The following is a 54,899-nucleotide window of genomic DNA, read 5'->3' as shown; positions in this document are numbered from 1 at the left end:
ACGCGCCGCGCCCGGCCGACCCGCGGCGCTGGGACTGGCGCGGTGACACGCCCTGAGCCGGGCCGGGAATCCCCGCCGCCCCGCGGGGCCGCCGGCCGCGCACCTCTCCCTCACGACTGGGCGATCACGATGATCCGGTCGTCGGCGCTCCAGCGCCGGACCCGCGTCTTGTCCGGATTGATCCTGATGCCGTAGTCCGGCCCGACGGCCGACCGGGTGTGCTCCCGGTAGCCGATGGCGCACTCCCCCCTGCGCAGGGCGGACTCCACGGCGGTGGCGAAGGCCGTCTCGCTGCCGGGGCGGACGTAGGCGCCCGCCGGCCGGAGGTGGACCTCCTGCCCCTCCGGGGAGAACAACTCCCGGAAGACGTCGGCCAGGTGCGGGTTCTGCGAGATCTGGGCCATGAGCAGGCCGATCAGCTTGCCGCTGACGATGCAGTCGGCGCCGGCCCTGACCGGGGCGAGCACCCGGTTGCGGTCGTCGGTCATCTCGGTGACGACCGACAGCTCGCGCCCCGAGGCGCGCTCGGCCTCCCGCAGGAGCAGCAGGGTGGTCAGGGTGCGGTCGTCGGGACCGCCGTACCCCTGGTCGGGGTCGGCGCCGGAGGCGAGGACGATGACGCTGTCGTACGACGGTGCGTCGAGTCCGCGCACCGTGGCGGGACAGGTCGTGTCACCCGGCCGGAAGGTGACGGACAGGCCGGGCCCCGCGGCGGTCGCGGCCCTCCGCACGGCGTCGGCCGTCGCCCCGCCGCCGTCGGCGACCACGTCCAGGACCGAACCGGGGGGCACGTACCGGCCCAGCAGGTCGGCCATGAGCGCGGCACGGCGGTTCCAGCCCAGCAGCAGGATCCGTTCGGGGCGGTCCGCGGACGGCGGACCGGGGAGGATCAGCGCCTCGTCGGCCGGCGGGGGCCGGTCGTCCGGGACGGCGGTGTCGTCGTCGTGCGCGATGACGAGCAGCCGGTCCCGCGCGGTGACGACGGTGTGCGCGGGCGGGTTCAGCACGAGCGCGCCGCCGTCGCGCAGCAGGCCCACGGCGCAGGAGGTGCGGTACGCCCGCACGGCGTCGCCGAACGTCCGGCCGGTCAGGGCCGGTTCGGCGACCGTGTAGAACTCGTCGCCCGCGAAGTCGAGCAGCTCCCGGTGGACCAGCCACAGGCCGGGCTGGCGGGCGGACTGCACCACGAGCCGGGCGGTGATGTCGTCGGTCTCCAGGACCCGGCCCCGGGGCCCGGCCGCCAGGGAGGCCGCCAGCCGGTGGCGCGCGTCCCGGACCGCGGCCACGACGCACGCCCCGGACGGCCCCCCGCCTCCGGCGGCTCCGGCCGCCTCCAGCGCCAGCAGGGTCTTGACCACCTCCGCGTCGCCGGACGGCTCCTCACGGGGCAGGACCAGGATCGCGGTGGCGGTGCCCGGGCTCATCCGGGCCAGCACGACCGGGTCGGTGGTGGGGCCGCTGCGGCAGACCAGGCGGGTGCGCCCGGTGGCGCCCACGTGGGTGCGCAGCGCCTCCTCCATCTGCGTCTTGTCCCGGTCGGCGAGGACGGCCACGGCCGCGCGCCGCTGGTTGGCGTTGGCCGCGACCAGCTCCGAGACCACCGTGTACACCTGCTCGGACCAGCCCAGCACCACCGCGTGCCCCGACTCCAGGACCGTCGAGCGGCCCAGCCGCAGCGCGGCGAGCCTCTGCTGCAGCGCGGCGGTGACCAGACCCACCAGCGTCGACACGTAGAACAGCGCGACGAGGGCGAGCAGCACCGACAGCAGGACGCGCAGCGGGGGCCCGACCGTCCCGCCCAGGCGGAGGGTCTCACCGGTGTGCCGCCACACCGCGCCCAGCTTGCCGAGGAGCGAGGCGGGCGCGCCGCCGTCCGTCCAGACCAGGGCGGCGCTCACGGGCACGACGACGGCGAGGCAGGCCGCGGCGAGCCACCCGATCAGGGCGGTCACGCCGCGTGCCAACGTGGTGTCGAACCAGTACCGGACCCGATGCGCCAGCGGCGCCCGCCGATGTTCCACCTGCTCCCCCTCACCGTCCGGGCCCGCGGCGCGTCCCCGCGTCGCGGCCCCGCCCCGCCGTTCCCGTCCCGCCGCCCCGCCCGCAGGACGGGCGGAGGCGGACGCGCCCGCCTCCGGCGCGGACACCGGCAGCCTGCCGCCCGCCGCCCGCGGCCGCAGCGGAACCGGGGACGGTTCACCCCTTCGGAGGAGGTGCGCCGTCTGCCCGCGCGGCCGGCGCGCTGCTCCGGACGGGCTCCGCCCCGGGCGCCGCCGCCCCCGCGGGGCGGGGCCCGGAGGAAGACCGGAACGCGGCGGCATGCCCCGAGGGCGGCCGGGGCACGAGTAGCGCATGCGTTTGGCGGTCGTGGACGTGGGGTCCAGAACGGTTCGGCTGGCCGTCGCCGACTGCGACGGCGACATACCGCTGCCGGTGCACACGGCGAAGCGGCGGTTGCGGCTGGCCGAGCAGGTCGAACCGGACGGGAGCCTGGGCGAGCGGGCGCTGGAGGACCTGGTGGCGGCGGTCGCCGAGGCGGCGGAGGAGGCCGGCCGCTGGGGGGTGGAGGAGCCCATCGCCTTCGCCACCGCCGTCGTCCGGGACGCCCCCAACTGCCGGCAGGTCCTGGAGACCGTCCGGGGCAGGACCGGGGTGCCCCTCCAGGTCATGTCCGGGGCGACGGAGGGGGAGCTGACGTTCCTGGCGGCCCGGCAGTGGATGGGCTGGCGGGCCGGCTCCATGGTGCTGCTGGACATCGGCGGCGGATCGATGGAGGTGGCCTTCGGGCGGAGCAGGACGCCCGACTTCGTGGCCTCCCTGCCCCTGGGCGCGGGCCGCATGACCCGCGAGCACCTGGGCGAGGCGGACCCTCCGCCGCCCTCCGCGGTGAAGGAGCTGCGGCGCCGCGTACGGCACGAACTGCGGGACGTGGCGGCCAGGATCCGCTGGGAGACGCCCCGTACGGCCGTGGCGGCCTCCCGCACCTTCCAGCAGCTGGCCCGGCTGTGCGGCGCCGCCCCCGGCCGGCACGGGCCCTTCGTCACGCGCACCGTCGCCCGCGGCGACCTCAAGGCGGCCGTGGAGACCCTCTCCACCCTGCCCGCCGCCGCCCGCGCCGCCCTGCCCGGCATCTCCGCCGCCCGCGCCCGGCAGTCCCTGGCCGGGGCCGTGATCGCCCACACCGCCATGCGCTGCCTGGAGATCGACACCGTCACCCTCTCCCCGTGGGCGCTGCGCGAGGGCATCCTGCTCAGGCGGATCCGCGAGGAGGCGCAGCCGCGGCACGACCGGACGGCGGAGCCCCTCCGGGCGGTGGCCGTGGGGCAGCAGTCGGCCGCCCCGCCCGGGGAGCTGGTCCGCGGCGGAGCGTGACGCCGGGGCGCCGCGGCGACGGCCCCCGCCCGGCCCCGGCCGGAGCCCGTTCCGCCCCGGCACGACTCCGCCCGCCCCGGAACGTGCGTTGATATGGCCGATGGTCCGAAGGGGTTAACCAAGGAGTCCTCCCGGGCCGGAACGGGCACCTCGCCATCGACAGGAAGCGGCCGACCGGCTCCACCGGGACGGCCGATGTCGGGGCGGGACTCCGAAGACGGGTCGGTGACGCCCGGTCCCCCGCTCCCCGGACGCAGTGGGGCACGCCGTCGGCAGCACGGCACCTCCGAGGAGGCGAATGACCGGCCGTCGCGCAGCCAACGAATCCCTGCGGGCCCTGCTGGCCACAGCGGGCTGGACGTACGAGGCCCTGGCACGGAACGTCAACGCGCTCGGCGCTGAGAACGGCATGCGCCTGCGCTACGACCGCACCTCGGTGGCCCACTGGCTGGCCGGATCGGTTCCCCGGCCCCGCACCAGGGAGCTGATCGCCGAGGCGTTCTCCCGCCGGCTGTGCCGTCCGGTGACCCTGGCCGAACTGGGGATGGGATGCCCCGCCGGACCCGGTGCGCCCGGTGCCGCCGGCCCGTGGGGCGAGGCGACCGCGGCGGAGCGGGGGGACGCGGTGGCGCACCTGGCCGAGCTGTGCGGAGCGGACGCCGATCCCGCGCGCCGGAACCTGGTGCAGGAGTCGGTCTGCAGCGCCGCCGGGTTCGAAGTGCCCCGGTGGGAGGAGAGGCGTGGCCGCGGCCCGGGGGAGCGGACGGGCGGTGGCGCTCCGGGCGGAGAGGAGGACACCGCAAACCTGCGGGCCGCCGTGGAGTTCTTCCGGCGGGCCGGTGACTTCGGCGGACGCCACGCCCGTACGGCCCTGGTGGTGTACCTCCGCGACGACGTCGTCCCCCGCCTGCACGGGGGCGGCCCCGGCGGCGCGCCTCCCCGGCTGCTGGCGGAGGCGGCCCGGCTGGTCCACGTACTGGGCCGCATGTACGTCGACGACGTCAGGAACGGCGCGGCGCAGTCCTACCACCGCGCCGCCCTCCGGTTGGCCGCCGAGGCCGGCGATCGCACCGTGTACGCCGCGGTGCTGCGGGCGATGAGCGAGCACGCCTTGGAGGTGGGGCACCGCCGGGCGGCCCTGCGGCTGGCGGAGGCGGCCGTCCGTACCGCCTCCGCCGACACCCCCGCCCACGACCGGGCGCTCCTGCTGGCCCAGCTCGCTCTCGCCCAGGCCGCGACCGGTGACGGCGAGGGGGCGGCCGCCACTCTGGCCGAAGCCGAACGGCACCGGGTGCCCGCCCCCGGAGCGGCGCTCCGGGGCACGGCCCTGCCGTCCTCGCGGGCCTCCTTCGCCCACTGCAGAGGCAGGGCGCTGGCGGCTCTGGGCGACCGCGCCGCGGCGGTCGCCGCCCTGCGCTCCTCCGTGGAGCACCACCCGGCCACCGCCCACCTCTGCCGTGCCCTCATCCACGCCGAGCTCGCCCGGCTGCTCCTGGCCGACGGCCGCCTGGAGGAGGCGTGCACCGCCTGGCACCGGTTCCTCGACGACTACCCTCACCTACGCTCCGGCCGCGCCGACCGGGCTCTGGCCGAACTGCGCGGAAACCTGCGGGCCCACGCCGCCCATCCCCCGGCGCGCGCCCTGCTGTGCCGCGCGGATGCCGCGGGACGTCACGAGGGGCCCTGGAGGAGCCGTGCACAACACGTTCAACACGGAGGCGTGTAGGGGGCCGCATGGGATTCCCCGACGAGGTCAACGTATGAGGTTGCGCCACATGCCGGACCTGATCCCAGGAGGCCGATTCCCATGGGCAAGCGCAAGAACCGCACCAGCGTCAGCAGGTATTTCAACAGGGTCTTCGATGCCACCGAGGACTTCCTCGAAGACGTCCTGGAGACCGCGGAGGATGTCGAGTGCGACATGCGTCGCAGTCTCGGCAGGGCTCTGGAGGGCAGGGACGAGGACGAGGACGGGTGGCGGGAGGACGGCAGGAGGAGGCCGGGGTGTGAGGACGGGTGGCGGGAGGACGGCAGGAGGAGGCCGGAGCATGGGGACGGGTGGCGGGAGGACGGCAGGAGGAGGCCGGAGCGTGGGGACGGGTGGCGGGAGGACGGCAGGAGGAGGCCGGAGCGTGGGGACGGGTGGCGGGAGGACGGCAGGGAGGGGCCGGAGCACGAGGACGGGTGGCGGGAGGACGGCAGGGAGGGGCCGGAGCACGAGGAGGTCAGGCGGCTGAGGGCCCAGCTCGCCGAACTCTCGGCCAGGGTCGAGAGGATGACCGCCGAGCGGAGGTAGGCGCCACGGGGCGCGCGGAGCCGGTTGCCGTCACGCGGGGGAAGTGGGAGAGCACATGGGCAGTGGCCGGGGCCGTCTGGTGGCGCGTACCTTCGGGGAACTGCTCGGGCGGGAGGCCGCACAGGCGCTCCGGGCGCGCCGCCCGGCGGAGGGCCGGCAGGATGCCGGGGACCGACGCGCCCGAGAGGTGCGGCGGGCGCTCGAGGGGCTGGGGCCGTTCTACATCAAGATCGGGCAGATGCTGGCCACTCGTCCCGACTTCGTCCCCCAGGCGATGATCGAGGAGTTCGAGAAGCTTCAGGACCATGTGTCACCGGCGCCTTTCGCTGCCTTCGAAACGGTGTTGGCGGAGGAGTTGGGGCCTCACTGGCGGCGCACCTTTCGGGACATCGACACCACGCGGCCGCTGGGGGCCGCTTCCCTGGCGCAGGTCTACCGCGGTGTCCTCCTCGACGGGCGCCCCGTGGCGATCAAGGTCCAGCGTCCCGGTGTCCGCGAGGTCATGGCCGAGGACATGAGGCTGCTGCGCAGGGTGTCCCGCATCGCCGCAAGGAGGGCGCCCCGGTTCAACGAGGTCGTCGACGTCGAGGCCATGCTCGGTGTCGTCTTCGACGCCATGCGTCCCGAGCTGGACTTCGTCCTGGAGGCCCGCAACATGGAGCGGGCCCGGGAGATCACCGAGGAGTTCAAGCACGTCACCGTTCCCGAGGTGGTCACCGCCACCCCGCGCGTCCTGGTGCAGAGCCTGGCGCCGGGCTGCTCGATCCGGGAGGCCGACCGCGACGCCTTCACGGCGCAGGAACGAGCGGACATCGGCCGGGACCTGCTGGCCTTCATGTACCGCGGTTACTTCGTCGACCGCGTCTTCCACGCCGATCCGCACCCGGGCAACGTGTTCATCCATCCCGGGGAGAAGGCGACGGTCATCGACTGGGGAATGGTCGGGCGTATCGACCGCCCGATGAGCAACAGCATTTTGCTGCTCCTGCTCAACCTGGCGATGAACGACGGTGCCGGAATGGCGCGCGCGTGGATCGACATGGGCAGCTGCACCGCGTGGGCGCAGGCGTCGGCGTTCGCCGACGACATGGCGGCACTGGTGCCGCAGGTCGCCACCGCCTCCCTTGAGGAGTTGAACTTCGGCGTCACGCTCACCGCCGTTCTACGGCACTCCACGCGGCGCGGGATCAGGACGAGCCCGATGGTCTCCATCCTGGGCAAGTCCTTCGCCAACATCGAGGGGTCCATCAGGCACCTGTGCCCGGAGCTGTCCTTGGTGGACGTGTTCTCCGAGGAGCTTTCCGGGATCGTCGTCGACCTTGTCAGGGAGTCCCTCTCCGCCGAGCAGGTCATGCGCACCGCACTGGAGGTCATGGCGGGAGGTGCCTCGGTGTCGCAGCAGCTGCGCGGCGTCACACGCGACCTGTCCAACCGGGACCTCGCCATGAAAGTGGCGGTGAACGACCGGCTTCCGGCGGGAGGAGGACGTTTCCGGGTGGGACCGAAGCAACTCGCCCTGATGCTCGGCGCCATGGAAGTGTGGCGCCGACGGGGGACGCATTCCTGATCCGTTGTTTTCAACCTCTTCAACACCCTTGTCCTTGCGGCGAGCACTGCCGCGAGGGCGGCCTGGAAAGCCATCGGGGCGAGACCTTCGCACAGGCTGAGCCGGGCAGGCGGGGGAGTCATCTGCCGCGTATCGCGCTCGACGAAGAATTCACAGAGAAGGGGCAATTCGTCTTATGGTGCTCCCCGCTGTTGTTCCCGACGTCCCACGACCCGTCCTGCTGGACGATCACGGTAGTTCCGAACCCGCGGGGCCGGCCGGGACCCGTGCGCTGAAGGGTGGAGAGGACCGCGAGGCGATGGCGGTGGCCGGGGACGGGGCATTCACCGGGGGACCGGTGCCGGAGGCCCCCGACGGCACCGGTGCATCCCGCCACCGCCCGGGGTCCTCCGTCCTCAGTGCCGCCGGCCGCCCGGTCGTCGACGCCGCGCTCCGGCAGATCGCCGGGCGGACGGGCAACGCCGGGGAGGCGGCCGCGTGACCGCCCCCGCCATCCGCGTTCCCGGGCTCGACGAAGTACCGGCGGCCGTCGAGGCGGTCCTGGGGGACTTCCTCGACGGCAAGGCCCGCGCCGGAGCCGACAGCCGCATACTGCAGTTCACCGGCATCCTGCGCGGTCTGCTCGCCGCCGGCGGCAAGCGACTGCGCCCGGTCCTGTGCTGCTGCGGCTGGCAGGCGGCGGGCGGAGGCGACCTGACGCCCGTCGTGCCCGCCGCCGCCTCCCTGGAGCTCTTCCACACCTTCGCACTCATCCACGACGACGTCATGGACCGCAGTCCCACCCGGCGCGGGCGCCCCACGGTCCACCGCACCCTGGCCACCCGGGTATCCGGCCGTCCGGGCTGCCTCGACGCCGAGCGCTTCGGGGACAACGGCGCCATCCTGCTCGGCGACCTCGCCATGGTCTGGTCCGACGAACTGCTGCACGCCGGCGGACCGACCTCCGTCCAACTCGCCGCCGCCCGCCCGGTCCTGAACGCCATGCGCAGCGAAGTCGTGTACGGGCAGTACCTCGACCTGCTCGCCGGCACGGACCTCGGCAGCGGCCTGGAGGCAGCGCTGACCGTGGTGCGGTACAAGACGGCCAAGTACACCGTGGAGCGCCCCCTGCAACTGGGCGCCGCCCTCGCCGGCGGGGACGGGAGGGTGCTGGAGGCGTGCAGCGCCTACGGAGTCCCCCTCGGGGAAGCGTTCCAACTGCGCGACGACGTGCTCGGGGTCTTCGGCGACCCGGCGGTGACCGGCAAGTCCCGCTTGGACGACCTGCGGGAAGGCAAACACACCCCCCTGCTGGCGATCGCCCTCCGGCGTGCCGATCGGACGCAGACCCGGACCCTGCGGACGCTGGTGGGCGACCCCGGCCTCGACGAGGAGGGCGCCGCGCGCATCCGCGACATCCTTCGGGCCACCGGTGCGCTCGACACCGTCGAGCACATGATCGACGAGCGCCACCGGCAGGCCGTCGGCTCCCTCCGGCGATCCCCGTTCCCGGTGTCTGTGCAGGCCGCACTGCACCGACTGGCCACCGCCGCCACCGCGAGGACGTCATGACGTCTTCCGGCCGTCCGCCCCGGTCCGCCCCCGTTCCGCGGGCCGCCCCCGGAGGGGCCTGCCCGCCGCGTCCCGCGAATCCGACCGCCCCTGACCGCCCCCCGGGAGCAGCAGTGGACACGACGGCCGTCGACCTCCCTCCCTTCTACTGCCCGATCGAGCCCGCCGTCCACCCCCGGGTCGACGAGGTCGAGCGACGGGCGGTGGAGTGGATCGACCGGTTCGGCTTCTGTGGCACCGGGGCCGAACGCGCTCGGGTGCTCGGGAGCAACAGCGCCGAGTTCTACGCACGGTTCGCCCCCGAAGCCGACCTCGAACGCCTCTGGATCACGGCCTGCTGGGTGTACTGGGGCTTCGCCATCGACGACGCCCGGTGCGACGAGGGCGCGCTGAGTGCCGATCCGGCGGCCTTCTCCGCCATGGCAGGACGGGTCCAGCGCGCGCTGGAACTCCCGGGACCGCGCGATTTCGACGACCCCTACGCGGCGGCCGTCCACGACCTCGGCGAGCGCTTCCGGGCCTGTGCCACTCCCGTCCAGGTCAGACGCTTCCAGCAGGCGCACCGGGCCTGGCTGGCGGGGGTGCAGTGGCAGGTGGGCAACCGCGCCCGCGGGCACATGCCGACGCTCGACGACTACCTCACCATGCGCCTGCACTCCGCCGGCGGAGAACCCACCTACGCGATGCTGGAGATCGCCAACGACGCCGAGGTGCCCGCGCGCGAGATGGACTCCCCGGCGGTCTGCGCCCTGACCGAGATGGCGATCCTGGTCGCCGCCCTGGACAACGACCGGCACTCCTTCGCCAGGGAGGTGGGACGCCGCCAGGCCGAGCAGAACGTGTTCGCCGTCCTGATGCGGCAGGACGGCTCACCACTGGCCCAGGCGATGGAGGACGCCGTCGCCCTGCGCGACCGGGTCCTGTGCCGCTTCCTGGACCTGCGCGACCGGGTGCTGCCCAGGGCGAGCCGGGAACTGCACCGCTACCTCACCGACCTCGGGCACGGCATCCGCGGCAACATCGACTGGGGGTCGCGGGCGCCCCGCTACCTCGGCCCCCAGAGCGCCGGCGCAGAGCCGGGAGGGAAGGCCTCCCCGGGCCGCGCCGCCTGGTCCGACCGCCCGCTGAACCCTGGAGAAGCCACCGCGCCGCCGTCCATCGCCTGGTGGTGGGAGGACCTCACCTTCTGAGCCCCCTCCTCCGGACCGCTCCGGCATCCGAACCGCGGCCACGCCGCTGCCTCCGGCGAGAGCGCGCGGCGCGGAAAAGCGCCCTCACTGAGCACCAAGGAAACGGAAGGAAGACGGACACATGGCCCGTATCGAACGCATCGAAGTGGAGGTGCTGACCGGTGACGAACCGGAGGCAGGCACCGACGCCCTGGTCTACCTCGGGCTCGGCGGTCGCGAATTCCTGCTCGACCGTCGCGGCGAGGACGACTTCAGGCGGGGGAGGAGGGACTTCTTCGTGCTCGGGCGGGGCGGTACCGTCGCGCGCCCGGGGATGAACGACCCGCGCACACCGCCGCTGGCGACCGGCGACCTCGACCGGTACCCGGTGTACGTGCGCCTCGACGCGCGCGGGGAGGAGGACACCTGGCTGCTGGACAACGTGTGGGTCACGGCGGAGACGGAGCGCGCCGGGATCCGCTACGGCCGTCCCGCCCTCGACGGCATGGGGGAGGAACGCGCCGTCTGGCTGGGAGTGCGCGCCGGATCGGTGCTCCACCTGGAGGAATTGCGTCCGGTGGAGCGGTGAGGCCGGGGTCCGCACCGCCGCGACGGTTCCGGTGCCGATCCCGCTCCGGTGGGACTTTGCGGCTCTCTCCCGGCGGCTGCCGGGGCCCGGTCCGGGCAGCCGCCGCCCCCGTCAGGCCGGCCTCCGGTCCCCCGGAGGGAAGCGCAGCAGGAGCAGGGCGATGTCGTCCTCGTTGTTGTCGGCGGGGCGGACGCGTTCGAGCAGCAGGTCGCAGAAGGCGTCCAGGGGGCGGTGGGCCAGGGCGGCGGCGTGCCGGCGCAGCCGGACCAGGCCGTCGTCGATGGGCCGCCCCGGGGACTCGACCAGCCCGTCGGTGTAGAGCACCAGGGTGGAGCGGGGCGGCAGCGCGATGTCGGCGTCGGTGCGGTCGGGGGAGGTCCCGGTGCCGAGCAGGAGGCCGTGCCCGTCGGTCAGGAAGTCGGTCCGCCCGTCGTGGCCCACCAGCAGGGGCGGCGGATGGCCGGCGTTGGTCCAGCGCATCCGCCACCGCCCGTCCCCGGTCTCCTCCACCACGGCGAAGACGGCGGTGGCCATCGAGGCCTCGGACACCTGCGTCACCGCCCGGTCGAGCCGGCCGACGATCCGGCTGGGAGCCTCCCGGTGGGACCAGGCGTAGGCGCGCAGCATGCTGCGGACCTGGGCCATGCCGGCGGCGGCGTCGAGGTCGTGGCCGGCCACGTCGCCGATCACCGCGGCGATCATCCCGCCGGGGAGGGTGAACGCGTCGTACCAGTCGCCGCCCACCTGGGAGGCGTGCGGCGCGGGCACGTAGCGCGCGGCCATCTCCAGCCCCGGCACCCGGGGCAGCTGCGGCAGCAGATGGCGCTGCATGGTCTCCGCCACCCGCCGCTGCCGCTGGTACAGGCGGGCGTTGTCCAGGGCCAGCCCCGCCCGGCGGGCGATGTCGTCGAGCAGGGAGAGTTCGGCCGAGGTGAACGCCCCGGGGTGCTCCGACCGGCCCAGCGTCAGGGCGCCGAGCACCTCCCGCAGGCCGTGGACCGGTGCGATGGCCGCGGAGTGCATGCCGGTCGCCCGGAACAGCTCGCTCTGCGCGACGGCGATGCCCGAGTCCGGCGGGCCCTGGTAGGTCTCGGGGCCGGCCAGCGTCGATGCCGCACCGCGCAGGGCCCGCGACAGGGGCATCGGGGAGTCCTGCGGCACCGGCGGCATGGGACCCTGCAGATCCTCCCGGGTCACCAGGGCGCCGTTCTCGTGGTGCACCACGGCGGTCCGCCACACCTCGCCGTTCTCGGTGATCAGGTCCACCACCGCCCAGTCCGCCAGGCGGGGCACCACCAGCCGCGTCAGCCGGCGCAGCGTCTCGTCGGTGTCCAGGGTCGAGGTGAGCTGCGTGGTGGTCTCGGCGAGCAGGGCCAGGCGCTCCAGCTCCGACAGCGGCGCCGTGGGACCGCCCCGGCGCCCGTCGGCGGCCTCGGCCGGGGCGGGCTCGGCCGGGGCGGGCTCGTGGAGCAGCACCAGCGTGCCCGTCCTCCCGTCGAGCCGGCAGGGGGTGACCAGCCAGGACAGCGGCAGGAGCGAACCGTCGCCGCGCCTGAACCACTCCTGCTCGCCCTGGGCCGTCCGGCCGCTGATGAACGCCCGCATCATCAGGCATCCGGCGCGGGGCAGGGTCTGCCCCCGGCTGCCCCGGTGCAGGAGGTCGTGGGCGTCCTGGCCGAGGAGGTCCTCGGCGGACCGGCCGAGCAGCGTCCGGGCCCGGTCGTTCACCCGGACGATCCGCCCGTGGTCGTCCGTCACGTACGCTCCGGCGTCGAGGAGCTCGGGAAGCCCGCCGAGTGGCGCCCCCGCCACCTCCGCGCAGCGGTTCTCCCCGTGCCCGCCGGCGTCCTGGGCAGTCATTCCCGGCCCTCCGTCCATGTCGTCTCGTGCCGACCACCTTCCCACGTCCGGGGGCCGGGCCGGCGGACACCTTCCGGGAAAGGGGTGCGGGCCGCGGACCGCGCGCCGGCCGGCGGGGAGGAAGGGATCGCCCGCGGCCGGGAGTGAGGACGCAGGCGCCGGGTAGAAGGCCACGGCCCGCGGGGTCCGCCGGTGGGAGATAATCTCCGGTGTCCGCGGTTTCCGGTCACGTTCGTTCGTCAGGAAGTAGCACAGTGGGGGATGTCGGTTTCGACCTGTCCGCCTTCAGCCTCAGCGAGATGGTGCGCTGCGGTGCGGAGCTCCGCAACTCCCCCCGAGGAGCCGCGTCGTGGGAGGAGGCCGCCCAGGCCGTCGTCGACTTCCTGTACCGCAGCATGACCGACGGCGAGGGGCGCGGGGCCTGCCCCCTGGTGAGGCTGTTCGCGACGCGGCGCTGGAGCGCCCTCCCGCCCGAGGACCGCGCGGCGGCCCCGCCCTGGCCGGCCGCCTCTCCGCCGCCGGGCGCGCGCTGCCTCACCCTGGTGGCCTCCCGCGGGTCGTACCCCCGGTGGGAGGACCCCGCCACCGGGGTGGAGCGGTTCGTCCTGCCCGTCCCCTCCCGGGAGGCGGCCCGGGAGGTCCCGCTGCTCTCCCGGCTCGTCGACCGCATCGGCGTCGGTGCCGGCACCGGGGGCGCCCCGCCGCCCTCGGCCCGCTTCGAGGTCATCCACATCGCCGAGGGCGCCCGCATGCGCGAGCTGTGGGGCGAGGAGTTCGTCGAGGAGTACGGCATCCGCTCCGCCCTGGCGTTCGGCGGCCCCCTGCCGGACGGCGAGCTGTTCGCCGTCGTCCTCTTCTCCCGCGTCCCGCTTCCCGCCCGGACCGCCGAACTGTTCCGCACGGTCGCCATCAGCACCCGCACCGCCCTCCTGCCCTTCGGGGGCGTGTCGTCGGCCCGGGCCGCGGAGCAGACGGCGCACGAGCGCGCGGTCTCCGCGGAGGCCCTGCTCGGGGCCCTGGAGGAGTCCGTCCAGCAGCAGGCGGCCCACCTGGAGGACCTGGTGGCGGAGCTGAGCGCCACCGCGCAGGAGCTGCGCCGGTCGCAGCGGGAGCTGCAGCGGCGCGAGGAGCAGCTCCGGGAGGAGGCGGCGATCGTCGAGACCCTCCAGCAGGTCGGCAGCACCCTGGCCGCGGAACTGGACCTCGACGCCCTGGTGCAGCACGCGGTCGACGCCGCCACCCGGCTGACCACGGCGGCCTTCGGGGCCTTCTTCTACAACGTGCTGGGCGAGACGGGCGAGTCCTACCTGCTCTACGTGATCTCCGGCGTGGACCGGTCGGCCTTCGACCGGTTCCCCATGCCCCGCAACACCCAGGTGTTCGAAACCACCTTCCGGGGCCTGGGGGTCCTGCGCTCCGACGACATCACCGCCGACCCCCGGTACGGCCGCAACGAGCCGCACCGGGGCATGCCGGAGGGCCACCTGCCGGTCCGCAGCTACCTGGCCGTTCCGGTGATCTCCCGCGGCGAGGTCCTGGGCGGCTTCTTCTTCGGCCACCCCGAGCCGGGCGTGTTCACCGAACGCCACGAGCGGCTGGCCACCGGGGTGGCCGCGCAGACCGCCGTGGCGCTGCAGAACGCGCGGACCTACCGGCAGGAGCGCAACACCGCGATGGAGCTCCAGCGCCACCTGCTGCCGGCGCTGCCCAGCATCGACGGCCTCCTGAGCACCTGGCGCTACCGGCCGGCCGGCAGCGGTACGGAGGTCGGCGGCGACTGGGTCGACCTCATCGACCTCCCCGACGGGAAAGCCGCCGTGGTCGTCGGGGACGTCATGGGCAAGGGGGTGCGGGCCGCGGCCGTCATGGGGCAGATCCGCACCGCCTGCCGCGCCTACGCCCTGCTCGGGCTCACGCCGGGCGAGGTGCTGGAGAAGCTCAGCGTCCTGGTGGACGACATCGCCCCCGGCCGCATCATCACCTGCGCCTACGGGGTGCTGGACGCGGACCGCGGCCGGCTGTGCCTGGCCGTGGCCGGCCACCTGCCGCCGGCGCTGCGCGACCCGCACGGCCGGGTCCGCTTCCTGGACGACGGGATCGGCCCGCCCCTGGGGGTCGGCCGGCGCGTGTACGCGGAGCAGGAGAGCCCCTTCCCGCCCGGCGCCCGCCTGCTGCTGTACACCGACGGCCTCATCGAGCGCCGGGAGCGCCCGATCGACGCGGGCATGCGGCACCTGCGGGAGCTGTTCACCGAATCGGCCGGGGAGATCGAGGCCGACTGCGACTCGTGGCTGGACATCCTGACGGCCGGCGGTCGGCACGACGACGACATCGCCATGCTCTACGTCCAGCGCCCCGCCGGCTCCGGGCGGGGCAGGGCCGTGGTCGCCCGCGAGTACCCGCCGGTGTCCGACGCGGTGCCGGAGGCGCGCCGGGTGGTGGCCGACACCATGCACGCGTGGGGGCTGGGCCATCTGGCGACCGACATGATGCTCATCGCCGACGAGCTGGTGGCCAACGCCGTCCGCCACGCCAGGACGCCGTTGCGCATGGAGCTGCGGCACGCCGACGACAGGGTCATGCTCGAGGTCACGGACAGCAGTACCGAGGAGCCCCGGCTGGTGAGGTCCGCCCCCCAGGACTTCGGCCACCGGGGGATCTTCCTGATCGACGCCATCGCGGCGCGCTGGGGGACCCGCCCCGTCGAGGGCGGCAAGGTGGTGTGGGCGGAGGTCGAGGCATGACCGGAGGCACCGGGCCGCTCCGCCGCCCGGGAGAGAACAGACGATTCGCGCGCAGAGCCCTTCGAACGGAGAACGGACAGCCCCGTATGAACCGATCGCCGTCCCCGCAGCCGCCTCCCCGGTCGTCCGGGCCCGCCGGCGGTTCCGCGCCGGCCGGGATCGAGCCGCTGCCCAGCGGTCCGACCCTGGCCATCGAGACCCGTGAGGGCCGGGAGCACCTCGTCGTCGCCGTCGGCGGTCCCGTCGACTACCACACCTCGCCGCAGCTGCTGGGGCACCTGATGTCGAACGAGGTGCGTTCCGTGCCCCTGGTGGTCCTCGACCTGTCCCACGTGGCGTTCTGCGACTCCAGCGCCCTGGGGGCCTTCGTGGAGGTCCTCCGGCAGCGCGAGGAGGACGGCCGGCGCTTCGCGCTCGTGGGGCTCCAGCCGGAGGTCAGACGCGTCATGGAGCTCACCCGCCTGGTGGACGTGCTGCCGCTCCACCCCACGGTGGCCGACGCGCTGGCGGAGGGGTGACGGGGAGGGGAGCGCCGCGGCAGACGCCGCCGGCGGGACCGTGCGGCGACCCGGCCGTGCCGGACGGCCGCCGGAGCGCCGGCCGCGCCCCGGGGCGCCCTCAGCCCGTGCTCGCGGCGGGGCCGGCGGTGTGGGCGGCCAGGGCGTCGGAGACCGTGGGGTAGGAGGGCAGGAGGGCGTCGACGCCCGTGACGGCGAGCATGCGCGTCAGCCGGGAGGGGACGCCGGCCAGCGTCAGCGAGCCGCCGGCGTCGTTGGCGGTGTGCCAGATCCCGATGAGGACGCTCAGACCGGTCGAGTCGCAGAAGCCGACGTCCGTCAGGTCGAGGATCAGCCGGGGGTGGCCCTGCTGGACGACCTCCAGCGCACGGGCGCGCAGGACGGGGGAGGTGTGCAGGTCGAGGTCCCCGGTGACGGCTGCGACGGCGAGCGGCCCGTGGACGTGTTCGATGCTCAGGCGGAGGTCGTCGGTCACGTCGGTCATCACTCCTGGCCGATGTGGTCGGGCGTGGCGGCGGTGCGGTCACCGACGGCGGTGTCGGCACCGGGCGAGGCCTCGTTCGGGGGGACGGACAGGGCCAGCAGGGCCACGTCGTCCCCGGCTCCGTCGGGCAGGGATGCCAGCAGGGCGGCCGTGTCCTCCACCAGGGCCGTGGCACCGAGGGGGCCGGTGCGCCGGTGGAGGAAGGCGGCCAGGCCCTCGTCGCCGAGCATGGTCCCCTCCGCGGTGCGCGCCTCGGTCAGTCCGTCGGTGTACAGCAGCAGCCCCTCCCCCGGCCTCAGGGGGAAGGACACCTCGGCGAAGCGAGCGTGGGGGAAGGCACCGACGAGCATACCGCCCTCGGGCCGTACGGTTCTCACCCACGGAGCGTCGGTGCCGCCCCCGGGGCGCAGGTGGTAGGCCGGGGGGTGGCCGCCGGTGGCCAGCGCCACGGTGAAGCCCCCCGCCGCGTCGGGGGTGAGCAGCCCGAAGACCGCGGTGCAGAAGCGGCTTCCGGCGGTGACGTCGGCGAGGAGGACGCTGTTCAGGGCGGTCAGCACGGCCACCGGGTCGGGGTCGACGTGCGCGGCGGCGCGCAGCGTGTGGCGGGTCAGCGCGGTGACGGTGGCCGCCTCGGCGCCCTTGCCGCACACGTCTCCCAGGAAGAACGCCCACCGGTGGCCGTCGAGGGGGAAGACGTCGTAGAAGTCCCCGCCGATGTCGAAGGCGGAGGCGGTGTGGTAGTGGCAGGCCAGTTCCAGTCCGGGAACCTCCGGCAGCGCCGGGGGCAGCAGGGTGCGCTGCAGGGTGGAGGCGAACGCGGCGATGGCGGCCCTGTCCCTCTCGGCCTGCTCGCGCGCCGCCCGCTCGGCCTCGGCCCGGGCCCGCTCCAGCGCGGCCTGGCGGCTCTCGGCCTGCCGTCGCTCCTGCTCGTACCGGACCGCGCGCAGGGCGGACAGCCGCAGCTCCAGCTCGTCCATCACGATCGCGGCGAGATCGGTCAGGGTGGCGGTGTCCTCCTCGGTGATGGAACGCGGTCTGGTGTCCAGGACGTTGACCGTGCCCAGCCGGTGGCCGTCGGCGGTGACGATCGGGGCGGCCGCGTAGAACCGCACTCCCATCGGCCCGGTCACCAGCGGGTTGTTCGACGCGACGGGGTCGTGGAGGGTGTCGGGGATCACCAGCGCGCCGTCGCGCAGGACGGCCGAGCCGCACAGCCCCGGGTCCCGGCCGATCTCCTTCACGCCTTCCAGACCGTGGGCGGCCTTGAACCAGATCCGGTCGGTGTCCACGATCGTGATCGTCGCCACGGGGACGTCGAGGAGCCGCGCCGCCAGCGCCGCCACGCGGTCGAACGCGCCGTCGGGCGGGGTGTCGAGGATGTCGTAGCGGTGCACCGCCGCGATGCGCCGGGCCTCCGCCTCCGCGTCCGGCACCGGCTCGGGGCGGCTTCCCGGGCCCCGGCCGGTCGCCGCGGCCTGCTGGGTCATCGGTCCTCCACCTCCACCGCCGGGAGCCGCCGTGTGCGGCATGGACCGGAGCAGTCTAGGTCACCTCGTCCGCCCTCTGAGCGGCGGGTTTTCCGCCGGCGGCGGGGTGGGGCGCGGTGCGGCGCCGCGGGGGCGGCGGGAGCCCGCCCGGTGGGCGGGCTCCGCGAGGGCCCCGCGCGGCCGGCCGCGGTTCTGGCCGGTGCCCGCAGCGCAGGGTGATCCCGTCCGGGGGGTGTTCCGGAGGGTGCCCTTGTTTTACATTCTGTCTAACAAGAGCGGGGGCCGGCCCTCCGCCGCCACCGGGCACCCGGCGCCGACCGTGCCGCGGCGGGCCGCTCCGGGGACGTCACACGCTTCGAGGAGGCGACATGGCCAGCAGCACCGCCCGGCCCAGGACGCAGGACGACCGGCCCCCCGGGGGCGACGTCGCCCGGCGGCTGCTCGACTCGGCCGCGAAGCTGGCGTACGACCCGGCCGTGGAGGTGGACTGGGAGACGCCGCTGGACAAGCGCTTCCACGGGGCGAGCCCGGAGTGGAGCACCCTCTACGGCACGGCCTACTGGGACGAGATGACCGAGGAGCAGCGCCGGGAGCTGACGCGGCAGGAGGCCGCGTCGGTGGCCTGTACCGGCATCTGGTTCGAGATGATCCTCCAGCAGATGGTGCTGCGCGACATCTACACGAAGGACCCGACCGGCGCCGAGGTCCAGTGGGCGCTGACGGAGATCGCCGACGAGTGCCGGCACTCGATCATGTTCGCCCGCGGCGCCGCGAAGCTGGAGGCCCCGCCCTACCGGCCGCACCGGTTCGCGCTGGAGCTCGGCCGGGCGTTCAAGACCCTCGCGTTCGGCGAGGTGGCGTACGCGGCCATCCTGGTGGCGGAGGAGGTCCTCGACGTCATGCAGCGCGACTGGATGCGCGACGAGCGGGTCGTGCCGTTCGTCCGCACCATCAACAACATCCACGTCGTCGAGGAGTCCCGGCACATGAAGTTCGCCCGCGACGAGACGCGCAGGCGGCTCGCGGGCGCGGGGCCCCTGCGCCGCCGGATCAACGCCCTGGTGATCGCGATCGCGTCCTACGTCATCGTCACCAGCATGGTGAACAGGAAGGTCTACGCCAACGCCGGGCTCGACGAGAGGCGCGCCGTCAGGGAGGCGAAGGCCAACGAGCACCACAAGGCCATGATGCGCTCGAGCTGCTCGGGCCTCATGGAGTTCCTGGCCTCCGCCCGCCTGCTCACCGGGCCGGCGCTGGTGTTCTACAAGCGCGCCCACCTCATCTGACCGGGGCCGGCCGCGACATGACCTACGTCATCACCCAGAACTGCTGCAGCGACGCCTCCTGCGTCGCCGTCTGCCCCGTCAACTGCATCCACCCGACTCCGGAGGAACGCGCCCCCGGCGGGACGGAGATGCTGTACATCGACCCGAGGACCTGCATCGACTGCGGTGCCTGCGCGGACGCCTGCCCGGTGGACGCGGTGCTCCCCGCGGACGCCCTCCCCGACGCGCAGAAGGAGTACGCCGCCGTCAACGCGGCGTACTTCGAGGGCAGGGAGCCCGGGTCCGCCGGCGGCGGACCGACCTTCCACGCGTGGGGGAAGCCGGTGTTCGACCGCGTCCTGCCCTCCGACTTCGCGCCGCTCCGGGTGGCCGTCGTGGGCACCGGGCCGGCCGGCATGTACACCGCCGAGGACCTGCTGCTGCACACCAACGCCGAGGTGACCCTCATCGACCGGACACCGGCGGCCGGCGGCCTGGTGCGGTACGGCGTGGCGCCGGACCACCCCGGGACCAGGAAGGTGGGCGACACCTTCGCGCGGCTGCACGCACACCCGAGGGTGCGGATGTACCTGAACCTGGAGGTGGGCCGGGACGTCACCCCGCAGGAGCTCGCCGCACACCACGACGCGGTCGTCTACGCCGTGGGGGCCTGTGCCGACCGCCGCCTGGGCATCCCCGGGGAGGACCTGCCCGGAAGCATCTCCGCCACCACGTTCGTGGCCTGGTACAACGCCCACCCGGAGGTCGCTGCGGACGCGGTGGACCTGTCCGCCGAGCGGGTGGCCGTGGTCGGCAGCGGCAACGTCGCCCTCGACGTCGCCCGGATCCTGGCGACCGGCCCGGAGGCACTGGCCGGCACCGACATCGCCGACCACGCGCTCGCGGCGCTGCGGGCCGGCGCGGTGCGGGAGGTGGTGCTCCTCGGGCGCCGCGGCCCCGAGGACGCGGCGTACACCGGGCCCGAACTGCTCGCCCTCAGGCACCTGCCCGGCGTGGACCTGGTGGTGGACGACCACGATCCGCGGATCGGCGCCCGCATCGACGGGGCCGGCCCCGGGGACAGGGCCGCGGTGCTGCGGGGCGTCGCCCGGCGCGGCGTCGACTGGGCCCGCCCGCCCGCGCCCGGGCGGCGCATCGTGCTCCGCTTCCACTCCGCGCCCGCCGAGGTGCTCGGTGACGGCAGGGTCCGCGCGGTGCGCACGACGGGGGCCGCGGGGGAGCGGGAGATACCGGTCGGCGCGGTACTGCGGGCGATCGGCCACCGCGGGACGCCGTTGGCCGGCCTGCCCTTCGACGAGGCCACCGGGACCGTTCCGCACGAGGCCGGACGGGTGGCCGGGCGGCCGGGGACGTACGTCGCGGGCTGGATCAAGCGAGGTCCCTCGGGCGGCATCGGAGCCAACCGCGCCTGCGCCGCCGAGACCGTCGGCACCCTGCTCCGCGACGCGCTCGACGGCGCCCTGTCCGCGCCGGAGCACGGACCGAGGGCGTTCCACCGCCTGGTGCGCCGCCGCAACCGCCGTCTGGTCGACGCCCGCGGCATGGCCGCGATCGACCGCACCGAGCTGGCGCGCGGCCGCCGGGAGGGCCGGCCGCGCGCCCGGCTGGCCACCGTCGGCGAACTGGTGGCGGCGGCGAGGGCCGGCCGCCGGCTCCCTCTCCGCTGACCGCCCCGGGCCGGGGACCGGGGTGATGTCTGTACAGGTCCGGCGGCGGGCGCTACCGTCGGCCTCGCCGTGTCCGCGGGGGGCTTCCCACTGGAGTGAACCGATGCGTCGAACCGTGCTCGTGACGGCCGTGGCCTGCTTATGCCTCGTGCCGCTGACCGGATGCGGAGCGGGTGACGAGGCCGCCGCGCCGGGCGCCTCCGCCTCCGCCTCCGCCGGCGCCCCGCGGGAGGCCGCGCCCTCCGGTTCGGCGCCGGCCGGGCCCGCGCCGGTGCGGACGGGGGAGACCTTCGCCTGGCCCGACGGCCTGGAGGCGACGGCGACCGTGCTGGGGCGGCTGCGCCCGGCGGAGCGGACGGACGTCCGCGCCGGGGTGGTGGCCGAGGAGCGGCTGGCCCGGGCGCGCGAGGAGCTGCTGGGCGGGCGCAGCGAGCCGATGGGCCTGGAGGTGACGCTGACCAACACCGGCGACGCCCCCGTCGACCTGGACGGCGTGGAACTTCAGTGGGTGGGGGTCGAAGTGGGAGGCATGGCCCGGAAGGCCGCCGACGACGGGGCCTTCACCGGTGAGCTCGCCCCGGGACGGAGCGCGACGGAGCTGAGCGCCTGGGCCGTGCCGGACATGGTGGCCGTCGGCTACCAGGTGCTCGTCTGGCCCCACGGACCCCGGAAGGGCACCGCCGGGCAGTTCTCCGGCACCGTGCCGGGCGCCTCCGTCCGCTCGCCGGAGGACGGGCACCACGGGCACACCGGCTCCACCGGGCACTCGGACCACGGCGGCCACTGAGCCGCGTCCCGCGCCGGGCACGGGACGGCGGGGGACGCGGTCGCGTACCGTTTCCGGGCATGACCGCGCTGCACGGAACCTCCGTCGTCCTCCGCCCCACCGTCTTGGAGGACGTTCCCGCCCTGGCCGCCATCCGGGCCGCACCCGAGGTGCGCACGTGGTGGAGGGGCGGGGACGACCTCGCGGCGGACCTCGTGGCGGACCTGGAGGATCCGGAGCTCCACCTCCTGACGATCCTCCACCGCGAGCGGATCGCCGGCATGGTCCAGTGGTACGCCGAGAAGGAGCCGGACTACCGGCACGCGGGCATCGACATCTTCCTCGACCCCTCGGTGCACGGCGGCGGCCTGGGCACCGACGCCGTCCGCACGCTGGCCCGCCACCTCGTCGAGGACCACGGCCACCACCGCCTGGTCATAGATCCGGCGGCCGGCAACGCCGCGGCGATCCGCTGCTACGAGAAGGTCGGTTTCCGCCCGGTCGGCACCATGCGGCAGTACGAGCGCGGCGCGGACGGGACCTGGCACGACGGCCTCCTGATGGACCTCCTGGCCGCCGAACTGGAGCGCTGAGGACGCGGCCGCGCCGCGCGGTGGGGGAGCCCTGCCGGGGCTACTCGGCCCCCAGGGCGAACAACAGGTAGAGGAAGAACGCGAAGACGTGGCCCGCCACGACGTAGGCGAACAGGCGCAGGGCCAGTCCGCGGGGGAAGCGGCCTTCGCCGCGCTCGACGCCGGTGTCTTCACTCGGCATGGTTCTCACCTTCGAAGGGGTCGGTGTGCCGTCCGGCGCCCCGGGGGGCCGGGTGCTCCCCACCCAGGCACAGCTCGCCGGTGGGGCTCTGCAGCAGTGTGTGGACGAAGAGCAGGTCGGCTCCCCCCGGCGGCACGGCGGTGATCCGGTGGGGAGTGAGGCTGTCGTAGTGGGCCGAGTCGCCCGGGGAGAGGAGGTGCTCGCGCTCTCCCAGGACCAGCCTGAGGCGGCCGGCGAGGACGTACAGCCACTCCTCGCCGGCGTGGGTCCGCACCAGGTCGTTCTGGGAGGCGGGCGGGACGTGCACCCGCAGGGCCTGCATGGCCCGCCTCGGCCCGCCGGCCTGCCGGTACAGCCAGCCGCCGGCTTCGACCGCCTCCACGCGCTCGCCCCGGATGACGCGGTCCCGCTCGGGCGGCGCCTCGCCCAGCAGGTCCGAGACCGTGGTGCCGTAGGCGCGGGCGAGCGCCAGCAGCAGCGGCAGTGACGGCTGCCGCTGTCCGGTCTCCAGGCGGGACAGGTGCGCGGGGGACAGGTCGAGCCGCCGGGCGGCCGCCTCCAGGGTGAGGCCGCTGCGCCTGCGCAGGTCGCGCAGCTGTGGCGCGATACTGGGCAGGTCCGCGCTCGTGTCGGGGGATGCTCGTCCCATGCCCCCATTGAGCCATGGTCATGTCTCTGAGGCAATTTTCTTGCCTTAGAGGCAAAAACCGGTCCGTCCCGGCGCCGGGCGGCCGACTCCTCCGCCCCGCCGTCACCGGGACTGCGGGCGCCCTCTAAGCCGCGGCGCGGTCCCGCATGGCCTTCTGCCGCCGAAGATCGCTCGGACGGGGGACATGCGGCATCTTCCGGCCAGGGGGCGGGAAGCCACTTCGCGACCGATCACCGCAGCACTTGGGGATGCCAAGTGCCCTCTGGGAAAGGCCCGTTGACCCATGCGCCGCTTCACCGCAGTCCTGTTCGGCACGCTGGCGTTCCTCGCCGCCCTCACCGCCCCCGCCGCCGCGGTGGGCATCGACCCGAGCGCGCTGGCGCCGGCTGCCGACATCACCTTCGAAGGGGCCGGACTCACCCTCTGAGCCGGTACGGCGGCCGTCCGCGCTCGGCCCGGCCGGGCCGAGCGCGGACGGCCGCGGCCCGTTCCCCCGGCGGTGCGGGGGAGTTCGGTGACCGCTCGGGGATGCGGGGCACACGCTGTTCACCACACCGAAAGGCACCGAAAGGCACCGAAAGGGGGGCCTCCATGCCGGGCATCGTGGCGGCCGTGCTGTTCTTCACCGCGTTCCTGGTCAACGCCGCGGGACTGGCGACGAACGACGTCTTCTCGTCCACCAACCTCATGCTCCTCGGGCTGGGACTGACGGCCCTGCACGTGACGGGGGTCGGGAGCGGCCGGATGGCCCGGGGCCGCCGGCACTGACGTGCGGACGCGGCGCCGCGTCCGCACGGGCCGGAGCCGTCCCGTCGCGCCCCGGTCCCGCGCCGCCGGCCGAGGGCGGCACGCCGGCCCGGCGGTCAGGGCAGGATGGCGTCGACGTACCCCCCGTCGACCCGCAGGGCGCCGCCCGTGGTCGCGGACGCCAGGTCCGAGCTGAGGTACACGACCATGTTGGCGATCTCCTCGGGTTCGATCAGCCGCTGCAGCAGCGACTGCGGGCGGTGCTCCCGCATGAAGACCCGCTGCGCCTCGTCCCAGGGCAGGTCGCGGTCGACCAGCTCGTACACGAAGTCCTCCACACCGCCGGTGCGGGTGGGGCCGGCGATGACCGAGTTCACGGTGACGCCGGTCCCCGCGGCCTGCTTGGCGAAGCCGCGGCCGACGGCGAGCAGGGCGGTCTTCGACATGCCGTAGTGGATCATCTCGGCGGGGATCGCGACCGCCGAGTCGCTGGCGATGTACTGGACGCGGCCCCACCCCCGCTCCATCATCCCCGGCAGGTACAGGCGGGTGAGGCGGACGGCGGCGAGCACGTTCACCTCGAAGTAGCGGCGCCACTCGTCGTCGGGGATGTCCAGCGCGTCCCTGGCGCCGAAGACGCCGAGGTTGTTGACGAGGACGTCCACGTCCGGCAGAACCTCCCGGATGCGGGCGGCGCCCTCCTCGGTGGCGACGTCGGCCGCCGCCGCGACGAAGTCGCCGTCCGGCACGTCGGTCCGGAGCCGCCCGATGGACTCCTCGACCCTGGCCCGGTCGCGTCCGTTGACCCCCACCCGGGCGCCCGCCCGCGCGAGTCCGGCCGCGATCGCGGCTCCGATGCCCTGGGTGGAACCCGTGACTAGGGCCGTCCGTCCTGTGAGATCGAGGCGCATTCCTCTTCCTTCCGCCGTGTGGTCGGGTTGCGGTGGCCGCCGTCCGTGCCGCCACGCCCACTCCTTCTCCCCGCGGGCCCCCGTCATGCCCGCGGGCGCGGCGGGGCCGATGCCGCGGTGGCCGGCCTCCCCGTCCGGGACACGGGGACGCCGAGTCCGGGCCGGGGGCCCGGCGCCGTTGCCGGGCGTGAGGTGGGGACGGCGGCCGTGGCGGGACGCTCTCCGGACGGACCGTCCGGTGGCGGGTGCGGGCCCGGGCCGGGTCAGCGGCGGACCGCCGCCGGTGCGGGGGCGGTGGGCCCGCCCGTTGCCGCGACGCGCCCGGGCCGCCGGGTGCGGCGGTCGAGGAAGGCCGCCAGGAGGGACAGCAGCAGCGCGGTCCCGGACAGCAGCGCACCGACCCAGTTCGGCGAGGTGTAGCCGAACCCGGCGGCGATGACGGTGCCGCCGAGCCAGGCGGCGAGCGCGTTGCCGAGGTTGAAGGCGCCGATGTTGGCGGCGGAGGCCAGGGTGGGAGCCGCCGACGCCTGGTCGAGCACCCGCTTCTGCAGCGGGGGGACCGTCGCGAAGCCCAGCGTGCCGACGAGCGTCAGCGTGACCGCGGCGAGGACCTTGTCGTGCGCGGTGGCGGTGAACAGGAGCAGCACGAGGGTGAGGGCGCCCAGAGCGGTGAACAGCAGGGGCATCAGGGCGCGGTCGGCGAGCCTTCCGCCGAGCAGGTTGCCGGCGAACATGCCGGCCCCGAACAGGACGAGCAGCCAGGTGACCGCCCCCGTGCCGTAACCGGCGACCTCGGTCATCATCGGGGCGATGTAGGTGATGGCGGCGAAGACACCGCCGTACCCCAGGACGGTCATCGCCATGGCGAGCCAGACCTGGACGTTGCGGAAGGCGGCGAACTCGGACCGGACGTCCGCCCCCCGGGGCCTGCCGGCCTCGGGCACCAGGGCGGCCACCCCGAGCAGTCCGACGACGCCCAGCGCGGCCACCAGGAAGAAGGTGACCCGCCAGCCGGCGGCCTGGCCGATGTGGGTGCCCAGCGGCACGCCGACGACGTTCGCCGCGGTGAGGCCCATGAACATCAGGGAGATGGCGGACGCCTTCTTCCCGGGGGCGACCAGGCCGGCGGCGACCACCGAGCCGATGCCGAAGAAGGCGCCGTGGGCCAGCGAGGCGACGACGCGTCCGGCGAGCATGACGCCGAAGGCGGGAGCGGCCGCCGAGAGCACGTTGCCCGCGATGAACAGGCCCATGAGCAGCATGAGCATCTTCTTGCGGGACACCCTGGTGCCCAGGACGGTCAGCAGGGGCGCGCCGAACAGCACGCCGAGCGCGTAGCCCGTGACCAACCAGCCCGCGGTGGGGATCGAGACGCCGAAGTCCTCCGCGACCTCGGGCAGCACGCCCATGATCACGAATTCGGTGGTGCCGATCCCGAAGGCTCCCAGGGCCAGGGCCAGCAGAGCGAGAGGCATGGGGTGGAACCTTCCAAAGTCATTGCTTGAAAACTTTACAGGCGAGGACAATAATTGCAGACGCACTATAAGTGCAAGCGGACGATGAATCGGAGGCCGGGTGGCGTCGTGTGCAAGCAATCGGCCGCATCCGTCGGCGGGACCGTCGGCGCCGATGCGCTGACGCGAGGGGGCGGACGTGGCAGGCTGCTGTCCGGGGCCGGCCGCGCGAGGACCGCTGCATCCGCTCGCAGCACCCCCGGGCCGGCATCGTCAACCTCACCACCAGGGAGCCCCGATGGCCGAGGACGTGCCCGCAGCGGGCGGGACGCCGCCCAGGACCGACACCTCCGTGCCGCACTCGGCGCGGGTGTGGAACTACTGGCTGGGCGGCAAGGACTACTACCCGGCCGACAAACGGGCCGGCGACGCCTACCGCGAGGTGTTCCCCGGGATCGAGCTGCTGGCCAGGGCCTCCCGCGGCTTCCTGGTCCGCTCCATCCGCCACATGGCCGGCGAGGCGGGCCTCCGGCAGTTCCTGGACGTCGGCACCGGACTGCCCACGGCCGACAACACCCACCAGGTCGCCCAGCGCGTCGCGCCGGAGTCCCGGGTGGTCTACGTCGACCACGACCCGCTGGTCCTCGCCCACGCCCGCGCGCTGCTGACCTCCACGCCCCAGGGCGCCACCGCCTACGTCGACGCCGACCTGCGCCATCCCGACACGGTCCTGGCCGAGGCCGCCCGCACCCTGGACCTGGAGCAGCCGGTCGGGCTGATCTTCAGCGGGACGCTGGGGCACATCCCCGACTACGACGAGGCCCGCTCGATCGTGCGCCGCCTGCTGGCCGCGCTGCCGTCGGGCAGCTTCCTGTCCCTCAACGAGGGGGCCGACACCTACGAGGCCGCCAACCGGGCGCAGGAGGCCTACAACAGCAGCGGGGCGATCCCCTACGTCCTGCGCCCGGTGGAGCAGATCGCGGGGTTCTTCGACGGCCTGGAGCTGGTCGAACCCGGCCTGGTGCCGTGCCCGTACTGGCGGCCCGACCGGGAGCCCGCGGGAGACCCCGCGGAAGAGGTGAACCACGGGGCCGTCGGCCGCAAGCCCTAGCCCCGGGGGCGCGGGCCGGGGCCCCGCCGTGCGGCGCCGCGCCGGGTCGCCGCGGGGCGTCCGGAGGCGTCCGTCAGGACGGCTGCGCGGGCAGTGCGTCCTGCATGTCGAGGCACTTCGCCTGCTGGGGGATGTCCCGCAGCGAGCGGTTCAGGGCGACCAGCACGCCCCCGTCCAGCCCGTCCCCGCCCTCGACCGTCACCTCGACGGCGGGGGTGCGGCCGTAGGTGGTGAGGACCCGGGTGCCTCCCCCGTCCCCCCCGGCCTCGTCCAGCACCCAGTCCACGCCGTCGACGTTCAGGCAGAGGTGGGTCGTGGGCGCCAGGGGTTCGACGCCGCACCGCAGGACGATCGAGGCGTCCCCCCACGCGGCGGCCCCCGCCCCGCTCACCCGGTCGCGGTCCCTCCCCAGCAGGGTCTCGGGAGCGGCGGAGACGACCTTCGCGCACCGGGGGTCGTCGGCGAAGGGTCCGGGGGGCACCGAGTGCCCGGGGGCCAGCAGGAGGTACCCGGCACCGGCGGCGGCCGACACTCCCACAGCGCACGACCCGTAGAGGAGGAGGGCTCTTCTTCCCCGCGACCTGAAGCGCATCGGACCAACTTACCTGGAGGTGGAGACTTCGGGACCGACGCCCGGAGCGGCCTACACGGGCCGTCCGGGCCCCCGCAGGAGAGGTTAGTCCACCCGGGAGAGCGGGCCGCGGCCCGGGCGGCCCCGCCGCCGGCCGCGCCGGGGTTCCCGTGCCGGAGGGCCCGTACAGCACGCCTGTACGATGGCGGTCGTGGCGACCAGAGTCGGCAGGACCCCGCGGGCCGAGCAGGTCGGCGCCACCCGGCAGCAGATCCTCACCACGGCGGAGCGGCTTTTCGCGGAGCAGGGGCTCTACGCGGTGTCCAACCGCCAGATCAGCGCGGCCGCGGGGCAGGGCAACAACACCGCCGTCGGCTACCACTTCGGGACCAAGGCCGACCTCGTGCGGGCGATCGTGCGCAGGCACACCGGACACATCGAGGCGCTGCGCCAGGAGATGGCCGCCGCCGTCGAGGGCTCGCGGGAAGTGCGGGACTGGATCGCCTGCCTGGTCCGCCCGTTCACCGCGCACCTGGATTCGCTCGGCGGCCCCACCTGGTTCGCCCGGTTCGGGGCCCAGGTCATGACCGATCCGGCGTTCCGGGGGATCATGGCCGAGGAGGCCCTGGCCACGCCCACGCTGGGGCGGGTGCTCGACGGGTTCCACCGCTGCCCGCCGGACCTGCCGGAGGACGTCCGCGCCGAGCGCGGCGACATGGTCCGCACCCTGCTGGTGCACGTGTGCGCCGAGCGCGAGCGCGCCCTCGCCGAGGGCGCCGCCACCCCCAAGGCCACGTGGGACGAGGTCGCCGACGGCCTCGTCGACGCCCTCACGGGCCTGTGGACCGCGCCGGTCGCCCGCCCGTGAGGGGGCCCGGTGCGGCCACCGCACCGGGATCCGGCCGACTCCTCGCGGCGGTTCCTCGCGACCGTCGATTTTAAGTCAGTCGCTTGACTCAAGTCGCGGGAGCCGATTGGCTGGCGCAGGGGGACGCAGACCGACTCGAGGAGGCCCGGTGGCACGCGGCGACACCGAACCGGTGATCGACTACCCTCTTTCCGCCCCGGCGGCGCTGGACGCCCCGGAGGAGTGGACCGAACTGCGGCGCACCCGCCCGGTGGCCCGGGTCAGACTGCCCAGCGGTGACGAGGCGTCGCTGCTGACCCGCTACGAGGACGTCAGGCAGGTCCTGGCCGACCCCCGGTTCCGCCGCCACCTCGACGCCCCCGACGCTGCCCGGGTGACGGCCAACGAGTCCGGCGGCGTGTTCAGCGGGGCGCTGGCCGGGCCGATGAGCGCGGAGACCCACCGGCAGTGGCGGCGCATGGTCGGCAGGTGGTTCACCGCCCGGCGGATGACCGCCCTGCGCCCGGAGCTGGAGGCGGCGGCCGAGCGGCTGACCGACGCCATGGTCGACGGCGGCGCCCCCGCCGACCTGCGCCGGGAGCTGGGCTTCCCGTTCCCGGTGTGGGTCATCTGCGTCATGCTCGGCGTGCCCGGGGAGGACCGGGAGAAGTTCTCGTACTGGTCCGACACCCTGCTCAGCCTGACCCGGTACCCGCAGGCCGAGATCGACGCCGCGCAGGCGGAGTTCCGCGCCTACATGTCGCGGCACATCGCCGGGGTCCGCGAGAACCCCGGCGACGACCTGATCAGCGCGCTGATCTCCGCCGCCGCCGAGGCGGACGGCGCCATGCCCGACGAGGCGCTGCTGTCGACCGCGCAGGGCCTGCTGGTCGCCGGCCACGAGACCACCGCCAACATGATCGGCAAGATGATCGGGATGCTGCTGGCGGACCGGCGGCGCTGGGAGGCGCTGCTCGCCGACCGGTCGCTGGTGCGCACGGCCGTCGAGGAGGCCCTGCGCATGGACGCCGACGCCGGGTTCGGCATCCCCCGCTACATCACCGAGGACGTCCGGGTCGGGCAGGAGGTGATCCCGCGCGGCACGACCGTGGTGTGCAGCCTCTCCGCGGCCAACCGCGACGAGAGCGCCTTCGCCGGCGCGGACGGGATGGACCTGGGCCGCGCCCCCAACACCCACCTGGCCTTCGGGGCCGGTGCCCACGCCTGCCTGGGCCAGGCACTGGCCCGCACCGAGCTGCAGGTCGTCCTGGAGGTGCTGCTGCGCAGGCTCCCCGGGCTGGAGCTCGCGGTGCCCGCCGGGGAGCTGCAGCGGGTGGAAGGCCTCGTCGTGGGCGGACTGCGCGCGCTGCCGGTGCGCTGGTAGCGGCGGGAGACGCGGACGGACCGGGGCGGGCGGCCGCCGCCGGCGCACGGCAGGGGAAACGAGACACCGAGGAGTTGTGGGACATGAAGATCACCGTCGACCAGGACAAGTGCTGCGGCGCAGGCTCCTGCGTGCTGTCCGCACCGGACGTGTTCGACCAGCGTGACGAGGACGGCGTGGTGGTCCTGCTGGACCCGGCCCCCGCCGAGCACCTGCACGCCGCGGTCCAGGAGGCCGCCGACGTCTGCCCGGCCGCCGCGATCGCGCTGAGCGAACCGGAGTGAGCACACCCGCGGGCGGCACCGCCGGAACGCCCGGCCGGACCGCACCCCGGCCGCGGCGGCACCGGCGGCACCGCCCCGTGCGGCAGTACGGCCCCGCGCAGGCGCGCCGGCCGCGGCGGACGCGGAGACGGCGGCCCCCGACGACACGCTCCCGGCACCTCCACCGGGGCGTTCCCCCACCGGCACCACCGGAAGGACGACCATGACCCGTACGCCGGACCCTGCCGTCGGGAGCACGGCCGAGGCGCCCGAGTACCCCATGCCCAGGGCCCGGGGGTGCCCCTTCGACCCGCCTCCGGAGCTGCGCGACCTCCAGCGGGAGACACCGCTGACACGGGTGCGGCTGTGGGACGGCAGCACCCCGTGGCTGGTCACCCGCTACGCCGACCAGCGCGCCGTGCTCGCCGACCGCCGCGTCAGCGCCGACATGACCCACCCCGCCTACCCGCGCCAGGCCCCGGCCGGCGAGGGCTCCTTGAGCTTCATCGGCATGGACGACCCCGAGCACGCCCGGCTGCGGCGCATGGTCGGGGCCGCCTTCGCGGTGAAGAGGGTCGAGGCGATGCGGCCGATGGTGCAGCGGATCGTCGACGACGCGGTCGACGCGCTGCTCGGCGGACCGAACCCGGTGGACTTCGTGGAGGCGTTCGCACTGCCGGTCCCGTCGCTGGTCATCTGCGAACTGCTCGGCGTCCCCTACGCGGACCACGCCTTCTTCCAGGACAACAGCAGGACGATCATCAACCGCGACACCACCCCGGCGCAGCGGGACGAGGCGTTCGGGCGGCTCGCCGGGTACCTGGGCGGTCTCGTCGCCGCCAAGCTGGAGGACCCCGGCGACGACCTGCTCTCCGGGCTCGCGCGGAGGGTCGGGGCCGGGGAGCTGACGGCCCGCCAGGCCACCGAGACGGCCGTACTGCTGCTCGTCGCCGGGCACGAGACCACCGCCAACATGATCGCGCTCAGCACACTGCTCCTGCTGCGCCACCCCGGCCAACTGGCCCTGCTGCGCGACGCCGACGACCCCGCCGTGGCGACCCGCGCCGTCGAGGAGATGCTGCGCTACCTCACCATCACCCACGGCGGACGCCGCCGCGTCGCGCTGGAGGACATGGAGGTCGCCGGGCGGAAGGTGCGCGCCGGCGAGGGCCTGGTGCTGCCCAACGAGATCGCCAACCGCGACCCCGACGTCTTCCCCGACCCCGACCGCCTCGACATCACCCGCGAGGCGCGCCACCACATCGCGTTCGGCTTCGGCGTCCACCAGTGCCTCGGCCAGCCCCTCGCCCGGCTGGAGCTGGAGATCGTCTACCGCACCCTCTACCGCCGCGTCCCCGGGCTGAGGCCGGCGGCGGACCTCGGGGAGATCCCGTTCAAACACGACGGGTTCGTCTACGGCGTCCACGCGCTGCCGGTCGCCTGGTAGCCGCCCCGGACCGGACGGGGGGACCGCCGGGGTCGCGGGCCCGTCGCTTCGGTGAAGGGGGCCGCCCTCGACAGCCGGCCGCCGCCGCTCGGCCTGATCGACTGCTCGCGCGAAGCTGTGAGGCCGTGGATCCCTCGGGCCCACGCCCCGCCGGCCTCGCCGACACGCTCCGCGTGCTCGCGCGGTCCTCCGCGGAGCACTCCGGCCACCGTGAGGGGCGGCGCCCGTGGAATCCGACCGGAGAGGCACGCTCCGGGGCCGGAGCCATCAGGTGGCGCACGGGCTGTCGTAGGCGGCCGGCACTCCGGACCGGTGCTGGTGGACGGATTCGAGAACGCCCCGCTCGTTGCCGGGGAGGAGATGCCGGGGTTCCGGGCGGCCTGCCTGATGTGGTCGAGCCGGACGCAGGAGTACGACCCCGTTCCGGCCTGGTTCGGTGTCGACGGGGCCGATGCCGACGCGGCCTGCGACGCGTTGAGCGACGAGGACCGGTGGCCTGTCTGCCGGATCCCGTCCGGGGGCGGCCACACCGCGGTGGTCCTCGGCTGCACCATTCCCGAAGATCCGGGAACACTGCGAGCGGTCCGGGACCCCGGTCTGCCGTGAAGCGTGTAGCTCCCCGAGCCGTACGGCCGGAGAACGATCCGGCGAGGTCCGACCGAGGAGACACCATGGCCCCCGAGCCCACGAGCAGGCCCGCAGAGACCCGCGTTCGCCTGAAGGACGGCGGCCATGCCGTCCTCACCCTCGCGGACGTCGCCGTCGCTGCCCTGCATACGCCCGAAGACGACAGGTACGACGTACTCGCGGTGGTCGGCGGGAGGAACGTCCCCGCGCTCGTGCTCGCGCGGAACGCCCTGAAGGGCCGGGACCCGTGGAACACCAACGCCGCCGAAATGGCTCTGCATGACCTCGGGTTCACCATCCTGGTGCGGCGCCGGTTCGACAACACCACCGGTGAGCCGGTGCGACTGACCCGTGAGCAGATCGCCGACTCCTCGATCTGACCTCGAACGGCGTCATCGGCGTGACCGATCGCATGCCGGAGTCCCGGGCCGCGGGTGCTCCGGGGCCCCGGCCCGTCCACACGGCTGCGCTCGGAACCCCGCGGAACGCCTGCCGACCCGCCGCGAAGTCCGTCAGGGCCATTGCGCCGCCATTGCGCGGTCGCTGTCACAGGACCGCGTCCGGCGGCATCAGGCCGCACACGGACGAAGCCCCCGCTCCCGGCATGTCGGCCGGCGGCGGGGCCCGCCGGCACCTTCTCCCAGGCGCCCCCGGCGCAGCCCGCGGGCGGAGCCGTCAGGAGAACCTGCGGACGATCACGGACGCCGCTTCCGCGATCAGCGCGTCGTCGTGCTCGGCGTCCTCGTGGTCGCGGCTCGACATGATCGCCATGACGATGGGTTCGCCGCCGGGCGGCCACACCACGGCGATGTCGTTCCGCGTGCCGTAGCCGCCGTTCCCGGTCTTGTCGCCGACGGTCCAGCCGTCGGGGACCCCCGCCCGGATGAGGTCCTTTCCGGTGGTGCCGGTCCGCAGCCAGGTCGTCAGAAGGGCCCGGTCGTCCTCGTCGAGGACGTCTCCCAGGACGAACGCGCGCAGGTTCCGGGCGAACGCCCGCGGCGTGCTGGTGTCGCGGGTGTCCCCCGGGACGGCTTCGCTGAGCCCCGGTTCGCGGCGGCTCATCCGGGTGGTGTCGTCGCCCAGCTCCTCCAGCACGGCGTCGAGCCCCTCGGGTCCGCCCAGCGCGTCCAGAAGCAGGTTGGCGGCGGTGTTGTCGCTGAAGCGGACGGCGGCCTCGCACAGGTCGCGCAGGCTCATCCCGGTGCCGACGTGCTTCTCGGTCACGGGGGAGTGGGGAGCCAGGTCCTCGCGCGCGTAGCGGACCACCTTGCCGAGGCCGCCGGGGGAGTACCGGCGCAGTACCGCACCCGCCGCGAGGGCCTTGAAGGTGGAGGCGTAGGCGAACCGCTCGTCCGCCCGGTGGGCGATCTCCCGCCCCGTGCCGGTGTCGACGGCGTAGACCCCGAGCCGGGCGTCGAACCTCCTCTCCAGCGAGGCGAACTCGGCGGCGGAGGGGTCGGGCGAGCCGTCGGCCCCCTCCCACCGCACCGTGGAGGACGGGCGGGCGGGGGCCGGTCCGGTGCCCCGCTCGCAGGCGGCGAGGGGGACGAGCGCGAGCGCGGCGAGTGCGCTCAGGGCGATGCGCCGGACGAGGGGCTGTCGCATGGTCGGCACCTTTCGGAGGTTGTGGGCACGGGCGGGCCCGCCGGGTCCGCCCCGGCCGGGCCGCGGGACGGGCGACCCGCCGCGGGACGACTCTCGCGCGCCGGCCCCCGCGCGGTCCAAGACGCGGACGCACGGACCCATGCCGATCCGGCATAGGATCGGACGCCATGGATGTGGTCGCAGCGTGCCGTGCGTTCGTCCACGTGAGCGAACGCGGCAGCTTCACCGTCGGAGCGGCCGCCGCGCGGATGTCCCAGTCCGTCGCCAGCCGCCGGGTCGCGGCCCTGGAGAAGCACCTCGGCGGGCAGCTGTTCGACCGCACCCACCGCCGGGCGGTCCTCACCCGGTTCGGCCGGGACGTGCTCCCGGCGGCGAGGCGGCTGGTGCGCGCGGCCGACGACCTGGTGCTGGAGGCCGAGGCCGCCCGGCGGGGACCGGTGCGGATCGCCGTCCCCGGCACCTGCTCGACGGGCGCCCTCGCAAGGCTCGCCGCCGCGGCGCGCGGACACGGCATCCTCCTCGAACCGCGGACCGCGGCACCGCGGGAGCGGGCGGAGCTCGTCCGCACCCGGCAGGTGCGCGCGGCACTGGTCGCGGTGGCGCAGGAGGAGGCGGAGTGGTCCGTGCCGCTGGGGCTGGCCGGCCGGGACGACCCCGGCGTGCGGCGCCTCCACGTCGAGACCCTGCGCGTGGGGCGGACCGACACCGGCCCGCCCCGGCGCATCTGGCTCGGGCCCGAGGACGACGTGCCGCACGTCCGCGACCGCATGGCCCGGCTGTGCGACGCGGTGGGCCTGCGGCCCGCGCAGCTCGCCGTCGCGGCCGACCTCGCCTCCGCCGCGGCCGAGGTGCTCTGCTCGAAGGACCTGCTGCTGTGCTCGCCCGCGCAGGCCGGCGAGCTCGGCCTGCGGTGGTGCCCCGTCGGGGGTGTCGAGCTCGGCCGCGGATTCACCGTCGCCGCGGGCGAGCCCGAGGACGCCGAACGGATCAGGACGCACCTGACCGGTGCCGTCGCCGACTGCCTCGGCGCGCACACCCCGCCCGGTGGCGGGAGCCGGGAGGCCGGGTGAGCACCGAGCGGCTGCTGCGCGAGGCGCGGCGGATGCTGCACGACGGCGGCCTGTCCGGCTCCTTCCTCGTGCGGGACCTGCACACCGGCGACGAGCTCGGCATCGACCCGGACACCGAGCTTCCCGCCGCGTCCCTGGTCAAGGTCCCGCTGGCGCTCGCCACGCTCGAACGCATCCGCCGGGGCGAGCTCGACGGGTCGGCCCTGCTGGAGGTGGCGCCCGGACGGATCACCACGCCCGGACCGACCGGCATCAGCCGGTTCCGCCACCCCGTCCGCATCGCGGTCGACGACCTGCTCTACCTCAGCACCTCCGTGAGCGACGGGGTGGCCGCCGACGCCCTGTTCGAGCTGACCCCGCCGACCCGGGTCGCGGGGATCCTCCGGGAGCTGGGGATCCGCGGCATCACCGTCCGCCACACGATGCGCGACCTGACCGACACCCCCGCGGAGCGCCTCGGGAGCGCCGACGTCCACCTCGCCCACGCCCTCGCGATCGACGCGGGCACGAGCGGCCGCGGCCACCGGGTGCCGCAACTCGACATCACCCGCGCCAACACCGGCACCGCACGCGCCTTCGTCGACCTCCTGCAGGCCCTGTGGACGCCGTCGCCGGTCCACCCCGGCGTCGCCGCGCGGGTGCGCGCCCTCATGGCGGACAACCTGCTGCGCCACCGGCTCGCCCCGGACTTCGGCTCCGACGCCTCGACCTGGTCCTCCAAGACGGGCACGCTCCTGAACCTCCGCCACGAGGCCGGTGTCGTGGAGCACGCCGACGGCCAGGTCTTCGCCGTCGCCGTCCTCACCGAGTCCCGCGTCCCCGCGAGCCACCAGCCCGGCGCCGAGGCGCTCATGGCGCAGGTCGCCCGGATGCTCCGCGACCGGCTCCGGCAGATGTAGGGCCGCACCGCCCCCGCCGGCCCGCCCGCCGCCGTCCGCGGGGCCAGGGCCGCACCGCGCGCCCGCACCGCCGCGCCCGGACGCACCGCGGAGGGGCCCTCGACGGCGGCGCGGACCCTTCCGCGCCACCCCCGCCGGCACCCGCCCCGGCGCCGGCGAGCGGATGTCGGCGGCCGGTGCCACGCTGGTCTACAGGGGGATCCGCGAAGGGACATCGCCATGATCACCACGGATGCCGTTCCCGGCCCGCCGTGCCGGCTCGGCCCGGGCGCGCCGGCCGCCGGCGCCACCGCCCGGACCGCCGAGCGGCCGGACTTCGTGGTGCCCGCCCCGGCCGGGACGTGACCCCGGCCGCGGCCGGGGAGCGGTGCCGCCCGCCGTCCCCGGCGGCGCGGGCGCGGAACCGCCGCGGCGCACCGGTCGGAATGCCTGTGACGCGCGCCACTGTTGTCCGGAGGGCGGGCCCCGGGCCGGGCGGCCCGGGAGCCACCGCCGCAACGCGACCTCGACCCGAGGGGGCGAACCCCATGACCCATGCGTACGCGATCCAGGCGGAGGGCCTGGTCAAACACTTCAAGGAGACCAGGGCGCTGGACGGCGTGGACCTGGCCGCCCGCACCGGGACGGTGCTGGGGCTGCTCGGACCCAACGGGGCGGGCAAGACCACCGCGGTGCGGATCTTCGCCACGCTCCTCCAGCCGGACGCCGGACGGGCCGAGGTCGCCGGGCACGATGTGGTGCGCGAGGCCGGGGCGGTGCGTTCGCTCATCGGCCTGACCGGCCAGTACGCGGCGGTCGACGAGAACCTGACCGGCACGGAGAACCTGCTGATGATCGGCCGGCTGCTGGGGATGCCGAGGGGGGAGGCGAGGGCGCGGGCGACCGAGCTGATGGAGCGCTTCGGACTGGCGGACGCGGCGGGGCGCGCGGCCAAGACGTTCTCGGGCGGCATGCGGCGCAGGCTGGACCTGGCGGCGAGCCTGGTGGGCCGGCCCCGCATCCTCTTCCTCGACGAGCCGACGACCGGACTCGACCCGCGCAGCCGGGGCGAGCTGTGGGAGATGCTGCGCGGCCTGGTCGCCGAGGGCGTGACCGCGCTGCTGACCACGCAGTACCTGAACGAGGCGGACCTGCTCGCCGACCGGATCGTGGTGGTCGACAGGGGTCGGGTCATCGCCGAGGGCACACCCGACGAGCTGAAGTCCCAGGTGGGCGGGCAGGTGCTCCAGGTGCGGCCGGTGCGGGCCCGCGAGCTGGCGGCGGCGCACGCCCTGGTGGCGGAGGCGGCCGGCCCGCAGACCCAGGTCGAGGACGAGGTGATCACGGCGCCGGTCAACGACCCGGAACTGATGCCCGCGGTCGTCCGCCGCCTGGACGGGGCCGGCATCGCGGTCGGCGAGCTCACCTTGCGCCGGTCGTCACTGGACGAGGTCTTCCTGGCCCTGACCGGGCACCGCACCGGACCGGACGGCGGACGGCCCGGGACGGGGGCCGGAACCGGTGGCGGCACCGAGCGGGCGGTGAGCGCGTCATGACCGCCTCGACGGCCGGTGCCCCCGTCGCGGCGGGCGGACGGGTCCGCCCGGGCGCCGGACTGCGGCAGACCGCCACCATGGCGTGGCGCAGCCTCGTCGCCGTCAAGCACAACCCGCTGGAACTCGTCGACTACAGCATCACGCCGATCATGTTCGTGTTCCTCTTCACGTACGTGCTCGGCGGCCAGATGGCCGGATCGCCCGACGCGTACCTGACGTACGCCCTGCCGGGAATCATCGTCCAGAACACCCTGTTCATGACCACCTACACGGCGCTGGCCCTCAACACCGACCTCACCAAGGGCGTCTTCGACCGGCTGCGCAGCCTGCCGATCGCCCGTTCCGCGCCGCTGATCGGCCGGATCACCGCCGACCTGGCCAAGCACCTGTGGGCGACGCTCCTGATGCTCGCCCTGGGCCTGGTCCTCGGCTTCCGCGTCACCGGCGGCCTCGGCGGCCTCCTCGCGGGCGTCCTGCTGCTCGTCGTCTTCGCGGCGGCGGTCTCCTGGAGCGCGGTGCTGATCGGCATGCTCGCGGGCGACGCGGAGAAGGTCCAGGCGTTCGGCTTCACCCTCATCTTCCCGATCACCTTCACCAGCAGCGCCTTCGTCCGCGTCGACACCATGCCCGGCTGGCTCCAGGCCTGGGCGGACGTCAACCCGGTCACCCACCTCTCGGACGCGTTCCGCGGTCTGCTGCTGGGCGGCGAGGTGGGCCGGCCGCTGCTGTGGTCGCTGGTCTGGGCGGTGGGGATAGCCGCGGTCTTCTACCCGCTGGCGATGCGGGCGTACCGGGCGAAGGCGTGAGGGGGACGCGGGCCCGGTCCGGCACCGGACGGCGGGGGTGACCGGCGCGCCGCCCGGTGCCGCCGGCGCGTGCCGGGCCCGCGGGGGCGTGACACTCGTGCCGATTGACGGATTGGCATCCGTCCGGGATGGGCAGGGAGCCTGAAGCATGTCATGGGCACGACTGCCTTTCCCCCACGAGGAGGTCGACCATGCACGTCCGCACACTCGCACGCGGCCTGACCGCCGCCCTGGCCGTGACCCTGGCCCTGGCCGGCGGCCAGGCGTCCGCCGCCCCCGCCGCCGGGGACCGCGCCGCGGCACCACGGGTGCTCACCTACGACGCGAGCGCGTCCGCCGAGTTCAGGGCCGCGGTCGACCGGGGCGCGGCGATCTGGAACGAGAGCGTCGACGGCGTCGAGCTGCGGCCGGTCGCGGCCGGGCAGCGCGCCAACATACGGATCCTGGCCGACAACGGCTGGCCCCGCGCCTACACCACCACCCTGGGCAGCGGGACCGTCTACATCGGCCGGCAGGCCGTCGGCCAGGGCTACGACACGATCCGTATCTCCTCGCACGAACTCGGCCACATCCTCGGACTGCCCGACCGCAAGCCCGGCCCCTGCTCCAGCCTGATGTCCGGCTCCACCGCAGGGACCTCGTGCAGGAACCCCTATCCGAACGCGGCGGAGAGGGCGGAGGTCGAGGGGAACTTCGGCGCGGCCCTGACCCGGCCGGCGGGAGCGCCGCGCGACGCGGTGGCCGCGGGCTGACGCGCGGCGCACCGGGGCCCGCCCCGGCGGCGGCACCCCGCCGCCGGCGGCGCCGGTCCCCGGATCCCGTCCCGGGGCCGGGGGCCGGCGCCCGCCCCGCGGCCCCGGGCCGGCATGCGCCCCCGGCCGGGCACGACATCCGACCTCTGCCCCGCGGGCAGGGCCGCGGAGCCCTCAGGACGGCCCGGCCGGGCGGGGCCGCCCCTCGCCTCGTCCCGTTCTCCAGGGCCGCCTGCCGCGGCCCTGTCCGCGGCAGACCGCCGTCCCGCGGGGTGGGCTATCCTCCGAAACCTCGGATGACCTGCGGAGGGGACGGCGTGCCAGTCACGGACGGAGCGATCGAGAAGATCAAGGACATGATCGTGACGGGCGAGCTCGGCCCCGGTGCGAAGCTCCCCCGGGAGGCGGACCTCGCCGAGCGGCTCGGACTGTCCCGCAACTCCCTGCGCGAGGCCGTCAAGGCGCTCTCGCTGATAAGGGTGCTCGACGTGCGCCAGGGCGACGGGACGTACGTGACCAGCCTCGAACCGAGCCTGCTGCTGGAGGCCATGGGGTTCGCCGTCGACTTCCACCGGGACGACACCGTCCTGGAGTTCCTCGAGGTCCGCCGCATCCTCGAACCCGCCGCGGCGGCCATGGCCGCGACGGCGATGAGCGACGAGGACAGGGCGGCCCTGCGCGCGACCCTGGAGGACCTGGGCGACTCCCCGACGGTGGAGGCCCTGGTCGCCAACGACCTCAGGTTCCACGGCCTCATCGCCGCGGGCTCGGGCAACACCGTGCTGTGCTCCGTGATCGAGGGCATCTCCGGCCCGACGGCGCGCGCCCGGATCTGGCGGGGGCTGACGCAGGAGGGCGCGGTGCGGCGGACCAGGGAGCAGCACGAGGCGATCTGCGAGGCGATCGAGGCGCGCCGGCCCGAGGTCGCGCGGGCGTGGGCCACCGTGCACGTCGCCGACGTCGAGCAGTGGCTGCGGACGGCGCTCGGCTCCACGGAATCCTCCCTTCCGGCCACCTGACCGGTCTGCCGGCCACCTGACGCGCGTCCGGCCGCCGTGCCGTCAGATCCCGTACACCCGGGCCGCGGTGCCGCCGAAGACCTCGGCCCGCTCGGCGGGGCTCAGGGACGCGGTCAGCTCGCGGGCGGCGTCGACCACCTGCCCGTAGGAGGCGGCGAGCAGGCAGACCGGCCAGTCCGATCCGAACATCAGCCGCCGGGGCCCGAACGCCTCCAGGACCGTGTCGGCGTACGGGCGCAGGTCCTCCACCGTCCAGCCGTCCCAGCGCGCCTCGGTCACCAGCCCGGAGAGCTTGCACACGGTGTTCGGCAGCGCGGCCAGCCTGCGGACGTGCCCGGCCCACGGCTCCGTCCGCCCCTCGGCCACGGGTGGCTTGCCCAGGTGGTCCAGGACGAAGACGAGGCCGGGGTGGGCGGCGGCCGCCTCCACGGCGGCGGGCAGCTGGTGCGGCAGCACCACCAGGTCGTGCACGAGCCCGGCCGCGGCCAGTGCCCGCATGCCGCGGGCCACGTCCGGGCGCAGCAGCCAGCGCGGGTCGGGTTCGCCCTGGACCTGGTGGCGGACGCCCACCAGGTGCTCGCCGCCGGGCAGGCCGCGGAGTCCGCCGAGGGCGTCGGCGACCCCGGGCGAGGTCAGGTCGGTCCAGCCGACCACGCCGGCGACCAGGGCGTCCGCCTCGGCGAGGGCGAGCAGCTCGGGTGTCTCGTCGGCGGCGGCGACCGTCTGCACCACCACGGTGGCGTCCACCCCCGAGGCGGCCGCCTCGGCCGCCAGGTCGTCCGTGCCGAAGCTCCGCCGCAGGGGCGCGAACCCGTCGGCGCCGAGCCACGCCTGGTCGCGCACGGACAGGTCCCACACGTGGTGGTGGGCGTCGACGGTCCGCGTCCCGCGCGCGGCCCCCGCGCCGGCGGCGGGACACCCCCGGCCCCCGCCGGCCGGGGCCGCCGCACCGCCCTCCCGCGCCGTCACCGCGCCGCCGGCCGCAGCCGCAGACCGGCCATGCCACCGTCGACGGCCAGGGCGGTGCCGGTGACGGACGCGGCCGCCGGAGAGGCCAGGTAGACGACGGCCGCCGCGACCTCCTCGGCGGTGACCAGGCGCCCCATGGGCTGGCGGGCCTCCAGCGCGGCGCGCTCGGCCGCGGGGTCCTCGGCCGCGTCCAGGAGCCGGGCCACCCAGGGGGTGTCGGCCGTGCCGGGGTTGACGCAGTTGACGCGGATGCCCTCGCGGACGTGGTCGGCGGCCATGGCGAGGGTGAGGGAGAGGACGGCGCCCTTGCTCGCGGAGTACGCGGCGCGCTGCGGCAGTCCGGCCGTGGCGGCGATCGAGCAGGTGTTGACGACGGCCGCACGAGGGGAGCGCCGCAGGTGCGGCAGGGCGGCGCGGGTGGTGCGGACGATGCCGAGGACGTTGACGTCCAGGACGCGGTGCCACTGCTCGTCGGGGTTGTCCTCCACCGTGCCGACGGCGCCGGTCCCGGCGTTGTTCACCACGACGTCGAGGCCGCCGAAGAGCCCGGCCGCCTCCTCCACGGCGGCGCGGACCGACGCGTCGTCGGTGACGTCCGCCTCCAGGCCGGTCCACGGTTCCCCCGCGCAGTCGGGTGCGAGGTCGAGGACGGCCACCCGGGCGCCGGCGCCGTCGAACGCGCGGGCCACCGCCCGCCCGATGCCGGAGCCGCCTCCGGTGACGAGGACCCGCAGGCCCCGCAGTGCGGTCGCGCCGTCCGTGCCGGTCATGCCGGGGCCTCCTCTGCGGCCGCCGCCCGGGCGGCCCAGTACTCGCCGTGGGGGAAGGTGTAGCGCGCGATCGACTCCGGTGCCATCGCCGCGGAGAAGCCCGGCGCGGCCGGAGCGGCGTACCGGCCGCGCCGGATCACGACCGGGTCGAGGAAGTGCTCGTGCAGGTGGCCGACGTACTCGATGACCCGGTCCCGCGTGGTGCCGCTGAGCGCCACGTAGTCGAACATCGACAGGTGCTGGACGAGTTCGCACAGGCCCACACCGCCGGCGTGCGGGCACACCGGCACCCCGAACCTGGCCGCCAGCAGCAGGATCGCCAGGTTCTCGTTGACGCCGCCCACCCGGGCCGCGTCGATCTGGAGGATGTCGACGGCCCCGGCCTGGAGCAGCTGCTTGAAGACGATCCGGTTCTGCACGTGCTCGCCGGTGGCGACCTTGACCGGGGCCACCGCCGCGCGGACGGCGGCGTGGCCGAGCACGTCGTCGGGGGAGGTGGGCTCCTCGACCCAGTACGGGTCGAACTCGGCCAGCGCCCTCGTCCAGGCGATCGCCTCGCCGACGTCCCACCGCTGGTTGGCGTCGACCGCCATGCGGACGCCGTCGCCGATCGCGGCGCGGGCGGTGCGGCACCGGCGGATGTCGTCCGCCAGGTCGGCCCCCACCTTCAGCTTGATCTGCGTGAATCCGTCGGCCACCGCCTCCCCGGCCAGCCGGGCGAGCTTCTCGTCGGAGTAGCCCAGCCAGCCGGGGGAGGTGGTGTAGGCGGGGTAGCCGTGCTCCAGCAGCACGGCCTCCCGCTCCCGCCGCCCCTCCCGGCCCGCGCGCAGCAGCGCGAGGGCCTCGTCGGGGGTGAGGGCGTCGGTGATGTAGCGGAAGTCGACCTGGGAGACCAGCCACTCGGGGTCGGCGTCGGCCAGCAGCTTCCACAGCGGCTTGCCCGCGCGCCGGGCGGCCAGGTCCCACACGGCGTTGACCACGGCGCCGACCGCCATGTGCGTCACGCCCTTCTCCGGCCCGAGCCAGCGCAGCTGGCTGTCGCCGGTGAGGGAGCGGCTGACCAGGCCGGGGTCGGCGCACACCTCGTCCACGCGCAGTCCCAGGACGTGGTGGCGCAGCGCCTCGATCGCGGCGACCTGGACGTCGTTGCCGCGGCCGATGGTGAAGGCGAACCCGTGCCCCTCCGCTCCGTCGCCGGCGTCCGTGCCCAGGACCACGTAGGCAGCCGAGTAGTCGGGGTCGGGGTTCATGGCGTCGGAGCCGTCCAGCTCCCCGGAGGTGGGGAAGCGGATGTCGTAGGTGTCGAATCCCGTGATGCGGGGAGCGGCGGACACGGTACCGCCCCTCACGCCGGGACGAAGGTCTGGCGCTGGACGCCGAGGCCGTCGATCCCGAGCTCGACGGTGTCGCCCGCGCGCAGGTAGGGGGTGTCCGGCAGGCCGAGGGCCACGCCGGCCGGGGTCCCGGTGTTCACCAGGTCCCCGGGTTCGAGCACCATGTGCCGGCTCAGGTACCAGATGAGGTGCGCCACGTCGAAGACCATGTCGGAGGTGCTGCCCTCCTGGCGCCTGCGGCCGTTGACCGACAGCCGCAGCCCCAGCGCCTGCGGGTCGCCCACCTCGTCGGGGGTGACCAGCCACGGCCCCAGCGGGTTGAAGGTCTCACAGGACTTGCCCAGGTCCCACTGGGGGGAGCGCTCCAGCTGGAACTCGCGCTCGGAGACGTCGTGGCTGACGGCGTAGCCGGCGATCAGCGCGTGCGCCTGCTCGGGCGAGTCGAGGTAGCGGGCGCGGGAGCCGATGACGACACCGAGCTCCACCTCCCAGTCGGTGCGGGTGGAGCCGCGCGGGACGAGCACCTCGTCGTAGGGGCCGACGACGGTGCCGGGGTCCTTCAGGAAGACCACCGGGCGCTCCGGGATCGCCGCACCGGTCTCGGCGGCGTGGTCGCGGTAGTTGAGGCCGATGCACACGATCTTCCCCGGACGCGCGACCGGCGCTCCGGTGCGCGTGCCCGCCGGCGGGTCGAGCCGGGGGAGCCGCCCCTCGTGCAGGGCGGCGCGCAGGCGTCCGATCCCGCCGGAGGCGAAGAACGCGCCGTCGAAGTCGTCCGCCACGCCGGAGGCGTCCAGCAGCCGGCCGTCGTCGTCCAGGACGGCCGGCTGTTCGGCACCGCGGGGGCCGAGTCGGGTGAGTCTCACAGAAGGCGCCTTTCGAGGGGGCGGCGGGGGAGGCGGACCGGTGACGGGAGGTGGGCGCGGGGCCCGAGGCGCCGGGAGGCCGCCGCCTCGCTGTGCGGTGCGTGCTCGCCGTCCGCGGCTTCCCGCGGACGCCGGTGCCGTGCCGCAGGCCGGATCCGCTCGCGACGTCCTCCATATTCATCGGATCTCTACCGGGAAATCAAGGGGTATCCGGCAACAGGGATGGAGCAGGGGGTGCCAGGGATCCGATGACTGGGGGCGGCCGGAGAAGGGAGGGGCTCCCGCTGCCGGTGACGCGCCGCCGTCCGGTCCGCGCTCGGGGGACGGGGCATCCGGCGGTTCGCGAGTCCGGGCCGATGCCCCCGCGGGCGGGCTGCTGCCACGGCCGGCCGTGCCGTTCGAGCAGCGGCCGTGCGCCCTCGACCGTGTACGAGGCGCGGAGCAGGCAACCGATCAGCGTCTCGATCCGAGCCGGGGTGCACCGCCGGTCCGCCGGCCGCGAGCGCCCCTGTGGCGCCGGCTCCGCCCGGAAGGAGCCGGCACGGGACGGCAGGGATGCCGGATCCGGCGGCAGCGCTCCTCGTCGAGTGGCCTGCCGCACCGCCCGGGGATCGACTCCGCGGCCTGCCGTTGGCATGCCGGCGGATGTTCGCGCGGAAGCGGTTTCGCGCAGGGACGACCATCGGGGCTGCCGTCGCGCCGAGCCCGGAGCCCGCTCCCCGCACGCCGGAGGACGGCGGGACGGAAAGGCGGGGTCCGCCGGCCGGAGTCCACCGGTCCGCGGGCGGGAACCTCAGACGGCGATCACCCTGATCCCGGCGTCGGCCAGGCGGCCGGCGGCCTCGGCGGGGATCCCCGCGTCGGTCACCACCACGTCGACGCCGTCCAGCCCGCAGATCCTGGCGAAGGCGCGTTTCCCCATCTTGGAGGAGTCGGCGGCCACGATCACGCGCTGCGCGCGCTCGGCGAACAGCCGGCTGACGCTCGCCTCGTCCTCGTGGTGGGTCATGACCCCCAGCGGGGGATCGATCCCGTCGACACCGAGGACGGCCGCGTCCAGGACGACCTGGTTCAGCACGCCCGTGGTGAGGGGGCCGACCAGTTCGTAGGTCTGCGAACGGGTCACCCCGCCGGTGAGCACGGTCTTGATCTGCGGGCGCACGGCCAGCTCGCCGGCGATGTTGAGGGCGTTGGTGACGACGGTCAGCCGGGGAGAGGCGGGCGCGGCGGGCGGCTCCCGCCGCCCGCCGCCGGCCCGCAGGGCCAGAGCCCGCGCCACCTCGGTCGTGGTGGTGCCCCCGTTGAGCCCCACCACGTCGCCCCGGCCGATCAGATCGGCCACCGCCGCGGCGATCCGCTGCTTCTCGGCCGCGCGCTGGGAGGACTTGTACCGCAGCGGCAGTTCGTAGGAGACGCCGTGCGCGATGGCCCCGCCCCGGGTGCGCACCAGCATCTGCTGCTCCGCGAGTTCGTCGAGGTCCCTGCGGATGGTCGCGGCGGAGGCCCCCAGGGACGCCGCGGCGTCCTCGACCTCCAGCCTGCCCCCGGCGGCCAGCAGCTCCATCAGCTTGCTCCACCGCTCGTGCTTGGACATGCGTCGGACTCCTCACAGGGCTTCTGCTCTCGCGCTCCCGACACGCTATAGGAGGGCGACCGGGCACCCCCGCTCCCAGCGGGCCGGTCCTGTCGCGCCGGCCGGGGCCGCCGGAGCCGTCCTGCGGGCGCCAGATGGCACGAGGATGCTCTCAATTGATTGAAAATCAATACTTGCAATCAACTCAGAGCATCTGTGATGCTCACCGTGCGAACGCCCGGTGGAGCCGAACGGCCCGTCGGCGCCCGCCCCCTCCCCTGCCCCGAGGAGCCCCGATGCCCGGTACCCGCACCTCCCGCACCGCGGTCGAGATCGCCTCCCAGCCCGAGTGCTGGCGGCGGGCCGCCCGGCTGCTCCCGTCCCGCGCCGCGGCCCTGCCCCGCCGGGGCGAGCGGGTCGCGGTCGTCGGCTGCGGCACCTCCTGGTTCGTGGCCCAGGCCTACGCGGCGCTGCGGGAGAGCGGCGGCCACGGCGAGACCGACGCCTTCGCCGCCTCGGAGTTCCCCGCCGGGCGGACCTACGACCGGGTGGTGGCCGTCACCCGGTCCGGCACCACCACCGAGGTCCTCGACCTGCTGGGGCGGCTGCGGGGCACGGTGCCCACCGGCGCGATCACCGCGGACCCGGGCACGCCCGTCGCGGGCGCGGCCGACGACGTCGCGGTGCTGGACTTCGCCGACGAGGAGTCCGTCGTCCAGACCCGTTTCGCCACCACCGTCCTCGCCCTGCTGCGCGCCCACCTGGAGGCCGAGGGCGCCCTCCCGCCGGGCGTGCGCCCCCTTGCCGCCGCGGTGCGCGACGCCGACTCCGCGGTGGCCTCCCCGCTGCCCGCGGCCGTGCGCACCGCCGAGCAGTTCACCTTCCTCGGCGCGGGCTGGTGCCACGGGCTGGCGCTGGAGGCGGCGCTGAAGATGCGCGAGGCCGCCGGCGCCTGGACGGAGGCGTACCCGGCGATGGAGTACCGGCACGGCCCCGTCAGCGTCACCGGACCCGGCCGGGTCGTGTGGATCCTCGGCACCCCGCCGCCGGGGCTGGTGGACGAGGCCGCCCGGGCGGGCGGCACGGTGGTCGCCGACTCACGGGCCGGTGAGGGCGGCATCGACCCGCTGGCCGACCTCGTCCGGGCCCAGCGCCTCGCCGTCGCCGTCGCCGAGGCGCGCGGCTGCGATCCGGACCGCCCCGCCCACCTCACCCGGTCCGTCGTCCTGGACGGCCCCCGTGCCTGACGCCCCGCGCGGGGCGGAGTCCTGCGCGGAGGAGGTGCCGGGTGCCCCTCGTGCCGAGCGGTGAGCTCTTCCGCGGCGTCCTGGCGGAGGACGCGGCGGTGGGTGCGTTCAACGTCCTCCAGATCGAGCACGCCGAGGCGATCGCCGCGGGCGCGGAGGCCGCCGGACGGCCGGTGATCCTGCAGATCAGCGAGAAAACGGTCCGCTACCACGGCGCGCTCGCACCGATCGGCCTCGCCACCCTCGCCGTCGCCCGTGCCGCGCGGGTGCCGGTCGCCGTCCACCTCGACCACGCGGAGTCCGCGGACCTCGTCCGGGAGGCCGTCGAACTCGGCCTGGGCTCCGTCATGTTCGACGCGGCCCGCCTTCCGTACGAGGAGAACGTGGCCGCCACCCGGGACGTCACCGCCTACTGCCACGAGCGCGGCGTGTGGGTCGAGGCCGAACTCGGCGAGGTGGGCGGCAAGGACGGGGCCCACGCCCCCGGCGTCCGCACCGATCCGGACGAGGCCCGCGCCTTCGTGGCGGACACGGCCGTGGACGCCCTGGCGGTGGCGGTGGGCAGCTCCCACGCGATGCGGACCCGCACCGCGCGCCTGGACTTCGACCTCGTCTCCCGGCTGCGCCGGGCCGCCGGGGTGCCCCTGGTCCTGCACGGGTCCTCCGGCGTCGCCGACGCGGACCTGGCCCGCGCGGTCGCCGCGGGCATGCGGAAGGTGAACGTCTCCACGCGCCTGAACGCGGTGTTCACCCGCGTCGTCCGCGGCCGTCTCGACGCCCACCCGGAGCTGACGGACCCCCGCCGGTACCTCGCTCCCGCCCGGGCCGCCGTCGCGGCCGAGGTGGCCGCCCTCCTCCGTGTCCTTGCGTAGGGGCGGCGCCCGGGTCAGCCGCCGGGTCCGGTGCTGCCGGGTCCGGCGGCACCGGGTCCGGTGCCGGTGGTGCTCACGCCGGCCCCCCGGCGGCCGCGGCGTCGATGTCGGCGATCAGCGCCTCGATCCGCCTGCGGATCTCGTCGCGGATGGGGCGCACGGCCTCGACGCCCCGTCCGGCCGGGTCGTCCAGCTCCCAGTCGAGGTACGTCTTGCCGGGGAAGACCGGGCAGGTGTCACCGCAGCCCATGGTGACGACGTAGTCGGAGGCCCGGACGGCGTCGGCGGTGAGGACCTTGGGCGTCCGGGCGGAGATGTCGATGCCGACCTCCTCCATCGCCTCGACCGCGGCGGGGTTGACCCGATCGGCGGGGGCGGAACCGGCGGAGCGGACCTCGACGCGGTCCCCGGCCAGGTGGGCCAGCCAGGCGGCGGCCATCTGGGAGCGGCCGGCGTTGTGGACGCAGACGAACAGCACGGAGGGCTTCTCGGGCATGGCGGGTGTCTCTCGTCTCGGGGCGGGGCCGCGGTGACGCCGGGCCCCGTGGGTGTGAAAATATCAGCTCATGCTGATGTCAGTCGAAGCTGATCTGATGCGGGCGCTGGCCGACCCGCTCAGGCTGCGGATCGTGGCCCTGCTCTCGCGCGAGACGCTGTGCACCACGCACCTGGTCGAGGAGACCGGGGCGAGGCAGACCAACCTCTCCAACCACCTGCGCGTCCTGCGGGAGGCGGGTGTGGTGGAGACCGAGCCGTGCGGCCGCTACACCTACTACCGGCTGCGCCCGGACGTCGTCGAATCCCTGGGCCGCTCCCTCCTGGAGCTGGCCGGGACCGCCCATGCCAACCGCGCCGCCGAGACCAGGAGGGCCTGCCCGTGACCACCGCCGAAGAGACCACCAGGCCGGCGGATCCCTCCGGGGACGGCGGCATCGCCGCCAGGCTCTCCGCTCTCGACCGCTACCTCGCGGTGTGGATCCTGCTCGCCATGGCCGCCGGCCTGGGGCTGGGCCGTCTGGTCCCCGGCCTGAACGACGCCCTGAGCAGGATCGAGGTCGGCGGGATCTCCCTGCCGATCGCGCTGGGCCTGCTGGTGATGATGTACCCGGTGCTGGCCAAGGTCCGCTACGACAGGCTGGACGCCGTCACCGGGGACCGCCGGCTGATGGCCTCCTCCCTGGTGGTCAACTGGCTCGTGGGACCGGCGGTGATGTTCGCCCTGGCCTGGATCTTCCTGCCCGACCTGCCCGAGTACCGCACCGGGCTGATCATCGTCGGACTCGCCCGCTGCATCGCCATGGTGATCATCTGGAACGACCTCGCCTGCGGCGACCGCGAGGCCGCCGCCGTCCTGGTGGCCCTCAACAGCGTGTTCCAGGTGCTGGCGTTCGGCCTGCTCGGCTGGTTCTACCTCGATCTGCTGCCCGGATGGCTGGGCCTGGGCGACGGCGAGCGACTGGACATCTCGATGTGGCAGATCGCCCTCAACGTCGTGATCTTCCTCGGCGTCCCGCTGCTGGCCGGGTTCCTCACCCGCCGCCTGGGCGAGAGGAGGATGGGCCGGGAGGGCTACGAGCGGAGGTTCCTGCCCAGGATCGGTCCCTGGGCGCTGTACGGGCTGCTGTTCACCATCGTCGTCCTCTTCGCGCTCCAGGGCAGGACGATCACCTCCCAGCCCCTCGACGTCGCCCGCATCGCGCTGCCGCTGCTGGTGTACTTCGCGCTGATGTTCTTCGGCACCTTCGCGCTCGGCAAGGCCGTCGGACTGGCCTACGACCGCACCGCCACCCTCGCCTTCACCGCCGCGGGCAACAACTTCGAGCTGGCCATCGCGGTGGCCATCGCCACCTTCGGGGTCACCTCCGGCCAGGCGCTGTCCGGTGTCGTCGGCCCGCTGATCGAGGTGCCGGTCCTGATCGGACTGGTCCACGTCGCGCTCGCCTGGCGCGGGAGGTTCGGCGCCCGGCAGGCCACCGCCGCCGGCGCCCCGGCCCGGCAGGACTGACGCAGCACCCGCCCCACCGCCCCGCGGGGTGGTGGGGCGGGTCAGGAGCGCGGGGCGAGCATGGCCGACATCGCCGCCACCACGGAGGGGGCGACCCTGTAGTACACCCAGGTGCCGCGCCGCTCGGAGGTCAGCAGTCCGGCTTCCCTGAGCTTCTTCAGGTGGTGGCTGACGGTGGGCTGGGAGACCCCGACATCGGAGATGTCGCACACGCACGCCTCCCCGCCCTCGTGCGAGGCCACCAGGGAGAACAGCCTCAGCCGGACCGGGTCGCCCAGCGCCTTGAACATCGCGGCGGTCCGCTCGGCCTCCTCGGCCGTCAGCGGACGCTCGGTCAGCGGCGGGCAGCACGGCGCCGCCCCCCGGTTCCCGGGAGCCGGACCTTCCGCACCTTCTGAATTCGACATGCGCCTATGTTGACATCCGTCGATGCAGGGTGACAAGCTCAAGACATAGACAGCGATCGAATCAGAGGTCGGCGCTCCGGCGCGCACCGGGAAGCCGTCCGGCCCGCGCCGGTCCCGCGCACCGACCCGCTCCCGTCCCCGGCCCGCCCGCACGAGAAGAGAGAAGAGCCATGAGCGCACAGCAGCTCCCCGTCGTCGTCATCGGCGCCGGCCCCATCGGCCTGGCCGCCGCGGCTCACCTGACCGGGCGGGGGCTGGAACCCCTGGTCCTGGAGGCGGGCCCGGCCGCTGCCGCCGCGGTGCGCGAGTGGAGCCACATCCGGCTGTTCTCCACCTGGGGCGAGGTCGTCGACCCGGTCGCCGAGAAGCTCCTGGCCCCGACCGGCTGGATCCGGCCCGACGCCGGCGCCTACCCCTGCGGCGGGGACTGGGTCGACGGCTACCTGCAGCCGCTGGCCGACGCCCTGGGGGAACGGGTGCGCTACGGCGCCACCGTCACCGGCGTCTCCCGCGCCGGACGGGACCGGGTCGTGGACGCCGGCCGCGAGGACCAGCCCTTCGCCGTCCACGTCCGGCACGCCGACGGCCGCGAGGAGCGGATCCCGGCCCGCGCGGTGATCGACGCCTCCGGTACCTGGGCCACCCCCGGCCCGGCCGGCGGCAACGGGCTCCCCGCGCTGGGGGAGAAGGCCGCGGCCGACCGCACCACCTACCGCGTCCCCGACGTCGAGGACCCCGCCGTCCGCGCCCGCCACGCCGGGAAGCGCACCGCCGTCATCGGCTCCGGAGCCTCCGCCTTCACCGCCCTGGCCGCCCTCGCCGGCCTCGCCGAGGCCGAGGACGGGGCCGGCACGAAGGCCCTGTGGGTCCTGCGGCGCGGCATCACCGACTCCACCTTCGGCGGCGGGGAAGCCGACCGGCTCCCCGCCCGCGGCGCGCTGGGCCTGGCGGCCAGGGCCGCCGTCGAGAAGGGGCACGCCGATGCGGTCACCGGGTTCCGCACCGAGGCGATCGAGCGCGCCGGCGACGGCCGCCTGGTCCTGGTCGGCGAGGACGGGCGCCGCCTGGACGCGGTCGACGAAGTGATCGTGCTCACCGGCTTCCGCCCCGACCTGTCCTTCCTCTCCGAGGTCCGCCTGCAACTGGACGAGCGCCTCCAGGCACCGGTGGCGCTGGCCCCGCTGATCGACCCCAACGTCCACTCCTGCGGCACCGTCTACCCCCACGGCCACCGCGAACTGTCCCACCCCGAGCCCGGGATCCACCTGGTCGGCATGAAGTCCTACGGCCGCGCCCCGACCTTCCTCGCCATGACCGGCTACGAGCAGGTCCGCTCCGTCGCCGCCGCCCTCGCCGGCGACCTCGAAGCGGCCGACCGCGTGGAGCTCACCCTGCCCGAGACCGGTGTGTGTGGCGGCGCCGGACTCTTCGACGCCCCCGAACCGGCCGAGGGCGGGGGCTGCTGCGCCGCGCCGGCCGCCGGAACCGTCCGGATCGGCACCGCTCCGGACGCCGCCGCGGCCGCGGACCGGGAGGCTCCGGCCGGCGGCTGCTGCGGCGCGTGACCGGCTCCCGGGGCCGGGGCCGCGACCGGAACGGGGGACCGGTCGCGGCGGGCGGCCCGGCGGTGAGCCGCCGAGCGCCCGCCCCGGGCCCCGGGCCCCGGGAGCCGCAGCGGCTCAGTCGTCGACGGCGTCCATGACGTCGGCGAGGTCGACGAACGTGAAGCCGGTCGCCTCGCGGCCGTCCGCGACGGGCGTCTCGTGGCCGTCCTGGACGACCAGCAGGCCGTTCGGGTACCTCGCGCCGAGGGGCGCGTTCAGTACCGCGGCGCCGTCGCACTCCTCGGCCCCGTCGAGGGTCCGCGAGGCGGCCGTGACGCGGAACCCGCCCTCGTACTCGTTGTCCTCGCCCGGCTCGCGGTCGTAGAGGGCGAAGGAGTCGTCGCCCTGGCTGGAGGCCAGCACGTAGCCGTCACCGCCGGGTTCGGTCAACAGCGTCAGGCCCTCGACGTCGGCCGACAGGTGCTCGCCGCCGTACCCCGGATCGGCGCCGGCGGGCGAGCACTCGTCGCTCTCCGCGTCGTGGACGGCGGGGACGCCGTACTCGCGGACCCGGTCGATCAGTTCGGGTTCGCCCCGCAGGTCGGCGCGGAGCCGCCAGATCCCGACGTCCTCCTGCCCGGCGTAGAGCACGCCGTCGGCCGGGTCGACGACCATGCCCTCGATCTGCGGCAGCTCGCCCGGCTCGCCGCACGGCGCCCAGGAGGTGCCGTCGGGCAGGCGGAAGGAGGCGGGCAGGTCCAGGGAGCGGACCTTGCGGTAGCCGACCGTGCCGCCGTCGGCGGTGATCTCCAGCAGGGCGACGGTGGTGTGGTTGTTGCGGCTGACCAGGGCGTAGGAGCGGCCGGTGGAGCGGTCGGTCCAGGTGGCCAGGCCGTACGCGGTCTCCTCCGCGTTGATCTCCTCCTGCCCGGCGGAGAAGATCGGGGCCGCCGCCGGGTCGGTGACGTCGGTGAGCGGGCCGCCGGGGCGGTCGCGGTCGATGCGGTAGACGCGCAGCCGGTCGTGGCCGCGGTCGCTGACCACGGCCAGGTCGGCACGTCCACCCGGCAGCCGCATCCCGTGGAGGAGGTCGACGTTGTTGAAGCGGCCGGGGGCGTCCCCCGGGGAGCGGGGCGGGGGCGCGGGGAGGGACTGGACCTGGCGCGCGCCGAGGTCGTAGACGCGCAGCCCGCCCTCCTTGGCCGTGGCGATCACCAGGCTCCGCCCGGGGTCCGCGGCATTGCGCCAGATCGCGGGGTCGTCGGCATCGGCGTGGCCGCCCTCCGCGTCGTCGTGGAGCGCGGCCGTCTCGGCCCGGGGGACGACCGGAGGGAGGCCGGGCGAGCCGGCGGGGGCGGCGTGGACGGGCACGGCCGGCACCATCAGGGCCGCACACAGCGACAAGGCCGTCAGGGCACCCGCTCGGTGCGCGGTCATGGGCATCTCCTCCGGGCCGGGACGCGGGGACTCCCGGGAGCCTGGCCCGGGGAGGTTGCCCGGCGCCGTCGGCGCGCTGAACCGGACGGGACCGCGGCACGAAGACACCGCTGCGGACCGGGCGGGGCGGGCGCGGCCGGGCTCCGGTCCCGGACGCGGCCGGCCGCCCGCCGGGGTCAGGGGGCGGTGCCGGACGCCCCGGGCGGCCGGCGGGCGAAGCGGGGGGCGTGCTCGGGGCGGATGCCCACGCCGATGAGGTGGGCGGAGACGGCCGAGAGCCGGGGAAGACGGGTCAGGAGGGCCGTCAGGGCCCCGGGAGGGGCGGAAGTCCGCCCCTGGAGGACGGGACCGATCAGCCGGCGGTGCAGCAGGCGTTGCAGGGCCTGGGTGGCGACGGTGGGGGGCAGGCGGCGCCGGCGGACGGCGTCCAGCTCCCTTCCCGTGACGCGGCCCCGGCGCAGGGGGGCGGCCAGCAGGCGGGCGGCGGCGACGGCGTCCTGGACGGCGAGGTTGACGCCCACGCCGCCCAGGGGCGACATGGCGTGGGCGGCGTCCCCGATGCACAGCAGTCCGTCGGTGTGCCAGCGGGCCAGCCGGTCCAGGCGGACGTCCAGGTGCTTGACGTCGTCCATGGAGGCCAGGGAACGGACGGCGCCGGACAACTCGGGCATCAGCTCGGCGACGTCGCGGCGGAGGGCGTCGACGCCCCGCTCCCGCAGGCGGGCGTCGGTGCCCTTGGGACCGAGGTAGGCGATCTGCAGGTACCCCTCGCGGGGGAGCACGGCCAGCGCCCTGCCGCGGCCGAAGCGGGGGAGCAGGGAGGGCGGGACGCCGCCGTCGGCGGGGATCCTGAACCACCACACGTCGAGGTTCACCGGATACTCGCGGGGCGTGAGGCCGGCCTGGCTGCGGACGACCGACCGGCGGCCGTCGCAGGCCACCACCAGGTCGGCGCGCAGCTCGCCGGGCCGCCCGTCGGGGCCGAGGTGGCGCACGCCGGCGACCGTCCCGGAGTCGTACAGCAGCCCGGTGACCTCGTGGCGCATGCGCAGGGCGAACGCGGGCTCGGCCCGCCCGGCCTCGGCCAGCAGGTTCAGCAGGTCCCACTGCGGCACCAGCGCGACGTAGGGGTGGGACTGGCCGTGCAGGCGGCGGAAGTCGGCCAGCGTCACCGAGCGCCCGCCGTCCAGCGGGAAGGTGATGTCGTGGACCTTGCTGTGGGGGAGGGCGGCGAACCTCTCGTACAGGCCGAGCTCGTCCAGCAGCCGCAGGGTGGTGGGATGCACGGTGTCACCGCGGAAGTCCCGCAGGAAGTCGGCGTGCTTCTCCAGCACGGTGACCTCCACGCCGGCCCGGGCCAGCAGCAGGCCCAGCACCACACCGGCCGGACCGCCGCCGACGATCGCGCACGTCGTCTTCTCGCTCACCGGGGCTCCTCGTCTCCGGGGGAGGGGCCGGGCCGCCAGGGGCGGCCCGGCCCCTCCCGGGCGGACATCGTCCCAGGGCCGGCCGGCGCGGCCGCCGTCCTCCACCGTCCTCCACCGCGATCGGCCTGCCCGCGGTTCCACCGCTCCGCGCCGCACCGCCGGTCCCGTCCGGCCCTTCTCGCCCTGCCTGCGGACGGCCGAGCGCCCGCGGCCGCGGCGGTGCGTCCCGTCCGTCACGGCGCGCCGGCCGCCTCGTCGTCGTAGACCAGGAGGCCGTCGGCCCGCAGCCGCACCCCCGGGGTGGGGGAGTGCGCCGTCAGGCGCCCGTCGTGCATCAGGTGGCGGGCCGTCACGTCACGGGCGAGGACGGCGAAGTCCGCGATGAGGCGGCGGTGGCACCGCCACCACACCGCCTCGCTGCACATCACCGCCGTGCGCGCCCCGGCCGCCTGCCGCAGCAGGTCGTCCATCGCGGCGACGAAGTCGGGGGTGCGGGTGTGGGCGGCGTAGCCGCGGAAGGAGGCGTTGCGCCACACCGTGTCGGGGGAGTCGGGTGACGGTTTGCGGAATCCGCCCAGCCGCTGCTCCCACCGGTAGGCGATGCCCTCCTCGGGCATCCAC

The 54,899-nt window shown here is 75.1% G+C and carries 55 protein-coding genes (2 of these 55 cut by a window edge); 35 read left to right on the top strand and 20 right to left on the bottom strand.

All coding sequences use genetic code 11. The features are described from left to right. Positions 1 to 56, top strand: partial view of a hypothetical protein gene (locus ACFSJS_RS21900; RefSeq protein WP_380903046.1) — the final stretch only. Its footprint begins 211 nt before the window's first position; 56 of the gene's 267 nt are visible here — the last part of the coding sequence; its start codon lies off the left edge, out of view; its stop codon occupies positions 54 to 56. 54 nt (positions 57 to 110) lie between these two features. Here ACFSJS_RS21900 and ACFSJS_RS21895 read toward each other — a convergent pair whose 3' ends face one another. Beyond that, a complete protein-coding gene (locus ACFSJS_RS21895; protein WP_380903044.1) occupies positions 111 to 2,021 on the bottom strand; it encodes a CASTOR/POLLUX-related putative ion channel in 1,911 nt (636 codons plus the stop codon). A 331-nt stretch (positions 2,022 to 2,352) separates the two neighbouring features. Here ACFSJS_RS21895 and ACFSJS_RS21890 point away from each other — a divergent pair, with 331 nt between their 5' ends. The 7 genes from ACFSJS_RS21890 (at position 2,353) to ACFSJS_RS21860 (ending at position 10,544) form a co-directional block, all read left to right on the top strand. Further along, complete coding sequence (locus tag ACFSJS_RS21890; protein ID WP_380903042.1) at positions 2,353 to 3,372, top strand: Ppx/GppA family phosphatase; 1,020 nt, start codon at positions 2,353 to 2,355, stop codon at positions 3,370 to 3,372. A 298-nt stretch (positions 3,373 to 3,670) separates the two neighbouring features. Continuing rightward, positions 3,671 to 5,098 carry a tetratricopeptide repeat protein gene (locus ACFSJS_RS21885; RefSeq protein ID WP_380903040.1) on the top strand — a complete coding sequence of 476 codons (1,428 nt, stop codon included), beginning with the start codon at positions 3,671 to 3,673 and terminating at the stop codon, positions 5,096 to 5,098. Between the two features lie 81 nt (positions 5,099 to 5,179). After that, on the top strand, positions 5,180 to 5,668 hold the full coding sequence (locus tag ACFSJS_RS21880) for a hypothetical protein (protein WP_380903038.1): 489 nt from the start codon (positions 5,180 to 5,182) through the stop codon (positions 5,666 to 5,668). A 55-nt stretch (positions 5,669 to 5,723) separates the two neighbouring features. After that, complete coding sequence (locus ACFSJS_RS21875) at positions 5,724 to 7,235, top strand: ABC1 kinase family protein (RefSeq protein ID WP_380903036.1); 1,512 nt, start codon at positions 5,724 to 5,726, stop codon at positions 7,233 to 7,235. Positions 7,236 to 7,712: 477 nt separating this feature from the next. Beyond that, on the top strand, positions 7,713 to 8,786 hold the full coding sequence (locus tag ACFSJS_RS21870) for a polyprenyl synthetase family protein (RefSeq protein WP_380903034.1): 1,074 nt from the start codon (positions 7,713 to 7,715) through the stop codon (positions 8,784 to 8,786). 113 nt (positions 8,787 to 8,899) lie between these two features. Next, positions 8,900 to 9,976, top strand: coding sequence for a terpene synthase family protein (locus ACFSJS_RS21865; RefSeq protein ID WP_380903032.1), 1,077 nt, complete (start codon positions 8,900 to 8,902; stop codon positions 9,974 to 9,976). Between the two features lie 121 nt (positions 9,977 to 10,097). Further along, positions 10,098 to 10,544, top strand: coding sequence for a hypothetical protein (locus ACFSJS_RS21860; protein ID WP_380903030.1), 447 nt, complete (start codon positions 10,098 to 10,100; stop codon positions 10,542 to 10,544). 111 nt (positions 10,545 to 10,655) lie between these two features. Here the strand turns inward: ACFSJS_RS21860 and ACFSJS_RS21855 are convergent, their stop codons facing one another. Then, a complete protein-coding gene (locus ACFSJS_RS21855) occupies positions 10,656 to 12,404 on the bottom strand; it encodes a SpoIIE family protein phosphatase (protein WP_380903028.1) in 1,749 nt (582 codons plus the stop codon). A gap of 254 nt (positions 12,405 to 12,658) precedes the next feature. On the opposite strand from ACFSJS_RS21855, the gene ACFSJS_RS21850 reads away from it, so the two are divergent. Both ACFSJS_RS21850 and ACFSJS_RS21845 read left to right on the top strand, forming a co-directional pair. Then, complete coding sequence (locus tag ACFSJS_RS21850) at positions 12,659 to 15,148, top strand: SpoIIE family protein phosphatase (protein ID WP_380903026.1); 2,490 nt, start codon at positions 12,659 to 12,661, stop codon at positions 15,146 to 15,148. 86 nt (positions 15,149 to 15,234) lie between these two features. After that, positions 15,235 to 15,666, top strand: coding sequence for an STAS domain-containing protein (locus tag ACFSJS_RS21845; RefSeq protein WP_380903024.1), 432 nt, complete (start codon positions 15,235 to 15,237; stop codon positions 15,664 to 15,666). A 100-nt stretch (positions 15,667 to 15,766) separates the two neighbouring features. Here the strand turns inward: ACFSJS_RS21845 and ACFSJS_RS21840 are convergent, their stop codons facing one another. Next, a complete protein-coding gene (locus ACFSJS_RS21840) occupies positions 15,767 to 16,150 on the bottom strand; it encodes an STAS domain-containing protein (protein ID WP_380903022.1) in 384 nt (127 codons plus the stop codon). Beyond that, positions 16,150 to 17,637, bottom strand: coding sequence for a PP2C family protein-serine/threonine phosphatase (locus tag ACFSJS_RS21835; protein WP_380903020.1), 1,488 nt, complete (start codon positions 17,635 to 17,637; stop codon positions 16,150 to 16,152). The genes ACFSJS_RS21840 and ACFSJS_RS21835 overlap by 1 nt, the downstream gene beginning before the upstream one ends. 368 nt (positions 17,638 to 18,005) lie before the next feature. On the opposite strand from ACFSJS_RS21835, the gene ACFSJS_RS21830 reads away from it, so the two are divergent. From ACFSJS_RS21830 to ACFSJS_RS21815, 4 genes are all read left to right on the top strand, one after another. Further along, on the top strand, positions 18,006 to 18,923 hold the full coding sequence (locus ACFSJS_RS21830) for an AurF N-oxygenase family protein (protein WP_380903018.1): 918 nt from the start codon (positions 18,006 to 18,008) through the stop codon (positions 18,921 to 18,923). Positions 18,924 to 18,940: 17 nt separating this feature from the next. After that, positions 18,941 to 20,590 carry an FAD-dependent oxidoreductase gene (locus tag ACFSJS_RS21825; protein ID WP_380903016.1) on the top strand — a complete coding sequence of 550 codons (1,650 nt, stop codon included), beginning with the start codon at positions 18,941 to 18,943 and terminating at the stop codon, positions 20,588 to 20,590. A 103-nt stretch (positions 20,591 to 20,693) separates the two neighbouring features. Further along, a complete protein-coding gene (locus ACFSJS_RS21820; RefSeq protein WP_380903014.1) occupies positions 20,694 to 21,377 on the top strand; it encodes a hypothetical protein in 684 nt (227 codons plus the stop codon). A gap of 59 nt (positions 21,378 to 21,436) precedes the next feature. Continuing rightward, positions 21,437 to 21,949, top strand: a complete 513-nt coding sequence (locus tag ACFSJS_RS21815) for a GNAT family N-acetyltransferase (RefSeq protein ID WP_380903012.1) — start codon at positions 21,437 to 21,439, stop codon at positions 21,947 to 21,949. A gap of 40 nt (positions 21,950 to 21,989) precedes the next feature. Here the strand turns inward: ACFSJS_RS21815 and ACFSJS_RS21810 are convergent, their stop codons facing one another. After that, on the bottom strand, positions 21,990 to 22,130 hold the full coding sequence (locus ACFSJS_RS21810) for a DUF6126 family protein (RefSeq protein ID WP_380903010.1): 141 nt from the start codon (positions 22,128 to 22,130) through the stop codon (positions 21,990 to 21,992). After that, the gene (locus ACFSJS_RS21805; RefSeq protein ID WP_380903008.1) at positions 22,120 to 22,779 is read right to left on the bottom strand and encodes a helix-turn-helix domain-containing protein; all 660 of its coding nucleotides are present in this window, start codon (positions 22,777 to 22,779) and stop codon (positions 22,120 to 22,122) included. Before ACFSJS_RS21805 ends, ACFSJS_RS21810 begins: the two co-directional genes overlap by 11 nt. A 283-nt stretch (positions 22,780 to 23,062) precedes the next feature. On the opposite strand from ACFSJS_RS21805, the gene ACFSJS_RS21800 reads away from it, so the two are divergent. Both ACFSJS_RS21800 and ACFSJS_RS21795 read left to right on the top strand, forming a co-directional pair. Further along, positions 23,063 to 23,206, top strand: a complete 144-nt coding sequence (locus ACFSJS_RS21800) for a hypothetical protein (protein WP_380903006.1) — start codon at positions 23,063 to 23,065, stop codon at positions 23,204 to 23,206. A 164-nt stretch (positions 23,207 to 23,370) separates the two neighbouring features. Continuing rightward, complete coding sequence (locus tag ACFSJS_RS21795; protein ID WP_380903004.1) at positions 23,371 to 23,547, top strand: hypothetical protein; 177 nt, start codon at positions 23,371 to 23,373, stop codon at positions 23,545 to 23,547. 95 nt (positions 23,548 to 23,642) lie between these two features. Here ACFSJS_RS21795 and ACFSJS_RS21790 read toward each other — a convergent pair whose 3' ends face one another. Together ACFSJS_RS21790 and ACFSJS_RS21785 are read right to left on the bottom strand one after the other, a co-directional pair. Then, entirely contained in the window at positions 23,643 to 24,437 is a 795-nt protein-coding gene (locus tag ACFSJS_RS21790; RefSeq protein WP_380903002.1) for an SDR family NAD(P)-dependent oxidoreductase, read from the bottom strand. 263 nt (positions 24,438 to 24,700) lie between these two features. Next, the gene (locus ACFSJS_RS21785; RefSeq protein ID WP_380903000.1) at positions 24,701 to 25,912 is read right to left on the bottom strand and encodes an MFS transporter; all 1,212 of its coding nucleotides are present in this window, start codon (positions 25,910 to 25,912) and stop codon (positions 24,701 to 24,703) included. Between the two features lie 277 nt (positions 25,913 to 26,189). On the opposite strand from ACFSJS_RS21785, the gene ACFSJS_RS21780 reads away from it, so the two are divergent. Beyond that, positions 26,190 to 27,002: an SAM-dependent methyltransferase gene (locus ACFSJS_RS21780; RefSeq protein ID WP_380902998.1), complete on the top strand. Its 813-nt coding sequence runs from the start codon at positions 26,190 to 26,192 to the stop codon at positions 27,000 to 27,002. A gap of 73 nt (positions 27,003 to 27,075) precedes the next feature. Here ACFSJS_RS21780 and ACFSJS_RS21775 read toward each other — a convergent pair whose 3' ends face one another. Beyond that, positions 27,076 to 27,534 carry a DUF3515 family protein gene (locus ACFSJS_RS21775; RefSeq protein WP_380902996.1) on the bottom strand — a complete coding sequence of 153 codons (459 nt, stop codon included), beginning with the start codon at positions 27,532 to 27,534 and terminating at the stop codon, positions 27,076 to 27,078. Positions 27,535 to 27,775: 241 nt separating this feature from the next. On the opposite strand from ACFSJS_RS21775, the gene ACFSJS_RS21770 reads away from it, so the two are divergent. The 6 genes from ACFSJS_RS21770 to ACFSJS_RS21745 all read left to right on the top strand — a co-directional run bounded on the left by ACFSJS_RS21770 (position 27,776) and on the right by ACFSJS_RS21745 (position 32,521). Then, positions 27,776 to 28,441: a TetR/AcrR family transcriptional regulator gene (locus ACFSJS_RS21770; RefSeq protein ID WP_380902994.1), complete on the top strand. Its 666-nt coding sequence runs from the start codon at positions 27,776 to 27,778 to the stop codon at positions 28,439 to 28,441. 148 nt (positions 28,442 to 28,589) lie between these two features. Continuing rightward, on the top strand, positions 28,590 to 29,804 hold the full coding sequence (locus ACFSJS_RS21765; RefSeq protein ID WP_380902992.1) for a cytochrome P450: 1,215 nt from the start codon (positions 28,590 to 28,592) through the stop codon (positions 29,802 to 29,804). Between the two features lie 83 nt (positions 29,805 to 29,887). Next, positions 29,888 to 30,088: a ferredoxin gene (locus tag ACFSJS_RS21760; protein WP_380902990.1), complete on the top strand. Its 201-nt coding sequence runs from the start codon at positions 29,888 to 29,890 to the stop codon at positions 30,086 to 30,088. 202 nt (positions 30,089 to 30,290) lie between these two features. Further along, positions 30,291 to 31,514 carry a cytochrome P450 gene (locus ACFSJS_RS21755; RefSeq protein ID WP_380902988.1) on the top strand — a complete coding sequence of 408 codons (1,224 nt, stop codon included), beginning with the start codon at positions 30,291 to 30,293 and terminating at the stop codon, positions 31,512 to 31,514. A 312-nt stretch (positions 31,515 to 31,826) separates the two neighbouring features. Beyond that, entirely contained in the window at positions 31,827 to 32,120 is a 294-nt protein-coding gene (locus tag ACFSJS_RS21750) for a hypothetical protein (protein WP_380902986.1), read from the top strand. A 65-nt stretch (positions 32,121 to 32,185) separates the two neighbouring features. After that, entirely contained in the window at positions 32,186 to 32,521 is a 336-nt protein-coding gene (locus tag ACFSJS_RS21745; RefSeq protein WP_380902984.1) for a hypothetical protein, read from the top strand. A gap of 295 nt (positions 32,522 to 32,816) precedes the next feature. Here ACFSJS_RS21745 and bla read toward each other — a convergent pair whose 3' ends face one another. Then, on the bottom strand, positions 32,817 to 33,746 hold the full coding sequence (bla, locus tag ACFSJS_RS21740) for a class A beta-lactamase (RefSeq protein ID WP_380902982.1): 930 nt from the start codon (positions 33,744 to 33,746) through the stop codon (positions 32,817 to 32,819). 167 nt (positions 33,747 to 33,913) lie between these two features. Between bla and ACFSJS_RS21735 the strand changes: the two genes are divergently transcribed. The 7 genes from ACFSJS_RS21735 (at position 33,914) to ACFSJS_RS21705 (ending at position 39,827) form a co-directional block, all read left to right on the top strand. Continuing rightward, positions 33,914 to 34,816, top strand: coding sequence for a LysR family transcriptional regulator (locus ACFSJS_RS21735; RefSeq protein WP_380902980.1), 903 nt, complete (start codon positions 33,914 to 33,916; stop codon positions 34,814 to 34,816). After that, the gene (locus ACFSJS_RS21730) at positions 34,813 to 35,715 is read left to right on the top strand and encodes a serine hydrolase (protein ID WP_380902978.1); all 903 of its coding nucleotides are present in this window, start codon (positions 34,813 to 34,815) and stop codon (positions 35,713 to 35,715) included. The genes ACFSJS_RS21735 and ACFSJS_RS21730 overlap by 4 nt, the downstream gene beginning before the upstream one ends. A 219-nt stretch (positions 35,716 to 35,934) precedes the next feature. Further along, positions 35,935 to 36,060, top strand: coding sequence for a hypothetical protein (locus ACFSJS_RS21725; RefSeq protein WP_380902976.1), 126 nt, complete (start codon positions 35,935 to 35,937; stop codon positions 36,058 to 36,060). Between the two features lie 182 nt (positions 36,061 to 36,242). Continuing rightward, positions 36,243 to 37,250 carry an ATP-binding cassette domain-containing protein gene (locus tag ACFSJS_RS21720; RefSeq protein WP_380902974.1) on the top strand — a complete coding sequence of 336 codons (1,008 nt, stop codon included), beginning with the start codon at positions 36,243 to 36,245 and terminating at the stop codon, positions 37,248 to 37,250. Beyond that, positions 37,247 to 38,056, top strand: coding sequence for an ABC transporter permease (locus tag ACFSJS_RS21715; RefSeq protein ID WP_380902972.1), 810 nt, complete (start codon positions 37,247 to 37,249; stop codon positions 38,054 to 38,056). Before ACFSJS_RS21720 ends, ACFSJS_RS21715 begins: the two co-directional genes overlap by 4 nt. Before the next feature lie 191 nt (positions 38,057 to 38,247). Further along, positions 38,248 to 38,808 (top strand): snapalysin family zinc-dependent metalloprotease, encoded by a 561-nt coding sequence (locus tag ACFSJS_RS21710; protein WP_380902970.1) that lies wholly within the window; start codon positions 38,248 to 38,250, stop codon positions 38,806 to 38,808. A gap of 317 nt (positions 38,809 to 39,125) precedes the next feature. Continuing rightward, positions 39,126 to 39,827 carry a FadR/GntR family transcriptional regulator gene (locus ACFSJS_RS21705; RefSeq protein WP_380902968.1) on the top strand — a complete coding sequence of 234 codons (702 nt, stop codon included), beginning with the start codon at positions 39,126 to 39,128 and terminating at the stop codon, positions 39,825 to 39,827. Between the two features lie 42 nt (positions 39,828 to 39,869). Here ACFSJS_RS21705 and ACFSJS_RS21700 read toward each other — a convergent pair whose 3' ends face one another. The 5 genes from ACFSJS_RS21700 to ACFSJS_RS21680 all read right to left on the bottom strand — a co-directional run bounded on the left by ACFSJS_RS21700 (position 39,870) and on the right by ACFSJS_RS21680 (position 45,360). Further along, the gene (locus ACFSJS_RS21700) at positions 39,870 to 40,796 is read right to left on the bottom strand and encodes an amidohydrolase family protein (RefSeq protein ID WP_380902966.1); all 927 of its coding nucleotides are present in this window, start codon (positions 40,794 to 40,796) and stop codon (positions 39,870 to 39,872) included. Beyond that, positions 40,793 to 41,566: an SDR family NAD(P)-dependent oxidoreductase gene (locus tag ACFSJS_RS21695; RefSeq protein WP_380902964.1), complete on the bottom strand. Its 774-nt coding sequence runs from the start codon at positions 41,564 to 41,566 to the stop codon at positions 40,793 to 40,795. Before ACFSJS_RS21695 ends, ACFSJS_RS21700 begins: the two co-directional genes overlap by 4 nt. Then, positions 41,563 to 42,900 (bottom strand): enolase C-terminal domain-like protein, encoded by a 1,338-nt coding sequence (locus tag ACFSJS_RS21690; protein ID WP_380902962.1) that lies wholly within the window; start codon positions 42,898 to 42,900, stop codon positions 41,563 to 41,565. Before ACFSJS_RS21690 ends, ACFSJS_RS21695 begins: the two co-directional genes overlap by 4 nt. Before the next feature lie 11 nt (positions 42,901 to 42,911). Further along, on the bottom strand, positions 42,912 to 43,766 hold the full coding sequence (locus ACFSJS_RS21685) for a fumarylacetoacetate hydrolase family protein (protein ID WP_380902960.1): 855 nt from the start codon (positions 43,764 to 43,766) through the stop codon (positions 42,912 to 42,914). Between the two features lie 793 nt (positions 43,767 to 44,559). Next, positions 44,560 to 45,360, bottom strand: a complete 801-nt coding sequence (locus ACFSJS_RS21680) for a DeoR/GlpR family DNA-binding transcription regulator (protein WP_380902958.1) — start codon at positions 45,358 to 45,360, stop codon at positions 44,560 to 44,562. A gap of 275 nt (positions 45,361 to 45,635) precedes the next feature. On the opposite strand from ACFSJS_RS21680, the gene ACFSJS_RS21675 reads away from it, so the two are divergent. Next, positions 45,636 to 46,586, top strand: a complete 951-nt coding sequence (locus tag ACFSJS_RS21675) for an SIS domain-containing protein (protein WP_380902956.1) — start codon at positions 45,636 to 45,638, stop codon at positions 46,584 to 46,586. Positions 46,587 to 46,627: 41 nt separating this feature from the next. Continuing rightward, positions 46,628 to 47,458, top strand: a complete 831-nt coding sequence (locus ACFSJS_RS21670) for a class II fructose-bisphosphate aldolase (RefSeq protein ID WP_380902954.1) — start codon at positions 46,628 to 46,630, stop codon at positions 47,456 to 47,458. Positions 47,459 to 47,531: 73 nt separating this feature from the next. On the opposite strand, the gene ACFSJS_RS21665 is transcribed toward ACFSJS_RS21670, so the two are convergent. Beyond that, positions 47,532 to 47,954 (bottom strand): arsenate reductase ArsC, encoded by a 423-nt coding sequence (locus tag ACFSJS_RS21665; protein ID WP_380902952.1) that lies wholly within the window; start codon positions 47,952 to 47,954, stop codon positions 47,532 to 47,534. Positions 47,955 to 48,024: 70 nt separating this feature from the next. On the opposite strand from ACFSJS_RS21665, the gene ACFSJS_RS21660 reads away from it, so the two are divergent. After that, entirely contained in the window at positions 48,025 to 48,339 is a 315-nt protein-coding gene (locus tag ACFSJS_RS21660) for an ArsR/SmtB family transcription factor (RefSeq protein WP_380902950.1), read from the top strand. After that, positions 48,336 to 49,463, top strand: a complete 1,128-nt coding sequence (gene arsB / locus ACFSJS_RS21655) for an ACR3 family arsenite efflux transporter (RefSeq protein WP_380902948.1) — start codon at positions 48,336 to 48,338, stop codon at positions 49,461 to 49,463. Before ACFSJS_RS21660 ends, arsB begins: the two co-directional genes overlap by 4 nt. 41 nt (positions 49,464 to 49,504) lie before the next feature. On the opposite strand, the gene ACFSJS_RS21650 is transcribed toward arsB, so the two are convergent. Then, positions 49,505 to 49,870, bottom strand: coding sequence for an ArsR/SmtB family transcription factor (locus tag ACFSJS_RS21650; RefSeq protein ID WP_380902946.1), 366 nt, complete (start codon positions 49,868 to 49,870; stop codon positions 49,505 to 49,507). A 170-nt stretch (positions 49,871 to 50,040) separates the two neighbouring features. On the opposite strand from ACFSJS_RS21650, the gene ACFSJS_RS21645 reads away from it, so the two are divergent. Then, positions 50,041 to 51,435, top strand: a complete 1,395-nt coding sequence (locus ACFSJS_RS21645; protein WP_380902944.1) for an FAD-dependent oxidoreductase — start codon at positions 50,041 to 50,043, stop codon at positions 51,433 to 51,435. A gap of 114 nt (positions 51,436 to 51,549) precedes the next feature. Here the strand turns inward: ACFSJS_RS21645 and ACFSJS_RS21640 are convergent, their stop codons facing one another. The 3 genes from ACFSJS_RS21640 to ACFSJS_RS21630 form a co-directional block, all read right to left on the bottom strand. After that, positions 51,550 to 52,851, bottom strand: coding sequence for a phytase (locus ACFSJS_RS21640; protein ID WP_380902942.1), 1,302 nt, complete (start codon positions 52,849 to 52,851; stop codon positions 51,550 to 51,552). Between the two features lie 176 nt (positions 52,852 to 53,027). Continuing rightward, positions 53,028 to 54,278, bottom strand: coding sequence for an FAD-dependent oxidoreductase (locus ACFSJS_RS21635; protein ID WP_380902940.1), 1,251 nt, complete (start codon positions 54,276 to 54,278; stop codon positions 53,028 to 53,030). 233 nt (positions 54,279 to 54,511) lie between these two features. Continuing rightward, positions 54,512 to 54,899, bottom strand: partial view of a DUF488 domain-containing protein gene (locus ACFSJS_RS21630; protein ID WP_380902938.1) — the 3' portion only. 158 nt of this gene lie beyond the right edge of the window; only the last 388 of its 546 coding nucleotides appear in the window; its start codon lies beyond the right edge, outside the window — the gene reads right to left on this strand; the stop codon is at positions 54,512 to 54,514.

This window comes from Streptomyces desertarenae, from assembly GCF_042681365.1.
Taxonomy (GTDB): Bacteria; Actinomycetota; Actinomycetes; order Streptomycetales; family Streptomycetaceae; genus Streptomyces; species Streptomyces desertarenae.
The sequence above is the reverse complement of the archived record's forward strand: the minus strand, read 5'-3'. Positions and strand labels throughout refer to the sequence as shown.

Excerpts from the sequence above, each read along its gene's own strand:
- ACFSJS_RS21890 (WP_380903042.1), top strand. The coding sequence starts at position 2,353 with ATGCGTTTGGCGGTCGTGGACGTGGGGTCCAGAACGGTTCGGCTGGCC.
- ACFSJS_RS21885 (WP_380903040.1), top strand. The coding sequence starts at position 3,671 with ATGACCGGCCGTCGCGCAGCCAACGAATCCCTGCGGGCCCTGCTGGCC.
- ACFSJS_RS21880 (WP_380903038.1), top strand. The coding sequence starts at position 5,180 with ATGGGCAAGCGCAAGAACCGCACCAGCGTCAGCAGGTATTTCAACAGG.
- ACFSJS_RS21875 (WP_380903036.1), top strand. The coding sequence starts at position 5,724 with ATGGGCAGTGGCCGGGGCCGTCTGGTGGCGCGTACCTTCGGGGAACTG.
- ACFSJS_RS21860 (WP_380903030.1), top strand. The coding sequence starts at position 10,098 with ATGGCCCGTATCGAACGCATCGAAGTGGAGGTGCTGACCGGTGACGAA.
- ACFSJS_RS21855 (WP_380903028.1), bottom strand. The coding sequence starts at position 12,404 with ATGACTGCCCAGGACGCCGGCGGGCACGGGGAGAACCGCTGCGCGGAG.
- ACFSJS_RS21845 (WP_380903024.1), top strand. The coding sequence starts at position 15,235 with ATGAACCGATCGCCGTCCCCGCAGCCGCCTCCCCGGTCGTCCGGGCCC.
- ACFSJS_RS21840 (WP_380903022.1), bottom strand. The coding sequence starts at position 16,150 with ATGACCGACGTGACCGACGACCTCCGCCTGAGCATCGAACACGTCCAC.
- ACFSJS_RS21835 (WP_380903020.1), bottom strand. The coding sequence starts at position 17,637 with ATGACCCAGCAGGCCGCGGCGACCGGCCGGGGCCCGGGAAGCCGCCCC.
- ACFSJS_RS21830 (WP_380903018.1), top strand. The coding sequence starts at position 18,006 with ATGGCCAGCAGCACCGCCCGGCCCAGGACGCAGGACGACCGGCCCCCC.
- ACFSJS_RS21825 (WP_380903016.1), top strand. The coding sequence starts at position 18,941 with ATGACCTACGTCATCACCCAGAACTGCTGCAGCGACGCCTCCTGCGTC.
- ACFSJS_RS21820 (WP_380903014.1), top strand. The coding sequence starts at position 20,694 with ATGCGTCGAACCGTGCTCGTGACGGCCGTGGCCTGCTTATGCCTCGTG.
- ACFSJS_RS21815 (WP_380903012.1), top strand. The coding sequence starts at position 21,437 with ATGACCGCGCTGCACGGAACCTCCGTCGTCCTCCGCCCCACCGTCTTG.
- ACFSJS_RS21810 (WP_380903010.1), bottom strand. The coding sequence starts at position 22,130 with ATGCCGAGTGAAGACACCGGCGTCGAGCGCGGCGAAGGCCGCTTCCCC.
- ACFSJS_RS21805 (WP_380903008.1), bottom strand. The coding sequence starts at position 22,779 with ATGGGACGAGCATCCCCCGACACGAGCGCGGACCTGCCCAGTATCGCG.
- ACFSJS_RS21800 (WP_380903006.1), top strand. The coding sequence starts at position 23,063 with ATGCGCCGCTTCACCGCAGTCCTGTTCGGCACGCTGGCGTTCCTCGCC.
- ACFSJS_RS21795 (WP_380903004.1), top strand. The coding sequence starts at position 23,371 with ATGCCGGGCATCGTGGCGGCCGTGCTGTTCTTCACCGCGTTCCTGGTC.
- ACFSJS_RS21790 (WP_380903002.1), bottom strand. The coding sequence starts at position 24,437 with ATGCGCCTCGATCTCACAGGACGGACGGCCCTAGTCACGGGTTCCACC.
- ACFSJS_RS21785 (WP_380903000.1), bottom strand. The coding sequence starts at position 25,912 with ATGCCTCTCGCTCTGCTGGCCCTGGCCCTGGGAGCCTTCGGGATCGGC.
- ACFSJS_RS21780 (WP_380902998.1), top strand. The coding sequence starts at position 26,190 with ATGGCCGAGGACGTGCCCGCAGCGGGCGGGACGCCGCCCAGGACCGAC.
- ACFSJS_RS21770 (WP_380902994.1), top strand. The coding sequence starts at position 27,776 with ATGGCGGTCGTGGCGACCAGAGTCGGCAGGACCCCGCGGGCCGAGCAG.
- ACFSJS_RS21760 (WP_380902990.1), top strand. The coding sequence starts at position 29,888 with ATGAAGATCACCGTCGACCAGGACAAGTGCTGCGGCGCAGGCTCCTGC.
- ACFSJS_RS21755 (WP_380902988.1), top strand. The coding sequence starts at position 30,291 with ATGACCCGTACGCCGGACCCTGCCGTCGGGAGCACGGCCGAGGCGCCC.
- ACFSJS_RS21745 (WP_380902984.1), top strand. The coding sequence starts at position 32,186 with ATGGCCCCCGAGCCCACGAGCAGGCCCGCAGAGACCCGCGTTCGCCTG.
- bla (WP_380902982.1), bottom strand. The coding sequence starts at position 33,746 with ATGCGACAGCCCCTCGTCCGGCGCATCGCCCTGAGCGCACTCGCCGCG.
- ACFSJS_RS21735 (WP_380902980.1), top strand. The coding sequence starts at position 33,914 with ATGGATGTGGTCGCAGCGTGCCGTGCGTTCGTCCACGTGAGCGAACGC.
- ACFSJS_RS21725 (WP_380902976.1), top strand. The coding sequence starts at position 35,935 with ATGATCACCACGGATGCCGTTCCCGGCCCGCCGTGCCGGCTCGGCCCG.
- ACFSJS_RS21720 (WP_380902974.1), top strand. The coding sequence starts at position 36,243 with ATGACCCATGCGTACGCGATCCAGGCGGAGGGCCTGGTCAAACACTTC.
- ACFSJS_RS21715 (WP_380902972.1), top strand. The coding sequence starts at position 37,247 with ATGACCGCCTCGACGGCCGGTGCCCCCGTCGCGGCGGGCGGACGGGTC.
- ACFSJS_RS21710 (WP_380902970.1), top strand. The coding sequence starts at position 38,248 with ATGCACGTCCGCACACTCGCACGCGGCCTGACCGCCGCCCTGGCCGTG.
- ACFSJS_RS21695 (WP_380902964.1), bottom strand. The coding sequence starts at position 41,566 with ATGACCGGCACGGACGGCGCGACCGCACTGCGGGGCCTGCGGGTCCTC.
- ACFSJS_RS21680 (WP_380902958.1), bottom strand. The coding sequence starts at position 45,360 with ATGTCCAAGCACGAGCGGTGGAGCAAGCTGATGGAGCTGCTGGCCGCC.
- ACFSJS_RS21675 (WP_380902956.1), top strand. The coding sequence starts at position 45,636 with ATGCCCGGTACCCGCACCTCCCGCACCGCGGTCGAGATCGCCTCCCAG.
- ACFSJS_RS21665 (WP_380902952.1), bottom strand. The coding sequence starts at position 47,954 with ATGCCCGAGAAGCCCTCCGTGCTGTTCGTCTGCGTCCACAACGCCGGC.
- ACFSJS_RS21660 (WP_380902950.1), top strand. The coding sequence starts at position 48,025 with ATGCTGATGTCAGTCGAAGCTGATCTGATGCGGGCGCTGGCCGACCCG.
- ACFSJS_RS21650 (WP_380902946.1), bottom strand. The coding sequence starts at position 49,870 with ATGTCGAATTCAGAAGGTGCGGAAGGTCCGGCTCCCGGGAACCGGGGG.
- ACFSJS_RS21645 (WP_380902944.1), top strand. The coding sequence starts at position 50,041 with ATGAGCGCACAGCAGCTCCCCGTCGTCGTCATCGGCGCCGGCCCCATC.
- ACFSJS_RS21640 (WP_380902942.1), bottom strand. The coding sequence starts at position 52,851 with ATGACCGCGCACCGAGCGGGTGCCCTGACGGCCTTGTCGCTGTGTGCG.